This window comes from Nocardioides sp. NPDC057577 (assembly GCF_042801335.1).
Taxonomy (GTDB): Bacteria; Actinomycetota; Actinomycetes; order Propionibacteriales; family Nocardioidaceae; genus Nocardioides.
The window spans coordinates 1-45,420 of the sequence record NZ_JBHVGB010000031.1 but is presented as its reverse complement, the minus strand read 5'-3'; the positions used below and the strand labels follow the sequence as shown (position 1 = coordinate 45,420).

The following is a 45,420-nucleotide window of genomic DNA, read 5'->3' as shown; positions in this document are numbered from 1 at the left end:
GCCTAGGGCCGGAAAACAAGCGGAGGCCCGGCCGTCATCGGCCGGGCCTCGCGCAACGGGATCAGTGGATCCCCCCATTTAGCTGCTGGTCACGCGGACCAGCGCACCGAGTCGTCGACGAAGTCGGCGAACACGTGAACACCGCGCAGGTCCTGGCGCTCGTCCATGAGCTTCGTCAGGGCACTGGCGTGACGGAACTTGAGGCTGTGCTGCTTCGCGGCAATCTTTGCCTCAGGCTGGGTGGCGGTGAGTGTTTCCATCGAGGTCCCCCCTACAACGGATAGATGGTGTGCATCGTGGTTTGTCCTGCGCATCAAGCATCCCGCCCCCAAGTCGCGAGCAGGTTGTTTGAACGTTACAAGCCGGTTTCGGTAAAAGAAATGGCTGTCGATGCCTGATGCGGTATCTGCCGAGCGATAGGGCCGAATCTCGCTAGACAAAGACGATGACGGTCAGTCCGCGGCGGATCTGAGCGTGTCGACCGCCTGGCGGGCCTGCTCGAGGAGCCGCAGCGCGGCGCTCGCGTCAGGAAGGTTCGGCTCCGGGGACCAGAGCTGGTCGGCATCGCTGATCGGATCTGCGCCGTCGATGATCGGGTCGAGGTCGGTCACCAGGGCGCCCTTCGACGGGTCGCCGGCGAGCGAGGCGCGGATCACGCCGTGGTCGATCGGGGACGCCGAGGCGATCAGCGTGGCGTTGCCGAACCTCGCTCCCGCGAGCGCAGACCCCTGCACGATCATCGCGACATGCCCGAAGACCGTACGCAACGTGGCGAGCTCACGACGGGTGAAGAGCAGCTCGGGGCCGGCGACGGAGTTCAGCACGAGCCGGCCGTCCTCGCTCAGCGCGCGGCGGGCCGCGGTGATGCATTCCAGGGACGTGAAGGCGGGCGGGATCCGGTTGCCGACGAAGACGTCGATGACGATGGCGTCATGCTCCGAGCCCGGGTGAGCCTCGAGCCACGAGCGTGCCTCGGCGGTCTCCATGGTGATCCCAGGAGGAAGCGGGAACCGTGACCTGGTCAGCTCGACCAGCGCGGGCTCCAGCTCCACGACCGTCTGCGTGGCCGCGGGCCATCGGTGGGCGACCGCACGGGGGAGGGCGAGCAGCGCCCCGCCGAGGTGGGCGGCGCTGCGAGGTGCCTGGTCCCCGAGCGCAGCCAGCATCCACCGGATCGAGGCGAGCTTCGGCGGCTGCGCCGGGTCTTCGCCGAGATGGGACTGCGCGACGCCGTCGATCTGGATGGCCCAGCCGTCCTCCTTGCGTACGAGATCGGCGGTGCTGCCGTCCGAGAAGACGATGCGCTCGAGGCTCCCCGATGGCCCGGAGGGTGTTGACATACCTCGATCCTGCCAGACACCATCGCGCCCGAGCCGGGACATTCCGGTAACCTGCTGGCGTCGTTGGTCAGCGCCGCAGTTCTCGGACGTCGGGACTCGGATATCGGGCGTGAGGGAGTTCTTGCGGTGGAGATATGGGAGGTCGCCGAACATGACGACCGGATCGAGGGTCTCACCGCCGACGGGAAGCCGGATCCGGCCTACGCCGCCTCGCTCGGCCTGAAGGACGCGCCGCTGGGCCGCCGTGCGGTCGCGGCCGCCGTCGACATCGTCTGCTACCTGCTCCTGCAGGTCCCCTTTCTCGTCTTCACGTTCCCGCTGCTGCTGAAGCTGATGCAGGGCAAGTTCGGCTTCGCCCGGTTCCTGAGCCACCCCGACTTCATGCTGGCGGCGATCGCGGGCGGCGCGACCGTGCTGCTGAGCCTGGTCTACGTCATCGTCCAGATCGTCTTCCACGGCCGCCGCGGGGTCACGCTGGGCAAGTCCCTCGCCGGGATCCGCTCGATCAACGTCAAGACGCTCGAGCGACCGGGCGTCGGCCGCGCCTTCCTCCGCGCCCTGGTGCTCTGGGGCTCCGGAATCATCCCGATCGCGCCGATCGCCTTCCTCGCCTCGCCGCTGTTCGACAAGGAGAACCGGAGCCGCGGCTGGCACGACAAGGTCGCCGAGACCTGGATGGTCGACGTCCGCGAGGGTCTCGACCCCTACGACGAGAAGCGGATGCGCATCGCCCGCAAGACGGTCGCGGCCGCGCCCGTTGCGCAGCGGAAGTCGCTGCCCTCGCTCACCACCCCCAACGACCACGACGCCGGGAGCTACCGGCCCTCGGGGCGGGTCAGCGCCGGCGTGCTCGGCGTCTCCCGCCCGAAGGCGAGGAACGACGAGCCGGGCGCCGCTCCCGGTGGCGCGCTCGCGACCCCGCCGTCGGGACCGGTGGCACCGAAGCCGGTGACCCCGTCGATCCCGCCCTCGCGCGCGGTGACGCCCAACCAGGGCCAGACAGTTCCCCCGCCGCCTCCGACCCCGACGCCTACGCCCTACCCGACCCCGCCCCCGGCGCCGACCCCAGCGCCGGCTCCCACGCCCACCCCGACGCCGGCTCCCACGCCGGCACCCGCTCCCACGCCGCTGCCCACATCCGGCGGCCAGCAGCCTCCGGCGCAGCCGCGCGAGCGGGGCATCATGCTCAAGGTCGACTCTGGCGAGCGGATCCCGGTGACCGGCCTGGTGCTGGTCGGCCGTGACCCCGCCCTGACGGAGAACACGCTGGGGGCGCGTACGGTCTCGATCATCGACGTGTCGGTCTCGAAGACCCACCTGTCCCTGCGCCCCAGCGGCGACGGCGTCGAGGTCACCGACCGAGGCTCGACCAACGGCACCGTGGTGACCCACGAGGGTGCCACCCGACGGCTGAACGCCTGGGAGCCGGTGCTGGCACCGGTCGGCGCGATGATCCGCTTCGGCGACCGCTCTGCCCTGGTGCGTCGCGGGTGACCGCCGCCCCAGCCGCACGATCTCTGAGGAACGTTGACGAGGGGAACGAAGAATGAAGGTCAAGCTCACACTCCACCGGCCCGGTGTTGCGCCTGCGGATGTGATCGTCACGGCCGACTCGACCGCGACTGCGGGTGACGTCGCTCGGCACATCGCCGACGCGGACCCGGCTCGTTCGATCATCGCGGGGGAGCACGACGTCTTGACCCTGGCGGTCGCCCCGCCGACCGCGGAGCGGATGGAGCCGCTCCAGCACGACATCCCCATCGGTGAGGCTCCGATCGGGTCGGGCTTCGCCGCTGCGGTGGTCAACTTGGGACCGGATAGCGAGGCGACCGGCTCACGGCGCAAGAGCGTCGGTGTGCTGCGAGCGATCGACGGGCCCGTGCGCGGTCAGGCGTTCCCGCTGGTCACCGGTCACGCCTCCATCGGTCGTGGGCCCGAGAACGAGATCGTGCTCGCCGACCCGATGGTCTCCAAGCGTCACGCCCGCATCGAGGTGGACCGCTCGGTCGAGCTGGTCGACCTCAACTCGGCCAACGGCGTCGTCGTCGACGGCACCCAGGTCTCCCGCGTACGTCTGGCTCCGGACACGCCCGTCGTCATCGGCAGCACCACGCTGGTCATGCAGCTCTCGGCCGACTTCCTCTCCGCCGTCGAGGACCCGGTGCTCGAGCGCGGTGGCGGCCTGCTCTTCAACCGCAGCCCGCGGGTCGACGTCCGCTACCCCGGCACCGAGCACCCGCCGCCGTGGATGCCCACGGAGATGCAGAAGAAGCTGTTCCCGTGGTTCGTGCTGATCGCGCCGATCATCATGGCGCTCTCGATCTACGCGATGACCGGCCGCGCCCGGGCGCTGCTGCTGGTCGTGATGACGCCGATGATGGCGGTCGGCAACTTCATCAACCAGAGCCGTCAGGCCGGTGCGAAGCAGGACCACGAGATCCAGCTCTTCGAGCGGCAGTTCGAGAAGCTGGAGGAGACCTTCTACCGCAGCAAGCCGGAGGAGGAGCTCGCCCGCAACGAGGAGGTCCCGCCGGTCGCGGAGGTCTTCGAGCAGGCGATGCAGCTCGGTCCACGGCTGTGGACCCGCCGCCCCGAGCACTGGAACTTCCTGGCCGTACGCCTCGGCACGACCCGCGCCCCGTCGCGCAACTCGATCGCCGAGCGTGACACCCAGAACGGCCTGCCCGACTTCATCGAGCGCATCGACCGCCTCCAGGAGCGCTACAAGTACGTCGACGACGTACCGCTGCTCGAGTCGCTCCCGGCGGTGGGCTCCGTGGGTGTCGCCGGACCGGCCGGTCCGGCCGCCGACGCGATGCGTGGGCTCGCGGTGCAGCTCTTCGGTCTGCACGCGCCCAACGAGGTCGTCACCGTCGCCTTCGCCGACCCGGACTGGGTCGAGGAGTTCGAGTGGCTCAAGTGGCTGCCGCACACCACCTCGGAGACCAACCGGTTCAAGGACATGCCGCTGGCCGACTCCGCGCCGACGGCCAACGCCCTGCTCAGCGCGCTGGAGGAATACATCATGCGCGCCGGCCGGACCGCGGAGCACCGCGGCCCGTTCGCCGAGAAGTGGAACCCGATGCAGTACGGCACCGACGTCGCCCGCGCCGGGGAGGAGACCAACGCCCGGGTGCAGGTCTCGATCGTCGTCTTCGTCACCAACGACGCTCCCGTGGACCGCGCCCGGCTGGTCCAGGTCCTCGAGCGTGGTGCCGATGTCGGCGTACATGCCGTCTTCATGTCCTCCACCGTCGAGGCGCTGCCGGCCGTGTGCCGCAGCTTCCTGGACGTGAGCAACGGCCTGGAGCGCGCCACCGTCGGACTGGTCCGTAACGGCGACCTCCACGAGGGCGTCACGGTGGAGGGTGTCTCCAACGCCTACATGGAGATGTTCGCCAAGCGGCTCGCGCCGGTGGTGGACGCCAGCACGGTCGTCCACGACTCCTCCGACCTGCCCAACTCGGTCGGGTTCCTGTCGTTGGTCGGCAACGAGGTGGCCGAGGACCCGCACTCCGTGGTGGAGCGCTGGCGGCAGAACAACTCGGTCATCGACCGCTCCGACCGCCCGCGGCCGCGGCTGAAGAAGGCGGGCAACCTGCGCGCCATCATCGGCCAGGGAGCCTCGGACGCGATGACGCTGGACCTGCGTACGCAGGGTCCGCACGCCCTCGTCGGAGGCACCACCGGTGCCGGTAAGTCAGAGTTCCTGCAGGCGTGGGTGCTCGGCATCGCCTCGGCCCACTCGCCCGACCGGGTGACGTTCCTCTTCGTCGACTACAAGGGCGGCTCGGCCTTCGCCGACTGCATCGAGCTGCCGCACTGTGTCGGTCTGGTGACCGACCTGAGCCCCCACCTCGTACGCCGTGCGCTGACCAGCCTCAAGGCCGAGCTGCACTACCGCGAGCACCTCTTCAACCGGAAGAAGGCCAAGGACCTCCTCGAGCTGGAGAAGCGACAGGACCCGGAGTGCCCGCCCGCGCTGGTGCTCGTCATCGACGAGTTCGCCGCGCTGGCCGGTGAGGTGCCGGAGTTCGTCGACGGCGTCGTCGACATCGCCCAGCGAGGTCGTTCGCTCGGCATCCACCTGATCATGGCGACCCAGCGCCCGGCCGGTGTCATCAAGGACAACCTGCGGGCCAACACCAACCTCCGCGTCGCACTGCGTATGGCCGACGAGAGCGACTCCAAGGACGTCGTCGACGACCCGATCGCCGGGACCTTCCCGCCGTCCCTGCCGGGGCGCGGCATCGCGAAGACCGGACCCGGCCGCCTGACCCCGTTCCAGTCGGCCTACGCGGGTGGTTGGACGAGCGACGACGAGGTCGTCACCGCCGACGTGAAGGTGGCCGAGCTCAAGTTCGGTTCGATCACGGAGTGGGAGCCGGAGCGTCCGCCGGAGAGCGACTCGCACGACGAGGACCTCGGCCCCAACGACCAGAAGCGGATCGTGGCCAACCTGATCAAGGCCTCCGCCACCGCTGGTCTGATGACCCCGCGGCGACCATGGCTCGACGACCTGGCGTCCGTGGTCGACATGCGCGACCTGCCGCTGGAGGGTGACGGACAGATCCTGCTGGGTCTCGCCGACATCCCGGAGCGTCAGCAGCAGAACGCGATCTACTTCTCTCCCGACCGCGACGGGTCGCTGCTCATCTTCGGGTCCTCCGGTTCCGGAAAGTCGACGTTGTTGAAGACGATCGCAACCGCTGCCGGTGCTCGGCCTGAGCTCGGCCGGGTCCAGGTCTACGGCCTCGACTTCGCCTCCGGCGCGCTGGGTGCGATCGAGCGCCTCCCGCACGTCGGCTCGATCATCGACGGCGACGACGCCGAGCGTCTGCAGCGGCTGATGCGCACCCTCGAGCGGGAGATGGACCGCCGCTCCGAGCTGTTCTCCAAGGCCGCGGCCGCGAACCTCACCGAATACCGGGAGATCGCCGACCAGTCGATGCCGCGCATCCTGCTCCTGATCGACAACTACCCCGAGTTCAAGAAGGAGTGGGAGATCGCCGCCGGTCGCGCGCCGTTCTACCAGTCCTTCATGCGGGTCCTCGGTGAGGGCCGCCCGCTCGGCATCCACGCGGTGATCACCGCCGACCGCAGCGGCTCGGTGCCGACCGCGGTCTTCGCGAACATCCCGCGCCGTGTCGTCATGCGGCTCTCCGACCCGAGCCAGTACGTCCTGGTCGGAGCACCCAAGGACGTACTCAACGAGCAGTCGGTGCCCGGGCGCGCCGTCGTCGACAAGGCCGAGGTGCAGCTCGCTGTCCTGGGCGGCACGACCAACGTCGCCGAGCAGACCAAGGCTCTCGACGAGCTGGTCTCGCAGCTGCGTGCGCTGGGTGTTCCCGAGGTCGGCGAGATCGGCGCCCTGCCGACGAAGATCTCCAGCAGCGCCATGCCGGCGCAGGCCAACGGGCAGCCCGTCTTCGGTATCTCCGACGACACCCTGTCCGCGCGTGGCTTCGACCCGATCGGCTCGTTCATCATCACCGGCCCGCCGCAGTCCGGTAAGACGAACGCACTCAAGGCGCTCATCGAGTCCGTCGAACGCTTCGACCCCGAGGTGAAGCTGTTCCACCTCGGCAGCCGTCGCGCCCTGCTCGGCGACTTCCGACCTTGGGTACGCAGCGCCACCCGCCCCGACGACGAGAAGGCGCTCGTCACCGAGCTCGCCGAGATCGTCGCCGACGAGTCCTTCCCCGGCCGCATCATGATCGTCGCCGAGGACATGACCCACCTGGCCGACGGTCCCGCCGACCGTCCGATGCGCGCCCTGCTGCAGGCGATCAACAACTCCGACCACCTCTTCGTCGGCGACGCCGACGTCACTCGCGCCGGCGGCGGCTCGGGTGTGATGGGTGAATGGAAGGCAGCCCGCCAGGGCATCGTGCTCAAGCCGGACACCTACGACGGCGACACGCTGTTCAAGGTTCCGTTCGGCAAGCTCAAGCGCACCGACTTCCCCACGGGCCGCGGAATCTTCGTCCAGGCCGGGCGCATGGTGACCATGCAGATGCCCTTGGCGAGCGACTCCGAGAACTCTGCATGAATCTGACAACGAGGTCGTTTTTACCCTTCACATCCTTGTGACGGGTGGCCTACGGTGGCCAGCGGCGTTCTCAGAGGCGTCACCTCATGAAAATCCCGGGAAAGGCAATGATCGATGAGTGACTTCGGCGCAACATACGACGAGATGACCGGCACTGCCGACAAGCTCGACCAGGGCAAGGACACGATCGAGTCGGCGCTGGATGAGTGCCAGGGCTACGTGGACGAGCTGGTTCAGGACGGGTTCAAGACGGAGAAGGCGTCGGGCAAGTTCCAGGACGGCTACTCGGAGATGACCACTGGTCTGAAGGACGCCATTGCTGGTGTCGAGGACATGGCTCAGGCTCTGCGTGACATGGCCACGGCGATCCAGGACCTGGACTCGCAGCTCGCCGGCGGCTGAGCAACAACGTGGGTCACGATGGTGGGCTTGCTTCATGGGGCCCACCATCACCCGTCTCGGCCAGATGCCGCCGCGGTGTCGACTCCCGCTGGCGCGCTGTTGCAACCTCCTAACCGAGGTGAGCAGAATCCTTTACCTTCGGAGATGTTTAGAACCGGACGTAGCGGGTAGAACTACCTCGACGACGTTGATCGCCTGGATCTCGGACCACGCCCGGGAAAACGGTGTCGGCTCGTCGGGTTCACGCTTCTCGACCATGTGATGCGTGAGTGATGGTGACGAACGGCGCCGCAACGCGGTGACGTGTAATGAAAATTGCGGAAAGGCAATGATCGATGAGTGACTTCGGGGCAACCTACGACGAGATGACCGGCACCGCCGACAAGCTCGACCAGGGCAAGGACACGATCGAGTCGGCGCTGGACGAGTGCCAGGGCTACGTGGACGAGCTGGTTCAGGACGGGTTCAAGACGGAGAAGGCGTCGGGCAAGTTCCAGGACGGCTACTCGGAGATGACCACTGGTCTGAAGGACGCCATTGCTGGTGTCGAGGACATGGCTCAGGCTCTGCGTGACATGGCCACGGCGATCCAGGACCTGGACTCCCAGCTCGCCGGCGGCTGATCAACAACGCTTGCCAGATGGTGGGCTGGCGTCTGCTGGCCCACCATCTCTCCATTTTCTCTCGATCACGCGCTGCGATGACCACACTCGACCGCGTGCTCAGTAACCACGTGAAAGGTGCACAGTCATGGCGGATATCTTGATCAAGATCTCTGAGCTCGAGAAGGTCAAGACGTCATTGGACTCGATCGTCGACGAGTTCGAGAACGCCACTGACAGCTCCGAGGATCTCGAGGCTGACATCGGCGACCCGTTCGACATCAGCGATCTGCGCGATAAGGCCTGTGACTTCGAGGAGCGCTGGGACGACAAGCGCAACGACCTCAAAGACAGCCTGAAGAAGGTCAGTGAGCACATCAAGGGCGTTATCGACGGGATCGAGCAGTGGGACAGCGAGACCGCCCTCCAGTTCGAGCCCAAGAAGAAGTAGAACCCCAAGCCTTTAAACGCTCCTGACGGAAAGGACAACCCCCACATGTTCGGTGGCATGCAGGATTCCCCGAAGGGGCGCGAGATCAAGTCGGTCGAGGGTTCGCCCTCAGGGATCATCGCGCGAGGGTCCGCGATCGAGCGGCTCGGCAAGATGATGGATGCCTCGGCTGACACGCTGCGCGACATCAAGGAGAACACCTTCGCCGGCGGCGAGCAGCAGGGTAAGGCCATCGAGAAGCTTCAGGAGACCATCGGTGACTCCTACAAGGTCCTCGAAGAAGCGGCCGACCTCTACAAGCCTGTTGGTCCGGTGCTCGTCACCTACGGCGAGATGCTGGAGACCTACAAACCGCTGATCGACCGCACCGCGAACTCGTGCAGCGACCTCTGGGACATCTACGACGCCCTGCCCGGCGACAAGGACGACAGCACGACCGAGGACGACGGCGGTTTCCTCGGCATCGGCGACACCGACAAGGAAGAGGCCGCCGACAACAAGGCCAAGAAGGAAGCCTACGACAACTGGGAGACCGAGGCCGAAGTCTTCGACACCTGGTACGACGTGTGGGAGGACGGCTTCGACGCAGCCGTCAGCGGGATCTCCGACGGCCTGTCCGGATCCATCGAGGACGGCTTCTGGGACAACTACGGCGACTTCATCGACGCGGTCTACGAGGTCTTGACGTGGGCCGCTCTGATCATCGCCGTGGTCGCGATCTTCTGCACCGGTTTCGGTGCGCTGGCCGCCATCCTCGCGCTCGCTGCCTTTGCGGTTTCCGCCATCAAGTTCGCCTGCGGGCAGCAAAGTCTCGGGCAGTTGGCCCTAGATGCCTTGGCCATCATTCCGATCGGGAAGCTGTCGAACCTTTCCAAGCTCGGCCATCTGGCCAATATGGCGAAGGGCGGCAAGATGACCGCTCTGTCCAGGACCTGGGGTGCCATGAGCAAGGGTCCGATCGGTGACCTGACCAAGGCAGCTCGACTCAAGGACGCCTTCAAGGTGAAGAGCGGCGCGGAGGTTCTCGAGGGCGTGATCGGTAAGCCCTTCAAGGCCTTCCGGACCGACAACCTGAAGATGTACATGGGCAACCTCGATGCGCTCAAGGGTGGTCTGGGCGCGTTCCGGGGCATGACGAAGATCGAGTTCGGGGTTGCCCGCTTCGGCGCGACGCTCGGCACCCTCGGCAACGCCGGAAAGCTCACGCAGGGGACGGATCACTTCGACCCCATCCCGATCGACATCCCTGAGATCAAGGTCCCGGGCATGCCTGCCTGGCTTGGTTTCTAGGTTCGGTTCAAGCGCAACAAACGTCTGAGGTGCAGAGTGGCGAAGTGGGCAGTAGAGCTGGTTGACGACCTGGATGTTCCAGGTTGGCTCCCTGTTCCTGAAGGGTTGACGCCCGCTCAGTGTGAACGGTGGGTCGACGAGACTTCGAGCATGCTCGATGAGCTGGTCGGTACGCCGCGTTGGGATGGCGAGGCGACGACGATCGAAGACATCCGCGGGCTGCTGCAGATGGCCCTCGACGAGCGTGAGACCTCTGAGGCGTACGCCCTGTTCCAGGTGTGGCCGGTCATGTCGGCGGCTGCGGTGATGTGCCACCTGCATGTGGTGGAGAGCGAGTCGGTCCCGGACATGTCCCAATGGGACGGCGTCGTGCACGCGGCCGACGCCGATCACATCGGACCAGGCGCTCAGCTGTCCTCGCGCAAGGAGCTGAACTTCGAGGGTGGATCGGTCATCATCGAGTCGGTGAACTTCGCGTTCAGCGATGGCGAGGCCCTCCTGCTGGTCGGCGTGGACGAGTGCATTCCGCAGTTGACGACCTCGGTCGTTCGCGGGCTGGTGGCGCTCAAGGACATACTTCGGATGGTCCGCGAGGACGGGAAGGTGTTCAAGTCGGTTCCTCTGCCCGGAGTGCCGGTGGACGAGTCTTGGCCGATCGCGACGGATGGGGCGACGCTGTGAACCTACGTGAGCAACTTGGCGTGCGTAAGACCGTGGACTTCGAGATCGACCTCCCGCGAGGGTGGGCTCGTTTCGACATCGATGGTGGACACGATGAGCTCCTCAATGGGATGAAGAAGCGGTTCATGGAGGCTCACCGCCCCGACCTGTTCGTCGAGGCGAAGGCCATGTTCGACAAGGCGTTCGACGGGATGCGGAAGAACGACGTCTTCGCCTTCTTCGCGCCGGCAGGCGAGCAGCCGGACGACGCCATCGTCCTGCCGGCCTCGATCAACGCCTCGATCCGCACGGGCGAGCCCGGTCAGTCATTGGACAAGATGGCCCACAACGCCATCCAGAAGTACGGCGCGAAGCCGTTGTTCGGCGACCCGCGCACCCTGCGATTCGAGCGGGAGCGCACGATCGACCTCGATGGCGAGTCGATCATCAACCACTCCCTGATCTACTTCACCCCGATCCCCGGCACCCAACGGCGTAGGGCGCTGCAGCTGGTGGCAGCCTTCGCGCGTACGCCGGACGTCGAACCTGACGCACCCGCGCTGGTCGCGACCCGCGCGGTCCTCGACGCATGCGTCGCTACGCTTCGGTGGAACCGCGGTAGCGCGTGAACCGGGACTGATTCCTAATCGATTGTGGAAGGCCTGAACTTGCTGTCCTTTGACAAGGGCCCGTCGGCACATGAGTGGGCACGGTCGGCCAACGTCGCCACCCCGATCAAGTGGGGTGACCTCGAGGAGCAGATCATCTCGGAGCGGCTCACCCCGAGCGGAGACGACGGTGGGCCGAACTGGCTCCTCGGCGTGATCATGGTTGCGATGATGATGGCGCTCGGTGCGTTCCTGTTGGCGCCGGCGCTCGCGGCCGGTCTGGTCGCCTGGGCAACCACGACGGAGGACGCTTCCGCTCAGGATGATCTGACGCTGATCGCGACCTTCCTGTTCGTCATCGCGATCGTCGTCTCGGCGACCTGGCTCAGCATGTGGTGGCAGACGCGTTCCCGGTCGATGATCGCGATCGTCTCCGGTCTTGTGGCGACGGTGTCCGTCGTGGTCACCTTCGTCGTCGGGAAGTCCTACGACGGCGATCTTCCCGGGGACTGGCTCGAGTGGTCGGCGTTGGTCGCCGGCGTGCTCGGTCTCGCCCTGACGATCCTCCAGCTCGTGTCGAAGTCGGAGCATCGTGCAGGAGTGCCGAAGAGCGATCGTGCGCAGCGGCGCTACAGTGCCGCGCGCGAGGAAGTTCTCGACGTGCTCAGCGAGCGCGGGATCGTAGAACTGACCCCGGACCAGCGTCACCGGATGCAGCGAATGCGCGTCGGAACGTGGCACAAGTTCGACGCTCAGGGTCGCGTCTAACCTCACGGCTTTCATCCATCTATGTAGCAAAGGGTTCACGTGGGATCGGAACGAGCGAGAAGTGCGGACCTCGACGTCACCCCAGAGGCGGCCTTCCAGGCTGCTCTCGGGGTTGCGCAGCACGAGAAGAAGTACGAGATCAGGGCCGTGCACAATGAGGGCCAGGCCCTGATCATCAGGCAGAAGACCAAGGCCCTGTCGTGGCCGAAGGTCATCATGCTTCGAGTCCACCAGAACGGGTCGGGGTCGTCGGTCAACGTCTTTGTCCAGAACATCCCGGGCGGACCGAGTGCCCTGCTCGACGGTGTCTTCAACGGAAAGATCGCGGAGAAGTACCTCACCGGCATTCAGGGCACGTTGGACGGAACCGTCACCGCTCCGGCGACCGCAGTGACCTCCCACTTCGTTCGTGATGACGGCTCCGAGTCCCCCTGGGATGACCCGGACGAACTCCCCGAGTTCTGAGGGCACCCAGCTCCCTGACTCGGGACGCGACACATTGGCCTGTCGCGCGATCGATGTGCGGTTGCGTAGGTAAGGTGAGCGGCTGGTTCTGGTCGCCCTTATCCCGTGTTCTTGTGTGCCTTGCGGGATATCTCGGTCGGGTCGCGACGGTCTCATCGGTGACCCTGCGGATGCCGCTGGCGGGCGGGAACGAGAACTGTGTATGAAGACGACAACGAATCCGTTATTGCGCTTCACAAGTTTGTGAAGCGTGGCCTACGGTGACCAGCGGCTGCCCAATGGGGCACCGTGTAATGAAATCGCGGGAAAGGCAATGATCGATGAGTGACTTCGGGGCAACATACGACGAGATGACCGGCACCGCCGACAAGCTCGACCAGGGCAAGGACACGATCGAGTCCGCGCTGGACGAGTGCCAGGGCTACGTTGATGAGCTTGTTCAGGACGGGTTCAAGACGGAGAAGGCGTCCGGTAAGTTCCAGGACGGCTACACGGAGATGACCACGGGCCTCAAGGACGCCATTGCCGGCGTCGAGGACATGGCTCAGGCTCTGCGTGACATGGCCACGGCGATCCAGGACCTGGACTCGCAGCTCGCCGGCGGCTGAGTCACAGCGTTGGTCAAGGTGATGGGCCAGCATCTGCGGGCCCATCACCTATCCATCTCGGGCGTCGGTCAGGCGCCGCGGTGTGTCGACTCCCGCTGGTGCCCTGCTACGACCTCCTCACGGGGCCAGCAGAACTTTACTTTCGAAGATGTTTAGAACTCGACGTAGCGGGTAGGACTACCGTGACTACGTCGATCGCCCTGATCTCGGACCGCGTCCGCGATGACGGCATCGGCTCGTCGGGTTCACGCTTCACGACCGTGTGACGCGTGACTTGTGGTGACGAACGGCCCCGCAACGGGTGTCGTGCAATGGAATCGCGGGAAGGTAATGATCGATGAGTGACTTCGGTGCAACCTACGACGAGATGACCGGCACTGCCGACAAGCTCGACCAGGGCAAGGACACGATCGAGTCGGCGCTGGATGAGTGCCAGGGCTACGTGGACGAGCTGGTTCAGGACGGGTTCAAGACGGAGAAGGCGTCGGGCAAGTTCCAGGACGGCTACTCGGAGATGACCACTGGTCTGAAGGACGCCATTGCTGGTGTCGAGGACATGGCTCAGGCTCTGCGTGACATGGCCACGGCGATCCAGGACCTGGACTCCCAGCTCGCCGGCGGCTGATCAACCTTGCGGCGGGGGCTACATCGGTTGGGCCTCCGCCGCTCTCATGTTTCCTTTTCTCGGCCCATGGCCGGTCTTTGCTAGACGTCCGAAAGGTGCAGCACCGTGCCAGATGTAGCGATTACGTTCTCTGACCTCGAGGCGGCGGCCTCGAGCTTGGGGACGATCATCGATGAGTTCGACAACGCCACCAGCAGATCTGAAGATCTCGAGGCTGATATCGGTGACCCGTTCGACAAGAGCGAGTTGCGCGATCAAGCGTGCGACTTCGAGGAGCGCTGGGATGACAAGCGCGACGAACTCAAAGAGAGTCTCGAAGGTGTGAAGAAGCACATCGATGACGTCGTGAGCGGATTCAAAGGCGGAGACAACGATATGGCCGTGGCTTTCACGGCGAAAGAGTAGGGGTGGAAGATGTTCGGTAGCATGCCGGATTCCCCGCGCGGCCGTGAGATCAAGAGTGTTGAGGGCTCTCCCTCAGGGGTCATCTCGCGGGGGCAAGACATCATCCGGGTCGGCACGATGATGGAGGCCGCTTCGGACACGCTGCGCGGGATCAAGGAGAACACCTTGTCCAGCGGCGCGATGAGCGGCGAGGCGATCGCCAAGCTGCAGGAGACCATTGGCGACTCCTACAAGACTCTGGACGAGGCGGCTGAGCTCTACAAACCGGTCGGGCCGGTGATCGTGAAGTACGGCGAGATGCTGGAGACGTACAAACCGCTGATCGACAACAGCGCCACGACCTGCTCCGACCTGTGGGATACGTACGACGCGCTCCCGGGAGACAAGGACGGCAGCCTCGAGCCAGAGGCCGACGGCGGCGTTCTGGGTATTGGTGGCCATGACGCGGATAGCCCGGAGGCCAAGCAAGAGGCCGAGGACAACGAGGCCAAGAAGCAGGCGTACGACGCGTGGGAGAACGCCGCCGAGCGATTCGACACGTGGTACGACGCGTGGGAGGACGGTTACGACGAGGCCGTCTCCGGGATCACCAACGGACTGTCCGGCAAGATCGAGGACGGTTTCTGGGAGGTGCTCGATGACATCGTCGCGGTCCTGGAGATCGTTGCGATGGTCGTCTTCGTGATCGGCCTGTTCGTCGCAGGGCCGTTCGCCGCTATCGCGCTCGCACTATCTGCTGCAATTCTCCTTGCCCGAGCCGTTCAGTTCTGCGCTGGCGAATGTACGGCCTTTGAATTGTTTACAGCAGCACTCGACGTCGTTCCCTTCGGAAAATTCGGCAAGATGGCCGATGGAATCGCGGAGTTGGGCGAGGGCGCTTCCAAGTTGTCCAAGTTCAGCACCGGACTCAAGTTTGCCAGCGGGCTCGATGACGCTGCACTCGGACGCAAAGCCCTCGGCGATGTCATGACCTCGATCCACGTGGGTCTGGACGTCAGTGACTTCGCCCGGATCGGCGAGACCGCCAACCTGTGGAAGGCAGCTGGAGAAGTTCACGGGGCGATGGCGAAGCACGGCTTCTCGGTTTATGGTCACGTCAACACCGGCATAGGTCTCGTGGGCGGGTCGCTCGTCGACGCCTTCAACTGAGCATCGGCCTCGTTCGTCTCACTAGCAGAAGGAAATGATGGAAGCGGAGTGGCTTGCTGAAGGAGTCCTTCCCCAAAGTGGTTGGACTCGGGTTCCGAGCGAAGGCATCGGTGCACCGGAGGAGTGGTTTCAGAGCGAGATCGCACGCATCCGATCCTGGTGGGGCGAGGAAGCATGGGGTCCTGGCGTCGAAGCGTCTGTCCGTGACGCTCTCACTGATGTCGTGGCCAAAGCCGTTGAGCCCGGAACGCTGTCAGTGATGTTGCACTGGCCGTTCGACGTCCCCGTTCCAAGTCGGGTGCGCATACTGCTGGCGGCGGGCGCTCCTTTGGACGCGTCGGGATGGCGTGAGGCCGGGTTCGATGTGGACGAATACCCGGGTGCCGGCCTCGGTCCTGGCCTCAAGTGTGTTGCACTGCGAGAAGAGACGATCAACGGAGAACATCTCCAACTCTTCACGGCTGTATATGCGTTCGGCGACGAATCCGGAAGTGTCCTCGTGATTGCTGAGGCCGGCTCACAGGAGGTCTTCCAAATGACGATGGCCAGCCTTCCGGTGCTGCTCTCCAGCTTGCAAGTCACGGAGCCGAACGGGAAACAGTTCGCGGCAGATCCAGTTCCAACAGTTACGCGTAAGCCGACAGACGAATGGGAGCGGATCTCCAATGCCTAAACCTGCGGCTCCGAGCCCCATGGACTGGGCTGCTGTACAGATGGCCGGCACTGGATTCGACATCAACGAGCTCAACAGTGTTGTCCGGGACTATGCCTACCTCGAGCTGGAGTTGGCGGCCAGGGACCGACGACGCACCCCTGCCCAACGCTTGATCTCGAAGTTGATGACATGGGTGGCGATCGTCGGACTCATCGTTCTTGGAGTTGCAGTCGCCGCCCTCGTCGGCGGGCGCGCCAGTGGCGGGGTGATCGCACTCGTCTACGTCGCATGCATCCTCGGCGCCTTCTCGGTCCTGTACTTCTACCTGCAGTGGCGTGCCATGCCGTATCGGCAGGCGGACCGGACAGTCTCCGCGTTCGGCATCATGGCGACGATTTTTGCCGCGGGGCTGATCGTCGCGATTCTGGCGGCCAACATGGACAACTCGCTGTGGTGGCTGATGATGATTCCCGCTGTGGCGCTGCTGGCGATTTCGGTCGGAGCGATCGTTGGACATCAACGCTTCCGTTCGGAGACGAAGCCGCCTTCGGTCGATCTTGACCGGCTTTCGCCCGAGGACGAGCAGGTCCTCCTCGCGAGTCGACACCGGGCGCTCCTGCGGTTGCGTGCGCGACGGGTTGTCTCTTATCCCGACTTCGAGGCCTACGACCAGGCGCCACTTCAGTCGGTTAGGAATGGTGGGGTGTGACCATGAACGATCAGGGAGGGACGTCCTTGCGCGAGATGCTCGGAGCTGTCAAGGATCCGGCCTTTGAGTTGAAGCTTCTTCCAGGGTGGGAGCGGCACAGCCCCGACGATGCGGGCAAGGAGAAGATGGACGCTGCTATGAAGCAGCGGTTCATGGCGGCCAACAGGCCCGAGCTACACGCAACTCTCCGGTCGCAGTTGGATGAGGCGTACGAGCTGATGCAGAAGCAGAATGTCGTCGCCTACTTCGCTCAAACCGGGGACATGGGCGACAGCAAGGCCTACTACCCTGCATCGATGCTTGCCGCGATCCGACGTTCGCAGGATGGTGGCGATCTCGGCGCCTACGTGGCGCAAGCGGTCCGCGACCACGGAGCGAAGCCCCTGTTCGGCGACAAGCGGTTTATCCGGTTCGAGCGTGAATCCACCCGTGTGCTCGAGGGTGGCAACATCGTGGTGACGTCGATCGTCTACATGACGCCGATACCGGGAACCAAGCGTCGTCGTGGTTTGCAGATCACGGCGAGCCTCGCCCGCCCAGAGGCGATGCCCGCGACCGATGAGAAGTTCATCGGGTGGAAGAACGGGCTCGACCTGTGCGTGTCCACCCTGCGGTGGTCGCCAGCTTGATCCCGCCGCAATCGGCCGCCTGACCTGCGCGAACGGCGGTTACCGGATGCCTCGGTTACTGCGCTCGCATGGTTAACGACGTCGATCTGGGCCGCTCTGCCAGGGCGCTCCACTTGCCCGAGGTCGAGGACCCCCACACCCTCTGCGGCGCTCAGCGACGTCGGCGAGAGGCCGAGGCCGGCGATCGCTAGCCTGTCCGCGTCGTACCTATCTATTGATGACGGAGTGTGAGCGGTGGCTCGGGGAATCGCGGCGATGACGGTGGCGACGGCTGCCTTGGTCTCTGGTTGCAGTGTTGGTCCGCCGCCGAAGGACTTCGCGATCGAAGACGCGGTTGTGGCGTTTCGGGTGACGGAGGGCGGGGAGGACTCGAGCTATCTCGTGCTGGTCTCGCCGGAGGGGAAGACTCGGGCTATCGAGCTCGAGGAGGTCGAAGGCGCTGGGATCTCCTGGACGGAGCACGGGATCACGACGTCCGACACGGCGCACGACTACGTGATCGACAAGTCGGGGCTCACCGACAACAAGCGCGCGAGCGACGACAAGTCCCTCGAGACGATGCATGAGTGGTACCGCGTGCAGGTCGGTCAGGGGACGTTGGTCGGCTTCAGCCCCGCGGATTCGTCCGAGGATCCGTTCGTGACCTACATCGACGGGGACAGTGGCAAGGCGACCACCCGGGTTACTCCGTACGGTCAGACGACTACGGCCGCGGTGTGCGGTGAGCGGGTGTTCGCGCCGGGGAGGGGCACCAGCACCAAGGCCTTCGAGGAGGACAGCGAGTCGATCCCGGAGGATCAGTGGGACCTTGCGGCGTTGACCTCGGCCTATCCGCATGACGGTACGGACATCCTGAGCACCTTGGAGCCCACCAGCCCGGGCAGCACGTCGCCCTGCGTCGACGGGATCGTCTACGAAGGGTGGGAGAACGACGACGACCAGCACTTCTTCCGCACCTGGACCACTGCGAAGGGGACGTCGGCGGACAAGGCTGCTGTTGACCACGAGATCGTCTACCCGGAGGACGCCTCCTCGCAGATCGGTGCACCCTCGGCGGTGACGGTCGCGGACGGCCAGCTCGTCTGGGTCGTCGAGAACACGATGTGGAGCGCGCCGCTCCCGACGACGGCGGAGTCACCGATCCAGGCGCACGAGGTCGGTTGGGTGGAGGGATACATCGGGCTCGATGCGGAGGTGCTCACCTACTCCTCCGACGCCGCGTACACGATGACCAACGAGACCGACCTGCACAAGCGGTTCACCAAGCGCCGGAGTGACCGGATGTGGACCGAGCTGACAGCGCTGAGCCTCGTACGCACGGACCTGGCGACCGGCAAGCCTTCGATCGCCTTGGAGATCGATGTGGAGGACGTCGACTTCCCGACCAAGGACGCTTCTGTGACGGCTCTGGCGGTCAACCCGGAGTGGGTGGCCGAGAACAGCCGATAGGCGAAGGCCAGGCGATGTCGTTCGGATCACCGCGACACGCCGAAGTAAAGAGCGGCCACCAGGGGCTCGGGTTGCCAGGGTGGCGCCATACCTCTCGATCTCGGGAACAGTCACTGTTGAAAGGAACTTCTCCATGCGCACTCGCACCACCCTCCGGACCTATCGACTGGCCGCCGTCGGCCTCAGCCTCGGCCTCGCGCTCGCGTTGACCGGGTGCGGCTCCGAGGAGACCGACTCGGACGCTGACGCGGCGGTCGAGGTCGAGTCCAGCGCGCCGGCCTCCGAGTCCCCGTCCGCAGCACCGGCGGGTGAGGAGAAGGAGGTCAAGATCGGGAAGACGATCAAGGACCCCGACATGGGCGACACGATCGAGGTCGTCTCGGCCGTCCGTGACTTCCCGTCGACGCAGGAGGCCGACCTCATCGCCGAGGGTGGCGAGGTCGTGCTGCTGCAGGTGAAGATCAAGCCCGGCACGGAGTACGGCGGCCGCATCTCGGAGGGGAACTTCGAGATCTCCTGGGACCAGGGCGCCGACTTCGAGGGCTCGGACACCCGCCTGATGACCGAGGAGCTGACCGCCGCGAAGCGTACGCCGCTCGAGGATGTGCAGCGGCGCGACGGCGGCGAGCACACCGGCTGGATCGCCTTCCAGGTGGAGGAGAAGGCCGACACGTACCTCGTCGAGTACGAGCGCGACGGCGCGAAGGTGATCGGCTCGGACAAGACCATCGCCGAGTTCACGGAGCAGGTGGAGATCCCCGCCTCGTGAGGTGAGGACACCCCGTCGGCGGAGACCGGCTACGTCGGTAGCAGGTCTCCGCCGAGGCTCGTTAGGATCTGGGGCGTCCGTTGTCTCGGAGAGGGGACTTGAAGGTGCATCCTGGGGCACGTCGTCGAGCGGGAGTCGTTTCCGTTGCCAGTCTGGCGCTAGTTGCAACCGCTTGCTCGGGTGATCTCCCGGCCTCGGTGGAGGAAGGGTCTCAGGTCGCCGTCGCGTGGACGGAGACGTTGACGAGCACCAACCCGGCGAGCGCGGCGAGCGCGACCGATGGAAACCTCGACATCGCCTCGCTGACCCGTGGAGCCTTCGGCACCCTGGTCAACGACACCGTCGAGATGGACGAGACCTTCGGCGAGGTCACCATGGAGAGTGGCGAGCAGGCCCGGGTGCGCTACGACCTGGCCGAGCCGTCCTGGTCCGACGGCGTGCCGATCGACACGGCCGACCTCATGCTCGCCTGGGCGGCGACGTCGGGCTACTTCCGCACCCCGAAGGAGGGGAGCCCGGATGGCGGGGTCGAGTTCGGCGGGGTGCCGACCGGGCTGACCAAGAGCGCCTACATCCCTGAGGTCGACGAGGGCGCCCGCGCCATCGAGGTCCCGCTCGTGGTGCCGGTGGTCGACTGGCGTACGGCCCTGGACGTCGCCGTGCCGGCGCACGTCGTCGGGCAGAAGGCGCTGAAGATCGAGGACCCGATCGAGGCCAAGGAAGTCGTCGAGACCGCGATCGAGGAGTCCGACACCGCGAAGCTCACCAAGATCGCGGAGGCATGGAGCTCGTCCTTCGCGGTCGCCGAGAACGGCAAGGCCTCCGAGGAGGCGCTGCTCTCCAGCGGCCCCTACCGCGTCTCGAAGATCTCGGCCGGCGAGGGCGGCCAGGAGGTCGACCTGGAGGCCAACCCGGAGTACGCGGGCGAGGCCAGGCCGACCTACGAGCAGGTACGCCTCACCCCGGCCGGCGCCGACGCGCTGGACAGCCTGGGGGAGAAGGTCGACGTCGTCCAGGTCACCCCGACCAGGGCCAACCGGAAGCAGGTGCGCGACCTCGAGCGCCGCGACTACGGCGTCGCGAACGCCAACGACGGCACCATGTGGGCGCTGATCCTCCGCTCCGACCGTGGCCTGTTCAAGCGCAAGGACACCCGCACGGCCTATCTGCGGGCCGTACCCCGCGGCGACATCGCCGAGGGCGGCGCGGGCGAGTGGGCCGAGGCGTACGAGGCCACCGACGTCGTGCTGTTCCCGCCGGGTGGTGAGGGCTACCAGATCGCGACGGAGGACTCCGGGTTCTCCACGAAGTTCAAGGCCTCGGAGGATGCGACGGCCCCGCGCGGTGCCAAGGTGTGCATCTCCTACGACAAGTCGAGCGCGTTCGCCGCAGGCGCCTACGACACCATCGCGAACGTCGTCGACGACGAGGGCTGGGGCACCACCGACTGTGGCGTGTCCTCGGCCGACAAGGTGCTCTCAGGCAACAGGTGGGACGCCGTGCTCGCCCGGATCCCGGTCCCGCAGACGCCGGCGGAGATCTCGGCACAGTGGGGTGGCAAGGGCAGCCAGAACGCGACCGGCGGCGGCGACCGCGAGCGTGACCGCCTCATCGGCGAGCTGGCCCGCACCGCGGATCCCTACGAGGCCCGCGACGTACGAGTCCAGATCGAGAAGACGCTGGTCCGGGACTCGATCGTCGTACCGATCGTGATGAACCCGACGGTGACCGTGATCGACAAGAAGGTCGACAGCGTACGGCCTCGCTCCGGACAGGTCGCACCGCTCGTCTCGACCATCGTCGAGTGGTCGCCGACGAAGAAGTAGGCGACTTTTAGCGCATTGGAGTGGTTGGGTTCCGCCACCCTTGAATAGGGTGCGGGCATGACGACGCTTCATCCCGGGGCAGTGTTCGGCCACTACCGCCTGGATCGCATTCTTGGCGAGGGTGGAATGGGCGTGGTCTATGACGCCTTCGACACCAAGCTCGAACGGCAGGTCGCCCTGAAGATGGTGCATGCCCACCTGGCCGACCGACAGTTCATCGACATGTTCATCCGCGAGGGGCAGACCCTGGCGCAGATCAGGTCGCCCCACATCATCGCGATCTACGACATCGGTGAGCAGCAGGGCAGCCCGTTCATCGTCACCCAGTTCATCAAGGGCGGTGATGTGACCGGACTCGTACGCAGCAACGGACCGTTGGCGCCGCACCTGGCGTGCCTGGTGAACGCCCAGGTGGCGGGGGCGCTGCACGACGCCCACCAGGCGGGGATCATCCACCAGGACGTCAAGCCTTCGAACGTGCTCGTACGCAACCCGGCGAGCCCGCTGGACCCGTTCGCGTTCCTGTGCGACTTCGGGATCGCGACCTCGTCCTCCGACTCGCCCGCCGGCGGGATCACCGGCACGTGGAACTACCTGGCGCCCGAATACATCCGCGACGAGCATGACGCGCAGGGCCGGCCGATCTCGCCGGAGCCGTCACGAGACATCTACGCGGCCGGCTGCATGCTGTGGTTCACGCTGACCGGCAAGATCCCCTACTCGGGTGCGGCGGTGCAGGTGGCGATGGCCCACCAGAACGCGCCGATCCCGCAGTTCGTCGGCTCCGACGACTGGACCAAGGCGGCCAACCGGATCCTGCAGCTCTCGATGGCGAAGGACCGCCGGAGCCGCTACCAGAGCGCCGCCGTCTTCAAGGACGACCTGCTGAAGCTGCGCGAGATCACCGCGCCCGCTCAGCTGGTGCCCGCGCCGTCGATGACCGACCCCAACCCGGCGCCGATCCTGGTCGCGGCCGTGCGGGCGCCTTCCGAGAGCGAAGCCATCCTGATCGAGGAGGCGCAGCGGCCGTCCAAGATCACTCCGCTCCGGGTCGGGGCGGCGATGGTCGGGGTGGCCGCCCTCGGGGTCGGCGGTGCCCTGGCGATCACCCAGCCCTGGGTCGAGCACGGGCCCGAGCCCATCGTGCCGACCGTGAAGGGGGCTGCGTACGCGGATGTGAACGGGGACAAGTTCGGGGACGTGATCACCAACGTCCAGAACCCCGACGGCGAGGGGGTGGATGTCGTCACCTGGACGTCGGACGGCCGCACGTTGGCCCCGTCGAAGCCCGTCACCTACAACGACCCTGCGCTCCCGGCCGACAACGACGGGGGCGAGGTGTTTCCGCTCTGCGGTGACTTCACCGGCGATGGGAAGAACACGCTCGTCACCCTCGTGCGGAGCGAGAAGGGCTTCGAGTTCCACGGGGACCTGGAGGGATCCCTCAAGGCTCCCGCGGGCGTCGTCGAGCAGGGCAAGAAGATGGCGGGCTCGAACTTCTACTACGACCTCGGCACCGACGACTTCGACGGTGACGGTGTCGCCGATCTGTTCATGAGTACGCACTTCGGCAACCCGGACCCCGACCTCGACAGGCAGGGGAGAAGGGCCGGGGACGGCTCGATCTGGGTCTACCGAGGAACTGGGTCGGGGTTCGAGGAGCCGACGCTCTTCGGGTCCTATCCGGCCGTACCGGTGGAGCAGATCGCGGTGGGCGAGTTCACCGGCGACGAGAAGGCCGATCTGGCCGTCCTGAACCGGGTCGAAGGCAGCCCGGAGGACATGACCCTCACGTCCGGAACCTCCAGCCTGGACCTCTACCAGGGAGAGGGAACGACCGTCGCTGCTGCGAAGCCGTTCGAGTTCAAGCATCAGTCGATCAGCTCGTTCCTCGCCGGTGACGTCAACGGCGACGGCCGCGATGAGATCGTCGCGGCGGAATCAGGTCGTGGCGAGGGCCAGTCGATCACCGTCGGCACGTTCAGCGAGGACCTGACCCAGTTCTCGATCGCCAACCGCGGGAAGCTGCCCAAGCCCCGCAACACCCTCAAGACCACCAGCAGGTATCCCGTGACCGTCGCCGACGTCAACGGCGACGGACGCACCGACATCGTCGCGGCTACGCAGGACACCAGCGAGAGCCCCTACGCCTTCTACGTGGCTCTGGCCTCGAAGACCGGGACGTTCCCCGGTCACATGATGGCGACGTGGAAGAAGTCGCCCGACGATGTGCGCCGCTACAACCTGATGGGAGGAACCCTCGGATGAGCGATTCCACCGGAACCCCTGACAACGCACCGCGCGGGCCGCAGCCCTCGTTCGAGCGTCCCCCGGTCGACGACCCCGACAAGACCACGATCAGGCCACGGGTCGCCCGGCCCGGCGGACCTTCCGGTACGCCGCCGCCTCCGCCGGCTCCCGCTCCGACACCACCACCGCCTCCTCCCGCCCAGCCGCCGGTGGCCCAGACTCCGCCGCCTCCGCCACCGCCTGTGCAGACCCCGCTACCGGCGACCGTGCTGAAGGCGGACGCCCCCGGCATGATCGGGCCCTACCGGCTCGAGCAGCAGGTGGCGTCCAACGAGATGGCGGTCGTCTACAAGGCCACCGACACCCGGCTCAACCGAGCGGTCGCCCTCAAGGTGCTCCTCGGGCGCAGCGCACGCGACCCCGAGTTCGTGTCCCGGTTCGACAAACAGGCCACGCTGATGGCCAAGCTGGACTCGCCCCACATCATGGGCGTCTACACCAACGGCCGGACCCACGACGGTGCCCCCTACCTGGTCTCCCAGTTCGCCGACGGCGGCGACCTCGGCTCGCTGCTGAAGGCCCGTGGCCGTCTCCCCGGCCCGCTGGCCGCCGACATCTGCGCCCAGATCGCCGACGGTCTGGCAGCGATCCATTCGCCCGAGGTCGGTGTCGTGCACGGCGACGTGAAACCGTCGAACATCCTGCTCCGCGACGGCAACAGTCCGCCGTACGCCTACCTGTCCGACTTCGCGGCGGCGCGCGCTGATGACTCCGCGACCGCCAGGCCCGGGATCCACTCCGGTGCGTGGAACTATCTGGCGCCCGAGCGCGCGATGGGTGCGCCGGCGACTCCGGCGAGCGACCTCTACTCGCTCGGCTGCCTGTTCTACGAGCTCGTCACCGGGACCGTGCCCTTCACCGGGGCGAATGACGTCGAGACCGCGATGGCCCACGGGTCACAGCCGATCCCGACGCTGCCGGGCCGCGATGACTTCACCCTGCAGGCCAACGACCTGCTCTCCGGCGAGCGCGGTCTGCTCGTCAAGGATCCGGCGCAGCGTACGAACGAGGCGGTTCGGGTTCGGGACCGTTTCGCCGCGATGGCGGGGCGACAGATGGGCTTCGCGTCCGGAGCCACCGTCACTCTCAAGCGCGCCAAGGCCACGTGGTGGATCGCCGGCGCGGCGGCCCTCGCGGTCCTCGTTGCGGGCGGCACCGCGGTGGGTGTCACCCTCGCGACGACGGAGAACACCCCTGCGAAGCCGAAGCCGGCGGTGACTGGTGACATCGACGGGGACCGGCTGGGCGACCTGGTCCTCGGTGCGCCGTTCGGTGACGTCAACTACAACTGGGACGGCAATGCCGCGACCCTCTTCGCCTCCACCGGCAAGGGGTTCGAGTCCGGCACCACCGAGGGTCTCAAGTTCGGCAACCTGCTCGGGGACCTGGACGCCGACGGGCGGGTCGACGTGGTGCAGGTCTCCGGCATCGGATCCTCGTTCAACGTCGACTCCAACGCCAAGGATCAACCCGACGGTGCCATCCAGGTTCCGGCATCGGGCAAGCGCCTGGCCATGTTCTGCGCCGACTTCAACGGCGACGGGCGCGACGACATCGGCATGATCTCCGTCGGCAACGGGACCAAGCTGCCCAAGGAGGACGCCGACCTGGCCAAGCTCAAGGACCTCGAGTTCCACATGACGGTCATGCTGAGCAAGGCCGACAACACCTGGGCGAAGAGCGCCGAGTGGTACACCGGTCCCTGGCAGGGCCCCACGTTCGACATCAACTTCGACGTCGGTGACTTCGACGGAGACAAGCGTGCCGACGTCATCATGGGTGCCAGGGAGACTTCACCGGCCGCAGTGCTCCTGCTGATGAGCAATGGCTCGAAGCTCACCAAGACCGACCTCGAGGTGCCCGGACCCGACGGCGATCGGGTCGCCGGATCGTCGAACTTCGCCGATGTCACCGGTGACGGGAAGGACGAGCTGATCACCCAGGAGATCGTGGACCAGAAGTGGGCCATCCGCGTCTACTCCTACGATCCCGAGGGCAAGAAGTTCGTTCCCGAGCCGTCGTGGGACATCGACGACCCGGTCAAGAACGACGACGCCGTCAGCGGGTCTCAGATCCCTGGGGTCGCCGACGTCAACGGTGACGGCAGGGACGACCTGGTCAACCCGTTGCGAGCCGGCGACGGGGACTACGAGTATCTCAACAAGGCGTCGGTCCTGATCTCCGGCAAGGACGGGTTCACCGCCGAGACGTGGGAGATGCCCGGAGCCGACCAGTTCGAGACCCATCCGCCGTTGCGCAAGGCATCCAACAACAACGGCACTGGGACGCTCTGACCACGGGCGAACGACAGACTGCCCGCGACCTGGATCAGGTCGCGGGCCGTTGCGTTGTTCGTGACGGGCGAGCTACACCGAGGACTCGCTCCAAGCCAGCTGGATGACCTCGATACCGCGGTCGCGGGTGACCAGGCGCCCGCGGCCCGGCAGGGTCGGGACCGGCTTCAGGTTGCCGATGAGCGGGCCCTCGTCCGGGTTGCCGGAGAGCAGCAGGCCCGGCATCGCCAGGTCACGCATCGACTGGATGACCGACTCGTAGAGGGAACGCGACGCACCACCCGAGCGACGGGCGAGGATGACATGCAGGCCGACGTCGCCGGCCTGGGCCATCAGCGGCTGCAACGGAGCCAGGGGTGAGCCCTGCTGCGTCGAGACGAGGTCGTAGTCGTCGACGAGCACGAACAGGTCCGCGCCCGACCACCACGACCGGCTGCGCAGCTCCTCGGGCGTGACGTCCGGGCCCGGGATCCGCTTGGTCAGGTACGCCGCCAGGTCGCTCAGCGTCGGGTTGGCCTGCGTCGCCGAGGTGAGGTAGCCGACCAGGTAGTCCTCGGGGATCTCGCCGAGCAGCGACCGCCGGTAGTCGACGACCGCGATCTGCGCTTCCTTGGGCGTGTGCGTCCGCATGATCTCGCGGGCGATGCTGCGCAGCATCGAGGACTTGCCGGACTGGCCGTCGCCGAAGACGAGCAGGTGGGGCTCGGTGTCGGGGTTGAGACCGACCGGGGCCAGCTCCTTCTCGTTGATGCCCAGCAGCAGTCGCTTGCCGGGCTTCTCCGTGGTGACCCCGGCCTGCTCGCGGATCCGCTCGATCGTGATCCGCTCGGGCAGGAGCCGCAGCTTCGGTCCGGCAGGGCCCTGCCAGGCCGCGGAGATCCGGGAGATCAGGTCGTCGACGCCATCGCCCAGCGTCGCCGCCGAGCCGTCGCCGTCCATGCGGGGCAGGGCGCTGAGGAAGTGGAGCTTCTCCTTCACGATGCCTCGACCCGGGCGCCCGGTCGGCACCAGGGCGGCGAGCTTGCGGTCGAGCTCGGAGTCCATCGGGTCGCCCAGACGCAGCTCGAGCTTGGTGCCGAAGACGTCGCGCATCGAGGAGCGGAACTCTGCCCAGCGGCCAGCCGCCGCGACGATGTGGACGCCGAAGGTCAGGCCGCGCGGAGCGATCTCCTGGATGGCGTACTCGAGGTCGTCGAAGTCGGCGCGCAGCGTGCCCCACCCGTCGATGACGAGGAAGACGTCGCCCCAGCCGTCGTCGGCCTGTCCACGAGCGCGGCGGGTGCGGTAGGTCTCGATCGAGTCGATGCCCTGTGCCCGGAAGTAGGCCTCGCGGCGGTCGATGATGCCGGAGATCTCGGCAAGGACGCGGCGTACGACATCGGGCTCGGAACGAGTGCCGACACCGGCGACGTGCGGGAGCTTGGCCAGCGGCGCGAACGTGCCGCCACCGAAGTCGAGGACGAAGAACTGCACCTCCTGCGGCGTCATGGTCAGCGACATCGAGGTGACGATGGTGCGGAGCGTGGTCGACTTACCGGTGCGAGGTGCACCGATGACCGCGACGTGACCTGCGGCTCCGCGCAGGTCGACGGTGAGGGTGTCGCGCAGCTGCTCACGCGGCTTGTCGACGATGCCGAGCGGCACCACCAGTCCACCGAGCCGCTTCCAGGCCGGCGAGTGCAGACCGAGCTCGGGCGAGGTGGTCAGGTCGGGCATCAGCGTGTCGAGCGTGTCGGGGATGTCGAGCGGCGGCAGCCAGACCTGGTGGGCCGGGGCGCCGTGGCCGGTCATCCGGTCGACGGCGATGTCGAGCATCGACTTCTCGACGCCGTCCGCGCCCACGACCGGGGTGGCTGGACGCTCGTCCTCCTCGACAGGCATCGCCAGCTGCTTCACCTCGGCGATCGAGAACGGGAAGATGCCCTGCAGCTTGCCGCCCTCGTCGCGGCGGATCCGCGAACCCGCGGCCGGCGGCCCCGAGACGTACGCGGCCCGGAACCGCTGCATGTTCGTCGGGTCGGGCTTCAGGTAACCGAGGCCGGGAACAGCCGGAAGCTCGTACGCGTCCGGCACTCCGAGCACGGTCCGCGACTCCTGCGCGGAGAAGGTGCGCAGACCGACGCGGTAGGAGAGGTGCGAGTCGAGACCGCGCAGGCGGCCCTCCTCGAGGCGCTGCGAGGCGAGCAGCAGGTGGATGCCGAGGGATCGGCCCAGACGACCGATCGCGACGAACAGGTCGATGAACTCGGGCTTGGCCGAGAGCATCTCGGAGAACTCGTCGACCACGATGAACAGCGACGGCAGCGGATCCATCGAGGGATCCTGCGTACGGGCCTTCTCGTAGTCCTTCAGCGAGGAGAAGTTGCCGGCTTCGCGCAGGAGCTCCTGGCGGCGGGTCATCTCACCGGAGAGCGCGTCCTGCATACGGTCGACCAGAGTGAGCTCGCCCTCGAGGTTGGTGATCACCGCGGAGACGTGCGGCATGCCCGCCATCCCGGCGAAGGTCGCACCACCCTTGAAGTCGACCAGCACCAGGTTGAGGACCTCCGGCGGGTGGGTGAGCACCAGACCGAGGACGAGGGTGCGGAGGAACTCCGACTTACCGGAACCGGTGGCGCCGATGACGAGGCCGTGCGGCCCCATTCCCTGCTGAGCCGACTCCTTGATGTCCATGTAGATCTGCTGGCCGGCATCACCGACGCCGACCGGCACGCGCAGCCGGTCGCGGTTGGCGCGGGGACGCCAGGCGACGTCCGGGTCGAAGGAGCGTACGTCGCCCAGACCGAGCAGCGCCATGTAGTCCTTCGGGGCCGCGATCTCGGTGTCCTGCGGGGTCTCGGCGGCGGCGTCGGAGCCCTCCGGAGCCACGGTGTAGAGCGCGGTCAGGCGGCGGGCGTAGGCCTCGGCGTCGGCCATGCTCATCTGGTCCACCCGCAGGCGGACCGGGTCCATGCGTACGCGCACCTGGTAGCCGGAGACCGTGTTGTTCTCGTCGGTCTCCTCGTCGTCGATCAGGAACCGCACCCGGCTGGAGTCGAACAGCTCGTCCCAGTGGGTCGGCAGGTCGATGACCGTGACGCCCTGGATGCCGTCGTCCGGGAGCACGTGGTTGCCCGGCGGGACGGAGCCGCCGTCGACGATGACCACGACCTGCGGCGACGGGATCCGGTCGTCGGTGCCCCAGCGGGCGCGCTCGCCGACCTCGGTCGGAAGCAGGGCGCCGAGGTCGTTGATGTTGGTGACCACCATGCGGCGCGGCCCGACGGCGTCGACCTCGCGGCCGCTCTGCGCGTGCGGGAGCCACTTGACCCAGTCCCACTCGGCCAGGTTGCGCTCGGAGGTGAGTACGGCGACGATCAGCTGCTCCGGCGAGTGGAAGGCCGTCATCCCGCAGATCAGGGCGCGGGCGAGCGCCCGGGCCTGGTCCTCGTTGCCGCAGATCTCCATCTTGTCGAAGCCGCGCAGGTTGGTCGCGGCCGGCAGGTCGGGCTGGACCCGGTGCACCGTCAGCAGCCGGTGCAGCGCGCTCGCCGAGGCGGGGTCGACCTGGTCGATCGGGGTCTGCTGGGGCGGCACCAGGGTCAGGGCGAGGGGCTGGTGCGCGACGCCGTAGCGGACGTCGAGATAGCGCTTGTGGGTGTTCGAGCGCTCCCACAGCCGGCTGCGCTCCTCGGCGATCGCGGGCAGCGAGGACGGCGCGGGATAGTGCCAGGTGAGCGCCTTGCGCTGCTGCTCACCGGCCTTGCGCGCCGACTGCCGGACGCCGGCCAGGTAGCGGAGGTAGTCGGTGCGCTGCCCGCCGACCTGCTTCTGCTTCTGCTTCCGCTGCCGGTCGATCTGCACGAAGATGAAGCCGAGCGTGGCGAAGAGGAACATGCCGGCAGCGATGTAGCGCTGGATCGGCGGGGAACCCCCGGCGCCCGACTGCATCGTCGCGATGAGCACGATCGATCCGAGGCCACCGAGCATGGGGATGGCGTTCATCAGGATGCCACCGACGCCCTCGCCCTCTTCGATAGCCGGCGGAGCATTCAGAGCCAGCTCCCCCTCGGGGACCTCCGGCTCCTCGGTGCGGGTACCGCCGGCTGTCGCAGCGATGGTCACGTGTCCCCCTGAGACTGGTTCAGTGCCCCGCGGGCCCGGATGCCGCAGGTGGTCAGGATCTTAGAGTGCCCGCCACCCGGCTACTACCCTTAACCGTGCCGGTCGGGTAAAACGGGCGGTGGAGCTTCCGATGTGGAACTCTGTCACAGGGTCTTCACGCATCCGGGAGGTGTCATGCCCACTCAGACGGCCGATGCCGTTGAGCCGGCGCTCGCAGCAGGCGGCCTGGCGGTCACGGTCCACGGCACCGCCGGAGTGGTCGACATCGTCGTTCCCTCCGATGCGCACGCCTCGGACCTGGCACGGGAGTACGCGACGGCCGTCGGTCTGCCCGCGGCCCCGGTGCTGCGGGACCGTCGTGGCGAGGTGATCCAACCGGACGCATCGCTCGCCTCGCGCGGCATCACCTCGGGCGCCCTGCTCGCCGCCGACTCGCCGCCGACGCAGGCCTACGCGCGGCGCGAGGTCGTCGAGACGGCCGCCGCGGTCCAGGCGGGCAGCTTCTCGTTCTACTGGGTCGGTCTGGCCACCCTCCTGGCGGTCGCCGCGGCCGGGTTCGGTGCCCAGGCCGACGGCTGGCAGCGACTGGCCATCGCCGGTCTGCTCGCGCTGGGAGCGTTGATCGGCATCATCCCCGCCGGGCCGTACGCAGCGCGCCGAGCGATCGCCGCCCCGGCCTTCGCCGCCGGCGCCGCCTTCGTCATCACCGTCGACCCGGTGCCCGAGACGCTGCCGATGGCGGTCGGAGTGGCCGGGTTGAGTGCCGCGGTCGTCGCGACGATCTCGCGGTCCCTCGTCGACACCGTCGACGAGGGTCTGAAGATCTGGACCACGACCGGCGTCATCGTCTTCGTCGTGACCGCGCTGTGCGCCCTGCTCGGCACCTCGCCGCAGGTGCCGTGGTCGATCCTGTTCGCCGCGGCCGCGCTGGCGGCGCGGATCGTCCCGTCGTACGCCGTCGACGTCCCGGACTCCTATCTCCTCGATGTCTCCAAGCTCTCCGTGACCGCTTGGTCGGCACGGGCCAGGACGACCTCCGGCAAGGCGACTGTCCCGATCGACGAGGTCACCGAGGTGGCCGAGCGCGGCGCCCGCACGCTGGCCGCGGCCTCCTGGGCAGTCCTCGCCGTGGTCGCGGTGAGTGGACCGGGGCTGGTGGCGACGGCGACGGACGACCTGGATCGGGTCGGTGGCTGGCTGATCCTGCTGGCCGGTGCCTTCGTGATCCTGCTCGCGGCGCGCAGCTATCGCTACTGGCTGCCTCGTGGCGTACTCCGGGTTGCCGGGATTATTGCGCTGGCGGTCGGGGTCCGTGCCTTCGTAGGCTGGGTCGACCCGGAGCTGGTCTCCTGGTTCGGTCTGGGAGTCGTGGTGATCGGGTTCGCCGTCATCATCGCGGCGATCGCGACCGGCCGGGGCTGGCGCTCGGCGAAATGGGCGTCTCGGGCCGACTGGGCTGAGTCGCTGTGCGGCGCCGCGGTCATCGCTTCGTTCGTGGTTTCCTCAGGCTTCTTCCGTCACCTGTGGGAATCGGGTTTCAACAGCTAGGCAGCAGGGCCGAAAAAGTTCAGAGATTTGTGTTTAGAACTCCGGAGACGGGGTAAGAACACATTGTCCGGACCTCGGGGGAGCCCATCGGGAGCCGGGCTCCAACAGGTATCAAACCTAGGAAAACCGGTTCCGCCGGTGGAAGGACAGCACCATGAGCAGTGAGATCAAGCAAGGCCAGGCGATCAACACCGCCGTCAACTTCATCAACGAGACCAAGGCCAAGCTGCAGAGTGTCAACAGCCGCACCGTCTCGGAGGCCCAGGCGGAGGGCGCTTCGGGCTGGAAGGGTGCCGGCGGCACCTCGTTCCAGCAGCTGATGAACACCTACAACGAGAAGTCGCGCGAGATCACCAACGCGCTCGACGAGCTCACCGCGGGTCTCGAGAACGCCCGCAAGGTCGGTAGCCAGGCCGACGAGGATGTTGCCGGGCAGTCCAGCTCCGTCACCTCCAGCATGGACAGCATCTCGTACAAGATGGGTGGCTGACCACCCGGTCAGGCCGCATTTTCAAGCAGAGGACTGGAAGGAACTGACATGGGTGAAGAGATTGTCGTAAACCACGGGAAGATGGGCTCCATCACCGACGTCCTGCTCAAGGGCGTGGCCGACATGGACCGCGAGCTCGACGAGCTCGAGCGTCACATCCTCGGTCTCCAGGAGAACTTCACCGGTGAGGCGGCCGACGCCTACAACCGGGCCCAGGCCAAGTGGAACCAGAGCATCCGCGAGCTCGGCATGGCGCTGGACCGCGGCAGCAAGTTCGTCAACGAGGCCAACGCCAACATGCACGACGCGGACCGTCGCGGTGCCGGCGGCTTCGGCGGCTGAGTTCTTCAGCACACAGGCAACACGGGGGGATCGGTGCGGGGCACCGGTCCCCTCGTCGCATGTTTTATGGCAAAGTCAGCGCTGATGTTCGCTGTCTGATTCAGCGAGCGCGAGGTAGGTCTAGCTCTCGGGACATTCGGTCGGTTCGTCCCGGGCACAGGCACGACGCGAGGAGTTCGTGAAATGACGCAGGCGCAGGTGGCGCCCACTGGGCTGGTCCGGGTCACGGTCGCCTCCGGCACACGTCGGATGGATCTGGTGCTGCCGGGCTCGGTGCCGGTGGCGGAGCTCGTGCCGGAGCTTGCGCGAAGCGTCGGGTTGCTCGACCCGCAGACGGCCTACGCCGGCTATCGCGTGGTGCTCGCCGACGGCCGCAAGCTCGCCGGTGACCTCGGTCTGATCCCGCAGGGCGTCGAGGACGGCGGCGTGCTCACCGTGAGCGCCGGGATCGACGACAAGCCGCCGCGGGTCTACGACGACGTGGTCGAGGCGATGACCGACGTCGTCGAGAGCGAGATGGCCCCCTGGAAGCCGGAAGCAGGCCGACGTACGTCGCTGCTGGCCGCCGCGCTGCTGCTGCTCCTCGGTGCCGGTGCGCTGTGGACGCAGGCACCGTCGATGCTCGCCGGCGTGGCAGCCGGGGTGATCGGCATGGTCCTCGCCGGAGGCGCGATCGTGCTCTCCCGGCTCGAGGCCGAGAACGACGCCGCGATCGCCGCGGTGTGGATCGGTGAGGTCTACGGCGCGGTCGCCGGCTTCCTGATCGGCTCGGCCTCGCTCGGCCCCGAGGGCGGCGTCGGGATGCCGCTGGCCTTCGCCGGCGCGGGCGCGATGCTCGCCGCCGGGATCGGCTTCCTCGGGCTCGGCGAGGCCCGGATGCTGGCGATGCCGGGCGCCCTCGTGGGTGGCGTCTTCCTGGTGGCCGGGATGCTGCTGAGCATGACCGGCTGGAAGGCCGGTGTGGTGCTCGGGATCGTGCTGGTCGTCGTCGTCCTGGCCGGCAGCTTCTTCCCGTGGCTCGCGCTGAGCACGACCAAGACCGACGTTCCGCAGCTCTACTCCGACGAGGACATCAACCTCGACCCCGACGAGATCCGCCAGGACCAGGTCCGGGTCGACGCCAAGGTCGCCCACGAGATCCTGGTCGCGATCTCGCTCTCCGTCGGCGTCCTGGTCGTGCTGACCGCGCCGTTCGTGGTGCGGCTCGGGCTCTTCGGCACGCTGCTGGCTCTGGCCGCGTGTGTCGTGCTGATGCTGCGTACGCGGCAGTACCGGACGGGTTCGGAGGTGCTCGTCGGCCTGGTCTCCGGGATCGCCGGCCTGCTCGCGATCGGTGCCGCGCTGCTGGTCTACCACGAGTCGTGGCGGCCGACGACGGCCGTCGTGCTGGCAGCCGCGGGTGGCGTACTCCTGGTGCTGACGCTGGTCCCCGACGTCGGGTCGATCCGGCGCGGCCGGCTGGCCGACGTCGCCGAGACGATCTGCCTGCTCGCGATGCTGCCGCTGATGGTGCTCGCCTCGGGCCTCTTCGGCGCCGCGGTGGCTGGTTTCTGATGGCCAGCAAGAAGGACCTCGTAGAGGCGCATGCCTTCAGCCGTCGCCGACTGGTCTCCGCGTTCCTCTCCGGTGCCCCCGGTGGGCGCGAGGTGGAGCCGGCCCGGCCGGGTCGTTCGGTCTTCGGTGGCCTCGTGCTGGCGGTGCTGCTCATCGCCGGCGGCGCGGTCGCCCACTTCCTCGCTCCCCGGCCTGCCACGGGCTGGGCAGACCAGCCCGGCCTGATCGTGACCAAGGGCGGGGCGCGGTACGTCGTCACCGGCCCCGAGAAGGGCAGGGAGCTGTACCCGGTCGTTAACCTGGCCAGCGCCCAGCTCATCCTCGGGCTCGACCTGGAGAAGCAGTCCAAGGTCATCGACCAGGACGAGATCGACAAGGAGTTCCCGAAGCAGACGATCGGCATCTCCGGTCCCAGGGTTCCCGAGGAGCTGCCGCTGACGTCCGACTTCATCAACACCGGCTGGACCGCGTGCACCGCCAACGGCGCGGGCACGCAGCTGAACATCTCCGCGAAGCCGGACGTGAAGGCTGCCACGGACACCGGTTTCATGGTGCAGACCGAAGAGGGCAACTACCTCATCGCGGAGTCTCGGACGGATGAGGGTTACACCCAGGCCTACAGCTACAAGATCAAGGGCGATCAGGAGACCTACGCCGATCGAGTCTTCGACGATTCCCCGCCGACGCTCAAAGTCCCGCAGGCGTGGGTCAACCTCTTCCCTGCGGGCTCCCCGCTCGAGGCGGAGGCGTTCGGGAGCGCCTACTCGAAGTTCGGCCAAGCGGTGGCCGGCGAGGACTATCCGATCGGGACGAGGGGCATCTTCGACACCAAGAGCTACCTGCTGATGGAGAGCGGCTGGATCCGGATCAGCGACTTCACTGCTGAGGTGTACGACACGGCCCTGCAGGCAGCGGGCAAGTCGGTCAGCCTCCAATCGCTGGACAGCGGTCCGCAGATCAATGGCGAGGAGCCGGAGACTTCCTGGCCGGCAGAGACCCTCAAGCCCGGGACCGGCAGTGTCTGCGCCAAGCTCGAGACCGAGGACAAGACGACGGTGCGACTCGGCGTCCAGCCGGGCGAGGATGCCTGGCCGGCGTCGGAGCCTCCCGCGGCCAGCGACTTCACCTCGGCCCGGGTCGATCCCGGCAAGGGCGCCTTTGTCTACGCCGCCAACGGCGAGGAACTTCAGAAGCAGAGTGCGACGCCGTACCTGATCGACGCCCGGGGCACGGTCAACACCCTCGACGGTCCGGTCACGGTCGCGCGGCTCGGCCTGACAACCGACTCCGGCCCGATCGTTCCCGGAACCTGGCTGCGACTGCTGCCTGGTGGGGCCGCGCTCTCGACCGAGCTCGCGCTCTGCCCGCCCAACACGGGAGACGTGCAGGAGAGCCAGTGCGTGGCGACCGAGTGACGCTGCTGCGTAGCGGCATCGCGCTCGCTGCGGTCCTGGGCGGGCTGACCCTGCTCGGCAACCCGAGCCCTGCCTACGCAGCAGAGGAACGGCCGGTCTGTAAGGCGTACGAGAAGAACACCGGTGGTGGCGCGCCGCAGAAGCCGGAGACCCAGACCGCGCCGGTGCCGGAGACGGTGGCCCCGTTCGCGATCATGCGGATCGCCGAGGCGCAGAAGGTGAGCAAGCAAGGCCAAGGGATCCGGGTCGCGGTGGTCGACTCCGGTTACAGCCGCAGCGCGCAGGACTATCACGGCACCGTCGCAGCCGGGCTGATCTCCCAGATCGCGCCCAAGGCGAAGCTCAGCGACCACCCGGTTCTCAAGGTCGGTCAGGAGAAGTCCACGGTCGACGCCAAGCAGATGGTCGCCGAGCTCAACTCGCTTGCCAAGGGCAACACGAAGGGGCTGATCGTCGACATTGGTCTGCCCGCGGCGCAGGTCGCGTCGGGTCTCGACACGGCGGTCGACACGCTCATCAAGAAGGGGGCCATCGTGGTGACGGCCGCGGACTGGTCCGGCATCATCACGGACACGGATCGGGACGTCGCCGCCAAGGTCTTCCCCAACGCCAACGACTCGGTGGTGACGGTGAGTGCGTCTGGCACGTCGGCCTCGGACCCCGACTTCACCGTGCTGCCCAACTCCAACACCGACGTCGTCGCACCAACGTACGGAGCCCCGTCGACGACGCTCTTCGGCCAGCCCTGCTGGGTGGACACGATCTCGACGTCCTTCGCCTCCGCCGAGGTCTCGGCGGTGCTCGCCCTGATCTGGTCGACCAATCGAGGCTGGACCGCCGACCAGGTCATCGACCGTCTCTACAGCACCACGTCGGGCCGCGAAGGCCAGGGCGGCCGCTTCTGGGGTGCCGGCGTGGTGAATGCGTACGACGCCCTCACCCGCCCCGCCGTCGAGGAGGCCGCCGAGCCCCCGGAGGTCGAGCAGGCACCGATGGCCCGGGAGAAGGTCGACCCGCTGGCCACCGTCCGTGAGAACGCCATCTGGTGGGCGATCGGTGGCGGCGGCGCGCTCGGGCTCGCGCTGGTCCTGCGACCGTTGTTCTCGCGGCGCAAGGGCTCGATGTAGCTCTCAGGTTGCGCTGTCGAAGGCCTCGCGCGCGGCTTCGACCTCGGGCAGGGTCGTGGTCGTCCAGTGGTAGAGCCGGTCGATGAGGTCCTGCAGGGTGCTGCCCAGCGGGGTGATGCGGTATTCCACCGCGACCGGACGGGTGCTCAGCACGATCCGGGCGACCATGCCGTTGCGCTCCAGGCGGCGCAGCGCGGTGGTGAGCGACTTCTGGGTCACCGCCGGGATCGCCTGACGCAGCTCGTTGAACCGTCGCGGCCGCTCGCACAGTGTGTCGAGCACCTGCAGCGACCACTTGTCGAGGAGTTGGTCGAGGAGCTCGCGGTGCTCCTGGGTGAGTCGCAGCGGCTCGGGGACGGTATCGGCCATGACACCTAGTCTCGTTGAAGTGTCCTCTAGATACCAAGTACACATGAGAAACCTTAACGATTGGAAGGAATCTCATCGTGCCCGTCGATCTGCTCACCCCCGAAGGCATGTTCCAGCCCGTGCCCTATCACCACGTCTCCGTCGCCACCGGCAGCCGCCACGTCCACGTCGCCGGACAGATCGCCCGGGACGAGCTCGGTCGCGGTGTGGCGCCGGGCGACCTCGCCGGCCAGCTCGCCCACGCGCTCCGCAGCACCGCCCGTGGCCTGGCCGGCGCCGGTGCCACCTTCGCCGACGTCGTACGCCTCCGGTTCTTCGTCACTGGCTGGACCCCGGACAAGTACGACGCGTTCGTCGCTGGTCTCGAGGGCGTCGTCGACGAGCTCGGCATCCCGCAACCCCTGCCGCCGCTGTCCGCCATCGGCGTGGACTACCTCTTCGAGCCTGACGTGCTCGTCGAGGTCGAGGCGTACGCCATCCTGGACTGAGTCGCTCGGACCGAGGTTGCGGAAATGAAGAACGCCGATCCGGAGCTTGCGCTGTCCGGATCGGCGTTCTTGCAGGTGAACCAAGGTTTCCTGCTGGCGGATCTGGGGGGATTCGAACCCCCGAGGGCGTTAACCCAACACGGATTCCAGCCGTGCGCCATAGGCCACTAGGCGACAGATCCGTGAGGGATCCTACGCGGCTCCGTGAGCATGGGGGAAATCGGCGGGTGTGCTTTGGGATCGGCGAGGGGACTCGTCTAGACTCTCTGACAACCCCCCATGTGGTGACATCTTGTCGAACCTCCCCAGGGCCGGAAGGCAGCAAGGATAAGCGAGCTCTGTTGGGTACGTGGGGGGCCTTTTCTTTTCTCCTTTGTCAGCCGCGAACCGCCTCCTGGTCTCGGGTGATCCCATGGATGATCGAGATCCACGTGACGCACGCGATCACGATCGCGACGGCGGAGACCGCGTGAAGGATGCTGACCAGCGCACCGTCAGTGCCGAAGACTCTCATCGTGATCTGTGGCGTCAAGCTCGCGATCAACCATGCTGCCCACCAGACGGTCGGACTCGGCCGGGCTTCGCCCTTCGCGGTCGCGCGGCGTACGTCATCGACGATCTGGAAGGGAAACCAGAGCGAGACGATCGGCACCCACCACCCGAGCCATGTCCACGCTCGGCTGCGCCGCATGTGGAACGCCGGATCGACCAGCGTCGCGAAGTCGTAGCTTCGCAGCAGCCACAGGGTGCCCACCAGGTACACAGCGATGAAGATCCCGTTGACAGCCAACGAGCTCAGCGTGAGTACGTCCAAAGCCCACGCCGCGGGGGCGGGAACCGCGAGGATCGCGACGCTGACGACGTACAGGACCGTGAGAGCGAGGGCCAGAAAGATCGCGGACTTCGCCAGACCACGTGGAACTGCCGGCAGTTGCTGGGGGACAGGCTGGTTCTGCAACGTCGACAACGCGTCGTCGGGGTTGATCATCGAGCGTCCTTTGAGAATTTCTTCTGACGCCTGGAACGACGCCCGGTGCGAATGCTGGTCCGTCGGTGGGGGATTGCGCAGGCGAATCGTTCGGAACGACCCGCTTTGGGGGGTTCGTCCGCGGCCGAGCCGCCCGGCGGCTACCGACTGTCGGTGCGGGTCGTTAGGGTTCATGGGGTGGACGCACCGCTAGCTCTCTACCGCCGCTACCGGCCGGAGACGTTTGCCGAGGTCATCGGCCAAGATCACGTCACCGGCCCGCTGCGCAATGCGCTGGCGGGCAATCGGGTCAACCATGCGTACCTCTTCTCCGGGCCACGTGGCTGCGGCAAGACGACCTCGGCGCGGATCCTGGCGCGGGCGCTGAACTGCGAGAAGGCGCCGATCGCGGATCCGTGCGGGGAGTGCGAGTCGTGCCGGGACCTGGCGCGCGGCGGGCCGGGCAGCATCGACGTGATCGAGATCGACGCGGCGTCGCACGGTGGTGTGGACGATGCCCGTGATCTGCGGGAGAAGGCGTTCTTCGCGCCGGTGAAGAGCCGCTACAAGGTCTACATCATCGACGAGGCGCACATGGTCTCGACGCAGGGATTCAACGCGCTGCTCAAGCTCGTCGAGGAGCCGCCGGAGCATCTGCGGTTCATCTTTGCGACGACCGAGCCGGAGAAGGTCATCCCGACGATCCGGTCGCGCACCCACCACTATCCGTTCCGGCTCTTCCCGCCGAAGCTGGTCTCCGACTACATCTCGACGCTGTGCGAGAAGGAGGGCATCGACGTCGCGCCGGCCGCGCTGCCGCTGGTCGCGCGCGCCGGTGCCGGGTCGATGCGCGACAGCCTCTCGGTGATGGACCAGCTGCTCGGTGGCGCGGGGCCTGAGGGAGTGACGTACGAGCTGGCCGCCGGGCTGCTCGGCTACACCCCCGACGCGCTGCTGGACGAGGTCGTCGACGCCTTCGCGGCCCACGACGGCGCCGCGGTCTTCGGCGTGATCGACAAGATCATCGAGACCGGCCAGGACCCGCGGCGCTTCACCGAGGACCTGCTGCGACGGCTGCGTGACCTGGTCATCGTCAAGGCGGTCCCGGACGCACCCGCGACCGGGCTCATCGACGTCTCCCAGGACGGCGGCGAGCGGCTGGTCGCCCAGGCCGGACGCTTCGGGCCACACGATCTCTCGCGAGCCGCCGATGCGGTCGCGACCGGTCTGACCGAGATGCGCGGCGCCACCGCGCCCCGGCTTCTGCTCGAGCTGATCTGTGCCCGGGTGCTGCTGCCGGCGGCCGACGGTGCCGACGGTCTCGCGGCCCGGCTGGACCGTCTGGAGAGGCGGATCGAGATCAGCGGTACGCCGACGGTGGCCGCTCCTCCGGCGGCGGCCGCCCCTGCCCAGGACCGGCCGGTGCTCAAGCCTTCCGTCGGTGCGCCGGGGCACGAGACGGTCGCCCCCGCGTCACCTCAGCCCGAACCCGTCCAGGCGTACGCCCCCACCCCCGAGCTGGCCCGCGAACCGGCCTCAGAACCGACCCGCGAGCCCGCTCCGGCCGCGGAGATGCCACCCCAGCAGACGCCGGCCGCTCCGGAGCCGCCGAGCCAGCCTCAGCCGCAACCTCAGGCTCAGTCGCCGGGCGGTATGGGCAACGTGGACGTCCGCCGCCTGTGGGACGACGTGATCGCCCAGACCAAGGGCCTGCGCCGGGCAACCTGGTCGCTGGTCGGCCAGAACGCCCAGGTGGTCGACTTCCGCGACGGCGTGCTCACCCTCGGGTTCGCCTCGCCGGGGCTCCGCGACCGGTTCGCGACCGGTGGACACGAGCCGATCCTCGGGCAGGCGCTGGTCAACGTGATCGGCATCCAGCCGAAGATCGAGGCGATCGTCGCGGGCGGAGGCCAAGGGGCCCCGCAGCGGCAGGCCTCGCCGCCGCCGCAGCCGAGCGCGCCCCAGGAGCCCACCCAGCCGCAGCAGCCGCCGGAGCCATCCTGGAACGAGCAAGCGCCACCGCCCGACTGGGCCGCCGAGCCGCCGCCCCCCGACCAACCACCGGCTCCGCCGGAGCCGCCCGCGACGTCCGGGACGCAGCCAGCCGACCCAGGAGCGATCGCGCTGGCTCGGGAGGCGATCCGGCCGACGCGGGACGCGGACTACGAGCGTCCGGTCGACGACTCCGTGGCCCGTTTGGCGGAGGCGGACGCCGCGGTCAACCCCGACGACCAGGCGTACGACGGGCCGGCCGCGATGGGTGCTGAAGCCCTGCTCGCTCAGGAGCTGGGTGCAACGATGATCGAAGAGATTCCTCACAACTAGGACGGCACAGATGACGAACCCACTCGAAGGCCTCGGCGGCGAGGGCGGCTTCGACCTCAACTCGATCATGCAGCAGGCCCAGGCGCTGCAGAGCCAGATCGTCGACGCCCAGGAGAAGCTCGCCGAGACGATCGTCGACGGCACCGTCGCCGGGGGTGCGGTGACGGTCAAGCTCACCGGCACCGGCGAGCTGGTCGGCGTGGAGATCAAGCAGGGCGAGTTCGACGGCAACGACCCCGACGACCTCGAGGACCTCGGCGCCGTGATCGTCGCTGCCTACCGCGAGGCGAAGGGCAAGGCCGACGCCCTCGCCGGTGAGGCGATGGGCCCGCTCGCGGGCGGCCTCGGTGGTGCCCCCGGCGGCGGCGAGCCGCCGTTCAAGCTCGGGTTCTGAGATAAGCACAGCTAGAGACAGGCGATAACCAAGTTGTACGAGGGTGTGGTCCAAGACCTCATCGACGAGCTGGGACGGCTGCCGGGCGTAGGTCCGAAGAGTGCCCAGCGGATCGCGTTCCATCTGCTCCAGGCTGATCCCGCCGACGTACATCGGCTGGCCTCGATCCTCAACGAGGTCAAGGCGAAGGTGAAGTTCTGCTCCGTCTGCTTCAACGTCTCCGAGGAGGAGACCTGCCGGATCTGTCGCGACCCACGTCGCGAGCAGTCGGTGCTGTGCGTGGTCGAGGAATACAAGGACGTCGTCGCGATCGAGCGCACCCGCGAGTTCCGCGGGCGCTATCACGTGCTCGGCGGCGCGATCAGCCCGATCGACGGGATCGGTCCCGACCAGCTGCGCATCCGTGAGCTCGTCCAGCGGCTCAACGACCCCGGGATCACCGAGGTGATCCTCGCCACGGACCCCAACCTCGAGGGCGAGGCGACGGCGACCTATCTGACCCGTCAGCTGAGCCCGCTCGGACTGAAGGTCACCCGTCTGGCCAGCGGTCTCCCTGTCGGCGGCGATCTGGAGTACGCCGACGAGGTCACCCTCGGCCGCGCGTTCGCCGGACGCCGGGCGGCTGAGTAGTCCCTAAGAGCCGAGTCTTTACCCTCGTCAGACCGCGACTTCGGCGGTAGCCTGACGATTCAAGGGACCTCGGGAAGGGGGCCGTCATGACGAACGACTTGACCGGCAAGGACTTCGCCACCAGCATCGCCGACTCGGTGGAGAGCTTCCTGCTCTCGGTGCGCGCGATCGCTGCGGACGGCGACGGTGGCAGCGCTGTCCCGATGCTGCTGCTGGAGGTGAGCCAGATCCTGCTGGCGGGCGCGCGACTGGGCGCCCAGCAGGACTTCGAGCCTCGGGAGGAGTTCCAGCCCGACGTGGGCATGGAGGCCGACGTCGACGAGCTCCGGATGGGGCTCGCCGAGATGTTCGGGGACATCGACACCTACAGCTTCGTCTTCGATCCCTACACCCCGGACGTGGTCGACAGCCAGATCTCCGACGACGTCGCCAGCCTGGTGACCGATCTGGAGTACGGCCTGCGTCACTACCGTCTCGGCGACGTCGACGAGGCGCTGTGGTGGTGGCAGTTCAGCTACGTCAACAACTGGGGCAACCTGGCCGGTGCCGTGCTCAACGCGCTGCTCACCGTGGTCGCTCACGACCGCCTCGACTCCGAGCCGTTCACCGGTGAGGACGAGGACCTGGCTGCCGCTGATGAGATGCTGGAGAAGACGGCCGCATCGGCAACGTAGACTTTCCCGCCGTGGGAATCGTCGTTCAGAAGTACGGTGGCAGCTCGGTCGCGGACGCTGCAGGCATCAAGCGCGTCGCTCAGCGAGTGGTCGCGACCAAAGAGCAGGGCCACGACGTGGTCGTGGCCGTCTCCGCCATGGGCGACACCACCGATGAGCTGATCGACCTGGCCAACAAGGTCTCGCCGGACGCGACCGCGCACGCGCGTGAGTTCGACATGCTGCTCACCTCCGGCGAGCGGCAGTCGATGGCGCTGCTCGCGATGGCGATCAACGACGTTGCGAACGAGCGCGGGCTGGCGTACGAGGCTCGGTCGTTCACCGGGTCGCAGGCCGGTCTGATCACCGATGCGCAGCACGGGCGCGCCAAGATCCTCAGCATCACCCCGGAGCGGATCCAGGCGGCGCTCGGCGACGGTGCGATCGCGATCGTGGCCGGGTTCCAGGGCGTCTCCAGGGACACCAAGGACATCACCACGCTGGGTCGTGGCGGCACCGACACCACCGCGGTCGCGCTGGCGGTCGCGCTGAACGCGGACGTCTGCGAGATCTACACCGACGTCGACGGCGTCTTCACCGCCGACCCGCGGATCGTCCCGACCGCACGCAAGCTGAGCTCGGTCGCCTTCGAGGAGATGCTCGAGCTGGCGGCCTCCGGGGCGAAGGTGCTTCACCTGCGCTCAGTGGAGTTCGCCCGCCGCCACAGCCTCCCGATCCACGTACGCTCCTCCTTCTCCACCCTCACCGGCACCGTGGTCAAGGGCAGCATCGACGCGGTCTCGCCGACCGTCGAAGAGCCTGGAGACGGCGTCGGGATGGAGGCGCCGATCGTCGCCGCCATCGCCTCCGACCGCAGCCAGGCCAAGATCACCGTCGTCAACGCGCCCGACAAGATCGGCGCGGCCGCGAAGGTCTTCGAGATCATCGCCGGCGTCGGAATCAACGTCGACATGGTGGTTCAGGACGCGTCACCGTCCGGCACGGAGCGTACGGACATCACCTTCACCCTCCCGCGCGACGACGTCGAGCGGGCCGTGAAGGCGCTGGAACCGGCGCAGGCCGAGCTCGGCTTCGAGCGGGTCAGCAGCGAGCCGCTGATGGGCAAGGTCTCGTTGATCGGTGCCGGACTGCGCACCCAGCCGAAGAAGATCGCCGACTTCTTCTCCGCGATCGCCCAGGCCGGGGTCAACATCCAGATGATCTCCACCTCCGAGGTGCGGGTCTCGGTCGTCGTCGCCGACGACGAGGTCGACCGGGCGGCGCAGGCCGCGGCCGAGAAGTTCAGCGACGTGGACGTCGAGAAGGTCTCCTACGGGGCCGAGCCCAACGGCGACGTCCCGGAGATCGTCGGCATCGCCCACGACCGCAGCGAAGCCAAGATCACCCTGGTCGGCGTCATCGACGAGCCGGGCGAGGCGGCCCGCGTCTTCGACACCCTCGCCGATGCCGGCATCCACATCGACATGATCGTCCAGAACGTGTCGGCCGAGGAGACGCGGCGCACCGACATCTCCTTCACCCTGCCGCGCAGCGACGTCAAGCTCGCGCGCGCGGCCCTCGGCGACATCCAGAGCGAGATCGGCTTCGCCGACCCGATCGCCGACGAGCAGATCGGCAAGCTCTCGATCGTCGGTGCCGGGATGCGTACGCATCCGGGGATCACCTCGCGATTCTTCGCCGCGCTCGCCGCCGAGGGGGTCTTCATCCGGATGGTGTCGACCTCGGAGATCAGGGTCTCGGTGCTCGTCAGCGCCGACGACCTCGACCGCGCCGTGCGCGCCACACACAGAGCATTCGGCCTCGACAGCGACGTAGAGGCCATCGTCTACGGAGGGACCGGCCGATGAGCATCAACTTGGGAATCGTGGGAGCGACCGGACAGGTGGGCGTCGCCGTACGCCAGATCCTGCTCGAGCGTGGCTTCCCGCTCGGCGAGGTCCGTTTCTTCGCCTCGGCGCGCTCGGCCGGCAAGACCATCGAGTTCGGTGACCGTTCGGTCGTCGTCGAGGACGCCGCGGTTGCGGACCCGGCCGGCCTCGACATCGCGATCTTCTCCGCCGGTGGCGCCACCTCGAAGGCGCTTGCGCCGAAGTTCGCCGAGGCCGGCGTGATCGTCATCGACAACTCCTCGGCCTGGCGCAAGGACCCGTCGATCCCGCTGGTCGTCTCCGAGGTCAACCCCTCGGCGATGGACGGTGTCATCGAGGCCCGCCAGGGCATCATCGCCAACCCCAACTGCACCACGATGGCCGCGATGCCGGCCCTCAAGGCGCTCCACGACGAAGCCGGCCTCGAGCGGCTCGTCGTCTCGACCTACCAGGCGGTCTCGGGCTCCGGCGTCGCCGGCGTCGAGGAGCTGGTCAGCGAGGTCGCGGCTGCCGGCGACAAGGCCCGCGAGCTCGCCTACGACGGGTCCGCGATCGCGTTCCCGGAGCCGGACAAGTACGTCGAGACGATCGCCTACAACGTCCTTCCCTACGCCGGTTCGCTGGTCGAGGACGGGCTCAACGAGACCGACGAGGAGCAGAAGCTCCGCAACGAGTCCCGCAAGATCCTCTCGCTGCCCGACCTGCGGGTCTCCGGCATCTGCGTCCGCGTCCCGGTCGTCACCGGTCACTCGCTCGCGGTCAACGCCGAGTTCTCCTCGCCCCTGACCCCTGAGCGCGCCACCGCGATCCTCTCGAACGCCCCGGGCGTCGAGCTCCGCGACGTACCCACGCCTCTGTACGCCGCAGGCAAGGACCCCTCCTACGTCGGCCGCATCCGTCAGGACGAGGGTGTTCCCGACAACCGCGGCCTCGCGCTGTTCATCTCCAACGACAACCTCCGTAAGGGCGCCGCGCTCAACACCGTCCAGCTCGCCGAGCTGGTAGCCGCCGCCCTCTGACGAGACGTCACCTACGTCGGCCGAGACGGCACCTTGGTGC

Annotated in this window: 40 protein-coding genes, 1 tRNA gene, 1 other RNA gene and 1 pseudogene; 37 read left to right on the top strand and 6 right to left on the bottom strand. The window is 67.3% G+C overall.

Annotated features, from left to right (window positions below):
• Window positions 1-89: 89 nt before the first annotated feature.
• Both ACFU7D_RS09260 and ACFU7D_RS09255 read right to left on the bottom strand, forming a co-directional pair.
• Window positions 90-260, bottom strand: coding sequence for a hypothetical protein (locus tag ACFU7D_RS09260; protein ID WP_378725475.1), 171 nt, complete (start codon window positions 258-260; stop codon window positions 90-92).
• Between the two features lie 192 nt (window positions 261-452).
• Window positions 453-1,340 carry a spermidine synthase gene (locus tag ACFU7D_RS09255; protein WP_378866040.1) on the bottom strand — a complete coding sequence of 296 codons (888 nt, stop codon included), beginning with the start codon at window positions 1,338-1,340 and terminating at the stop codon, window positions 453-455.
• Between the two features lie 126 nt (window positions 1,341-1,466).
• Here ACFU7D_RS09255 and ACFU7D_RS09250 point away from each other — a divergent pair, with 126 nt between their 5' ends.
• From ACFU7D_RS09250 to ACFU7D_RS09145, 22 genes are all read left to right on the top strand, one after another.
• The gene (locus tag ACFU7D_RS09250) at window positions 1,467-2,834 is read left to right on the top strand and encodes an RDD family protein (protein ID WP_378866038.1); all 1,368 of its coding nucleotides are present in this window, start codon (window positions 1,467-1,469) and stop codon (window positions 2,832-2,834) included.
• A 52-nt stretch (window positions 2,835-2,886) separates the two neighbouring features.
• A complete protein-coding gene (locus ACFU7D_RS09245; protein WP_378725470.1) occupies window positions 2,887-7,392 on the top strand; it encodes an FtsK/SpoIIIE domain-containing protein in 4,506 nt (1,501 codons plus the stop codon).
• Between the two features lie 114 nt (window positions 7,393-7,506).
• Window positions 7,507-7,794 (top strand): WXG100 family type VII secretion target, encoded by a 288-nt coding sequence (locus tag ACFU7D_RS09240; RefSeq protein ID WP_141791345.1) that lies wholly within the window; start codon window positions 7,507-7,509, stop codon window positions 7,792-7,794.
• Between the two features lie 335 nt (window positions 7,795-8,129).
• Window positions 8,130-8,417: a WXG100 family type VII secretion target gene (locus tag ACFU7D_RS09235; RefSeq protein WP_141791345.1), complete on the top strand. Its 288-nt coding sequence runs from the start codon at window positions 8,130-8,132 to the stop codon at window positions 8,415-8,417.
• A gap of 127 nt (window positions 8,418-8,544) precedes the next feature.
• On the top strand, window positions 8,545-8,847 hold the full coding sequence (locus ACFU7D_RS09230) for a flagellar protein FlgN (RefSeq protein WP_378725468.1): 303 nt from the start codon (window positions 8,545-8,547) through the stop codon (window positions 8,845-8,847).
• Between the two features lie 57 nt (window positions 8,848-8,904).
• Complete coding sequence (locus ACFU7D_RS09225) at window positions 8,905-10,137, top strand: hypothetical protein (protein ID WP_378725467.1); 1,233 nt, start codon at window positions 8,905-8,907, stop codon at window positions 10,135-10,137.
• A 150-nt stretch (window positions 10,138-10,287) separates the two neighbouring features.
• Window positions 10,288-10,818, top strand: a complete 531-nt coding sequence (locus tag ACFU7D_RS09220; RefSeq protein WP_378866035.1) for a hypothetical protein — start codon at window positions 10,288-10,290, stop codon at window positions 10,816-10,818.
• 20 nt (window positions 10,819-10,838) lie between these two features.
• Window positions 10,839-11,426, top strand: a complete 588-nt coding sequence (locus ACFU7D_RS09215; protein ID WP_378725463.1) for a protein TPRXL — start codon at window positions 10,839-10,841, stop codon at window positions 11,424-11,426.
• 39 nt (window positions 11,427-11,465) lie between these two features.
• A complete protein-coding gene (locus ACFU7D_RS09210; RefSeq protein ID WP_378866032.1) occupies window positions 11,466-12,173 on the top strand; it encodes a hypothetical protein in 708 nt (235 codons plus the stop codon).
• A gap of 39 nt (window positions 12,174-12,212) precedes the next feature.
• Window positions 12,213-12,638 (top strand): hypothetical protein, encoded by a 426-nt coding sequence (locus ACFU7D_RS09205; protein ID WP_378725459.1) that lies wholly within the window; start codon window positions 12,213-12,215, stop codon window positions 12,636-12,638.
• A gap of 320 nt (window positions 12,639-12,958) precedes the next feature.
• The gene (locus tag ACFU7D_RS09200; protein ID WP_008356172.1) at window positions 12,959-13,246 is read left to right on the top strand and encodes a WXG100 family type VII secretion target; all 288 of its coding nucleotides are present in this window, start codon (window positions 12,959-12,961) and stop codon (window positions 13,244-13,246) included.
• Between the two features lie 337 nt (window positions 13,247-13,583).
• Window positions 13,584-13,871, top strand: a complete 288-nt coding sequence (locus ACFU7D_RS09195; protein WP_141791345.1) for a WXG100 family type VII secretion target — start codon at window positions 13,584-13,586, stop codon at window positions 13,869-13,871.
• A 105-nt stretch (window positions 13,872-13,976) separates the two neighbouring features.
• Window positions 13,977-14,276 (top strand): flagellar protein FlgN, encoded by a 300-nt coding sequence (locus tag ACFU7D_RS09190; protein ID WP_179660735.1) that lies wholly within the window; start codon window positions 13,977-13,979, stop codon window positions 14,274-14,276.
• A 9-nt stretch (window positions 14,277-14,285) separates the two neighbouring features.
• On the top strand, window positions 14,286-15,425 hold the full coding sequence (locus ACFU7D_RS09185; protein ID WP_378866029.1) for a hypothetical protein: 1,140 nt from the start codon (window positions 14,286-14,288) through the stop codon (window positions 15,423-15,425).
• Between the two features lie 34 nt (window positions 15,426-15,459).
• On the top strand, window positions 15,460-16,098 hold the full coding sequence (locus ACFU7D_RS09180) for a hypothetical protein (protein WP_378866026.1): 639 nt from the start codon (window positions 15,460-15,462) through the stop codon (window positions 16,096-16,098).
• A gap of 19 nt (window positions 16,099-16,117) precedes the next feature.
• Window positions 16,118-16,789, top strand: coding sequence for a hypothetical protein (locus tag ACFU7D_RS09175; RefSeq protein ID WP_378866023.1), 672 nt, complete (start codon window positions 16,118-16,120; stop codon window positions 16,787-16,789).
• A 2-nt stretch (window positions 16,790-16,791) separates the two neighbouring features.
• The gene (locus ACFU7D_RS09170; protein WP_378866020.1) at window positions 16,792-17,418 is read left to right on the top strand and encodes a protein TPRXL; all 627 of its coding nucleotides are present in this window, start codon (window positions 16,792-16,794) and stop codon (window positions 17,416-17,418) included.
• Between the two features lie 348 nt (window positions 17,419-17,766).
• On the top strand, window positions 17,767-18,867 hold the full coding sequence (locus ACFU7D_RS09165; RefSeq protein WP_378866017.1) for a hypothetical protein: 1,101 nt from the start codon (window positions 17,767-17,769) through the stop codon (window positions 18,865-18,867).
• Between the two features lie 133 nt (window positions 18,868-19,000).
• Entirely contained in the window at window positions 19,001-19,636 is a 636-nt protein-coding gene (locus tag ACFU7D_RS09160) for a transcriptional regulator (protein WP_378866015.1), read from the top strand.
• Between the two features lie 239 nt (window positions 19,637-19,875).
• Window positions 19,876-21,462, top strand: coding sequence for an ABC transporter substrate-binding protein (locus tag ACFU7D_RS09155; RefSeq protein ID WP_378866012.1), 1,587 nt, complete (start codon window positions 19,876-19,878; stop codon window positions 21,460-21,462).
• A gap of 57 nt (window positions 21,463-21,519) precedes the next feature.
• A complete protein-coding gene (locus tag ACFU7D_RS09150) occupies window positions 21,520-23,730 on the top strand; it encodes a protein kinase (protein WP_378866009.1) in 2,211 nt (736 codons plus the stop codon).
• Window positions 23,727-26,066 carry a protein kinase gene (locus tag ACFU7D_RS09145; protein ID WP_378866007.1) on the top strand — a complete coding sequence of 780 codons (2,340 nt, stop codon included), beginning with the start codon at window positions 23,727-23,729 and terminating at the stop codon, window positions 26,064-26,066. Before ACFU7D_RS09150 ends, ACFU7D_RS09145 begins: the two co-directional genes overlap by 4 nt.
• Before the next feature lie 72 nt (window positions 26,067-26,138).
• Here ACFU7D_RS09145 and eccCa read toward each other — a convergent pair whose 3' ends face one another.
• Entirely contained in the window at window positions 26,139-30,170 is a 4,032-nt protein-coding gene (eccCa, locus tag ACFU7D_RS09140; protein WP_378866005.1) for a type VII secretion protein EccCa, read from the bottom strand.
• A 174-nt stretch (window positions 30,171-30,344) separates the two neighbouring features.
• Here eccCa and ACFU7D_RS09135 point away from each other — a divergent pair, with 174 nt between their 5' ends.
• The 6 genes from ACFU7D_RS09135 (at window position 30,345) to ACFU7D_RS09110 (ending at window position 36,646) form a co-directional block, all read left to right on the top strand.
• On the top strand, window positions 30,345-31,718 hold the full coding sequence (locus ACFU7D_RS09135; protein WP_378866002.1) for a hypothetical protein: 1,374 nt from the start codon (window positions 30,345-30,347) through the stop codon (window positions 31,716-31,718).
• Between the two features lie 154 nt (window positions 31,719-31,872).
• Entirely contained in the window at window positions 31,873-32,208 is a 336-nt protein-coding gene (locus tag ACFU7D_RS09130) for a WXG100 family type VII secretion target (protein WP_091043262.1), read from the top strand.
• Between the two features lie 48 nt (window positions 32,209-32,256).
• A complete protein-coding gene (locus ACFU7D_RS09125; protein WP_091043260.1) occupies window positions 32,257-32,550 on the top strand; it encodes a WXG100 family type VII secretion target in 294 nt (97 codons plus the stop codon).
• Window positions 32,551-32,733: 183 nt separating this feature from the next.
• The gene (gene eccD / locus ACFU7D_RS09120) at window positions 32,734-34,104 is read left to right on the top strand and encodes a type VII secretion integral membrane protein EccD (protein WP_378865999.1); all 1,371 of its coding nucleotides are present in this window, start codon (window positions 32,734-32,736) and stop codon (window positions 34,102-34,104) included.
• Window positions 34,104-35,519 carry a type VII secretion protein EccB gene (locus ACFU7D_RS09115; protein ID WP_378865996.1) on the top strand — a complete coding sequence of 472 codons (1,416 nt, stop codon included), beginning with the start codon at window positions 34,104-34,106 and terminating at the stop codon, window positions 35,517-35,519. The genes eccD and ACFU7D_RS09115 overlap by 1 nt, the downstream gene beginning before the upstream one ends.
• Entirely contained in the window at window positions 35,501-36,646 is a 1,146-nt protein-coding gene (locus ACFU7D_RS09110) for a S8/S53 family peptidase (RefSeq protein ID WP_378865993.1), read from the top strand. Before ACFU7D_RS09115 ends, ACFU7D_RS09110 begins: the two co-directional genes overlap by 19 nt.
• 3 nt (window positions 36,647-36,649) lie before the next feature.
• Here ACFU7D_RS09110 and ACFU7D_RS09105 read toward each other — a convergent pair whose 3' ends face one another.
• Window positions 36,650-37,015 carry a winged helix-turn-helix transcriptional regulator gene (locus tag ACFU7D_RS09105; RefSeq protein WP_378725420.1) on the bottom strand — a complete coding sequence of 122 codons (366 nt, stop codon included), beginning with the start codon at window positions 37,013-37,015 and terminating at the stop codon, window positions 36,650-36,652.
• A gap of 77 nt (window positions 37,016-37,092) precedes the next feature.
• Between ACFU7D_RS09105 and ACFU7D_RS09100 the strand changes: the two genes are divergently transcribed.
• Window positions 37,093-37,503, top strand: coding sequence for a RidA family protein (locus ACFU7D_RS09100; RefSeq protein ID WP_378865990.1), 411 nt, complete (start codon window positions 37,093-37,095; stop codon window positions 37,501-37,503).
• Window positions 37,504-37,597: 94 nt separating this feature from the next.
• On the opposite strand, the gene ACFU7D_RS09095 is transcribed toward ACFU7D_RS09100, so the two are convergent.
• Window positions 37,598-37,685 (bottom strand) — tRNA-Ser (locus ACFU7D_RS09095).
• 89 nt (window positions 37,686-37,774) lie between these two features.
• Here ACFU7D_RS09095 and ffs point away from each other — a divergent pair.
• Window positions 37,775-37,865: signal recognition particle sRNA small type (gene ffs, locus ACFU7D_RS09090), an RNA gene on the top strand.
• A gap of 14 nt (window positions 37,866-37,879) precedes the next feature.
• Here ffs and ACFU7D_RS09085 read toward each other — a convergent pair.
• The gene (locus tag ACFU7D_RS09085) at window positions 37,880-38,491 is read right to left on the bottom strand and encodes a DUF4328 domain-containing protein (protein ID WP_378865987.1); all 612 of its coding nucleotides are present in this window, start codon (window positions 38,489-38,491) and stop codon (window positions 37,880-37,882) included.
• A gap of 177 nt (window positions 38,492-38,668) precedes the next feature.
• On the opposite strand from ACFU7D_RS09085, the gene ACFU7D_RS09080 reads away from it, so the two are divergent.
• The 7 genes and pseudogenes from ACFU7D_RS09080 (at window position 38,669) to ACFU7D_RS09050 (ending at window position 45,380) form a co-directional block, all read left to right on the top strand.
• On the top strand, window positions 38,669-40,795 hold the full coding sequence (locus ACFU7D_RS09080; protein ID WP_378865984.1) for a DNA polymerase III subunit gamma and tau: 2,127 nt from the start codon (window positions 38,669-38,671) through the stop codon (window positions 40,793-40,795).
• Window positions 40,796-40,805: 10 nt separating this feature from the next.
• Entirely contained in the window at window positions 40,806-41,189 is a 384-nt protein-coding gene (locus ACFU7D_RS09075) for a YbaB/EbfC family nucleoid-associated protein (RefSeq protein ID WP_378725414.1), read from the top strand.
• Window positions 41,190-41,222: 33 nt separating this feature from the next.
• Window positions 41,223-41,819, top strand: a complete 597-nt coding sequence (gene recR / locus ACFU7D_RS09070; protein WP_008356228.1) for a recombination mediator RecR — start codon at window positions 41,223-41,225, stop codon at window positions 41,817-41,819.
• A gap of 86 nt (window positions 41,820-41,905) precedes the next feature.
• A complete protein-coding gene (locus ACFU7D_RS09065) occupies window positions 41,906-42,493 on the top strand; it encodes a DUF5063 domain-containing protein (RefSeq protein WP_378725412.1) in 588 nt (195 codons plus the stop codon).
• 11 nt (window positions 42,494-42,504) lie between these two features.
• Window positions 42,505-43,806: pseudogene (locus tag ACFU7D_RS09060) on the top strand (aspartate kinase); the annotation flags it as partial.
• Window positions 43,783-44,340, top strand: a complete 558-nt coding sequence (locus ACFU7D_RS09055) for an ACT domain-containing protein (RefSeq protein WP_371113327.1) — start codon at window positions 43,783-43,785, stop codon at window positions 44,338-44,340. The pseudogene ACFU7D_RS09060 and the gene ACFU7D_RS09055, both read left to right, overlap by 24 nt.
• Complete coding sequence (locus tag ACFU7D_RS09050; protein WP_378865981.1) at window positions 44,337-45,380, top strand: aspartate-semialdehyde dehydrogenase; 1,044 nt, start codon at window positions 44,337-44,339, stop codon at window positions 45,378-45,380. The genes ACFU7D_RS09055 and ACFU7D_RS09050 overlap by 4 nt, the downstream gene beginning before the upstream one ends.
• Window positions 45,381-45,420 lie beyond the last annotated feature (40 nt).

Coding starts and splice junctions, on each gene's coding strand:
- ACFU7D_RS09260 (WP_378725475.1), bottom strand. CDS start 260: ATGGAAACACTCACCGCCACCCAGCCTGAGGCAAAGATTGCCGCGAAG.
- ACFU7D_RS09255 (WP_378866040.1), bottom strand. CDS start 1,340: ATGTCAACACCCTCCGGGCCATCGGGGAGCCTCGAGCGCATCGTCTTC.
- ACFU7D_RS09245 (WP_378725470.1), top strand. CDS start 2,887: ATGAAGGTCAAGCTCACACTCCACCGGCCCGGTGTTGCGCCTGCGGAT.
- ACFU7D_RS09240 (WP_141791345.1), top strand. CDS start 7,507: ATGAGTGACTTCGGCGCAACATACGACGAGATGACCGGCACTGCCGAC.
- ACFU7D_RS09235 (WP_141791345.1), top strand. CDS start 8,130: ATGAGTGACTTCGGGGCAACCTACGACGAGATGACCGGCACCGCCGAC.
- ACFU7D_RS09230 (WP_378725468.1), top strand. CDS start 8,545: ATGGCGGATATCTTGATCAAGATCTCTGAGCTCGAGAAGGTCAAGACG.
- ACFU7D_RS09225 (WP_378725467.1), top strand. CDS start 8,905: ATGCAGGATTCCCCGAAGGGGCGCGAGATCAAGTCGGTCGAGGGTTCG.
- ACFU7D_RS09220 (WP_378866035.1), top strand. CDS start 10,288: ATGCTCGATGAGCTGGTCGGTACGCCGCGTTGGGATGGCGAGGCGACG.
- ACFU7D_RS09200 (WP_008356172.1), top strand. CDS start 12,959: ATGAGTGACTTCGGGGCAACATACGACGAGATGACCGGCACCGCCGAC.
- ACFU7D_RS09195 (WP_141791345.1), top strand. CDS start 13,584: ATGAGTGACTTCGGTGCAACCTACGACGAGATGACCGGCACTGCCGAC.
- ACFU7D_RS09185 (WP_378866029.1), top strand. CDS start 14,286: ATGTTCGGTAGCATGCCGGATTCCCCGCGCGGCCGTGAGATCAAGAGT.
- ACFU7D_RS09180 (WP_378866026.1), top strand. CDS start 15,460: ATGATGGAAGCGGAGTGGCTTGCTGAAGGAGTCCTTCCCCAAAGTGGT.
- ACFU7D_RS09175 (WP_378866023.1), top strand. CDS start 16,118: ATGGACTGGGCTGCTGTACAGATGGCCGGCACTGGATTCGACATCAAC.
- ACFU7D_RS09170 (WP_378866020.1), top strand. CDS start 16,792: ATGAACGATCAGGGAGGGACGTCCTTGCGCGAGATGCTCGGAGCTGTC.
- ACFU7D_RS09160 (WP_378866015.1), top strand. CDS start 19,001: ATGCGCACTCGCACCACCCTCCGGACCTATCGACTGGCCGCCGTCGGC.
- ACFU7D_RS09150 (WP_378866009.1), top strand. CDS start 21,520: ATGACGACGCTTCATCCCGGGGCAGTGTTCGGCCACTACCGCCTGGAT.
- ACFU7D_RS09145 (WP_378866007.1), top strand. CDS start 23,727: ATGAGCGATTCCACCGGAACCCCTGACAACGCACCGCGCGGGCCGCAG.
- ACFU7D_RS09135 (WP_378866002.1), top strand. CDS start 30,345: ATGCCCACTCAGACGGCCGATGCCGTTGAGCCGGCGCTCGCAGCAGGC.
- ACFU7D_RS09130 (WP_091043262.1), top strand. CDS start 31,873: ATGAGCAGTGAGATCAAGCAAGGCCAGGCGATCAACACCGCCGTCAAC.
- ACFU7D_RS09125 (WP_091043260.1), top strand. CDS start 32,257: ATGGGTGAAGAGATTGTCGTAAACCACGGGAAGATGGGCTCCATCACC.
- eccD (WP_378865999.1), top strand. CDS start 32,734: ATGACGCAGGCGCAGGTGGCGCCCACTGGGCTGGTCCGGGTCACGGTC.
- ACFU7D_RS09115 (WP_378865996.1), top strand. CDS start 34,104: ATGGCCAGCAAGAAGGACCTCGTAGAGGCGCATGCCTTCAGCCGTCGC.
- ACFU7D_RS09105 (WP_378725420.1), bottom strand. CDS start 37,015: ATGGCCGATACCGTCCCCGAGCCGCTGCGACTCACCCAGGAGCACCGC.
- ACFU7D_RS09085 (WP_378865987.1), bottom strand. CDS start 38,491: ATGATCAACCCCGACGACGCGTTGTCGACGTTGCAGAACCAGCCTGTC.
- ACFU7D_RS09075 (WP_378725414.1), top strand. CDS start 40,806: ATGACGAACCCACTCGAAGGCCTCGGCGGCGAGGGCGGCTTCGACCTC.
- ACFU7D_RS09065 (WP_378725412.1), top strand. CDS start 41,906: ATGACGAACGACTTGACCGGCAAGGACTTCGCCACCAGCATCGCCGAC.
- ACFU7D_RS09050 (WP_378865981.1), top strand. CDS start 44,337: ATGAGCATCAACTTGGGAATCGTGGGAGCGACCGGACAGGTGGGCGTC.